Annotated in this window: 52 protein-coding genes, 1 pseudogene and 1 riboswitch (1 of these 54 only partly in view); of the genes and pseudogenes, 31 read left to right on the forward strand and 22 right to left on the reverse strand. The window is 70.2% G+C overall.

Translation table 11 applies throughout. The annotated features are described in order from the left end of the window. Positions 1–174: 174 nt before the first annotated feature. The 6 genes from ACWEFB_RS31135 (at position 175) to ACWEFB_RS31160 (ending at position 7,553) form a co-directional block, all read left to right on the forward strand. Positions 175–1,320, forward strand: coding sequence for a MalY/PatB family protein (locus tag ACWEFB_RS31135; RefSeq protein ID WP_452291115.1), 1,146 nt, complete (start codon positions 175–177; stop codon positions 1,318–1,320). Between the two features lie 463 nt (positions 1,321–1,783). Next, positions 1,784–4,450: a M14 family metallopeptidase gene (locus tag ACWEFB_RS31140; RefSeq protein WP_452291117.1), complete on the forward strand. Its 2,667-nt coding sequence runs from the start codon at positions 1,784–1,786 to the stop codon at positions 4,448–4,450. A 102-nt stretch (positions 4,451–4,552) separates the two neighbouring features. Beyond that, the gene (locus ACWEFB_RS31145) at positions 4,553–5,278 is read left to right on the forward strand and encodes an amino acid ABC transporter ATP-binding protein (RefSeq protein ID WP_452291226.1); all 726 of its coding nucleotides are present in this window, start codon (positions 4,553–4,555) and stop codon (positions 5,276–5,278) included. 28 nt (positions 5,279–5,306) lie between these two features. Further along, complete coding sequence (locus ACWEFB_RS31150) at positions 5,307–6,212, forward strand: transporter substrate-binding domain-containing protein (protein ID WP_326558130.1); 906 nt, start codon at positions 5,307–5,309, stop codon at positions 6,210–6,212. Positions 6,213–6,216: 4 nt separating this feature from the next. Further along, complete coding sequence (locus tag ACWEFB_RS31155; RefSeq protein WP_452291119.1) at positions 6,217–6,897, forward strand: amino acid ABC transporter permease; 681 nt, start codon at positions 6,217–6,219, stop codon at positions 6,895–6,897. Next, positions 6,897–7,553 carry an amino acid ABC transporter permease gene (locus ACWEFB_RS31160; protein WP_326558128.1) on the forward strand — a complete coding sequence of 219 codons (657 nt, stop codon included), beginning with the start codon at positions 6,897–6,899 and terminating at the stop codon, positions 7,551–7,553. The genes ACWEFB_RS31155 and ACWEFB_RS31160 overlap by 1 nt, the downstream gene beginning before the upstream one ends. 128 nt (positions 7,554–7,681) lie before the next feature. On the opposite strand, the gene ACWEFB_RS31165 is transcribed toward ACWEFB_RS31160, so the two are convergent. Both ACWEFB_RS31165 and ACWEFB_RS31170 read right to left on the reverse strand, forming a co-directional pair. Further along, positions 7,682–8,554: an ABC transporter permease subunit gene (locus tag ACWEFB_RS31165; RefSeq protein WP_452291121.1), complete on the reverse strand. Its 873-nt coding sequence runs from the start codon at positions 8,552–8,554 to the stop codon at positions 7,682–7,684. Next, positions 8,551–9,489 (reverse strand): ABC transporter ATP-binding protein, encoded by a 939-nt coding sequence (locus ACWEFB_RS31170; RefSeq protein ID WP_452291123.1) that lies wholly within the window; start codon positions 9,487–9,489, stop codon positions 8,551–8,553. The genes ACWEFB_RS31165 and ACWEFB_RS31170 overlap by 4 nt, the downstream gene beginning before the upstream one ends. Before the next feature lie 223 nt (positions 9,490–9,712). Here ACWEFB_RS31170 and ACWEFB_RS31175 point away from each other — a divergent pair, with 223 nt between their 5' ends. Together ACWEFB_RS31175 and ACWEFB_RS31180 are read left to right on the forward strand one after the other, a co-directional pair. Next, positions 9,713–10,933 (forward strand): sensor histidine kinase, encoded by a 1,221-nt coding sequence (locus tag ACWEFB_RS31175; RefSeq protein WP_452291125.1) that lies wholly within the window; start codon positions 9,713–9,715, stop codon positions 10,931–10,933. Beyond that, entirely contained in the window at positions 10,930–11,583 is a 654-nt protein-coding gene (locus ACWEFB_RS31180) for a response regulator transcription factor (protein WP_452291127.1), read from the forward strand. Before ACWEFB_RS31175 ends, ACWEFB_RS31180 begins: the two co-directional genes overlap by 4 nt. Here ACWEFB_RS31180 and ACWEFB_RS31185 read toward each other — a convergent pair. The 4 genes from ACWEFB_RS31185 to ACWEFB_RS31200 form a co-directional block, all read right to left on the reverse strand. After that, the gene (locus tag ACWEFB_RS31185) at positions 11,570–12,358 is read right to left on the reverse strand and encodes an alpha/beta fold hydrolase (protein ID WP_452291129.1); all 789 of its coding nucleotides are present in this window, start codon (positions 12,356–12,358) and stop codon (positions 11,570–11,572) included. The two genes, ACWEFB_RS31180 and ACWEFB_RS31185, sit on opposite strands and share 14 nt — an antisense overlap. 127 nt (positions 12,359–12,485) lie before the next feature. Beyond that, positions 12,486–14,864: an AAA family ATPase gene (locus ACWEFB_RS31190; protein ID WP_452291131.1), complete on the reverse strand. Its 2,379-nt coding sequence runs from the start codon at positions 14,862–14,864 to the stop codon at positions 12,486–12,488. A 68-nt stretch (positions 14,865–14,932) separates the two neighbouring features. Continuing rightward, positions 14,933–15,910, reverse strand: a complete 978-nt coding sequence (locus ACWEFB_RS31195) for an NAD(+)/NADH kinase (protein ID WP_326558119.1) — start codon at positions 15,908–15,910, stop codon at positions 14,933–14,935. A gap of 132 nt (positions 15,911–16,042) precedes the next feature. Further along, positions 16,043–16,957, reverse strand: coding sequence for an EamA family transporter (locus ACWEFB_RS31200; protein ID WP_452291133.1), 915 nt, complete (start codon positions 16,955–16,957; stop codon positions 16,043–16,045). 266 nt (positions 16,958–17,223) lie between these two features. Between ACWEFB_RS31200 and ACWEFB_RS31205 the strand changes: the two genes are divergently transcribed. The 3 genes from ACWEFB_RS31205 to ACWEFB_RS31215 all read left to right on the forward strand — a co-directional run bounded on the left by ACWEFB_RS31205 (position 17,224) and on the right by ACWEFB_RS31215 (position 21,131). Beyond that, positions 17,224–18,282, forward strand: a complete 1,059-nt coding sequence (locus ACWEFB_RS31205) for a hypothetical protein (RefSeq protein ID WP_452291135.1) — start codon at positions 17,224–17,226, stop codon at positions 18,280–18,282. Positions 18,283–18,452: 170 nt separating this feature from the next. Then, positions 18,453–19,835, forward strand: a complete 1,383-nt coding sequence (locus tag ACWEFB_RS31210) for a glycosyl hydrolase family 18 protein (protein WP_452291137.1) — start codon at positions 18,453–18,455, stop codon at positions 19,833–19,835. 81 nt (positions 19,836–19,916) lie between these two features. Further along, on the forward strand, positions 19,917–21,131 hold the full coding sequence (locus ACWEFB_RS31215; RefSeq protein ID WP_452291139.1) for an FUSC family protein: 1,215 nt from the start codon (positions 19,917–19,919) through the stop codon (positions 21,129–21,131). Between the two features lie 63 nt (positions 21,132–21,194). Here the strand turns inward: ACWEFB_RS31215 and ACWEFB_RS31220 are convergent, their stop codons facing one another. Then, positions 21,195–22,355, reverse strand: a complete 1,161-nt coding sequence (locus ACWEFB_RS31220) for a low temperature requirement protein A (protein WP_326558114.1) — start codon at positions 22,353–22,355, stop codon at positions 21,195–21,197. A gap of 159 nt (positions 22,356–22,514) precedes the next feature. Further along, a complete protein-coding gene (locus tag ACWEFB_RS31225) occupies positions 22,515–23,081 on the reverse strand; it encodes a TetR family transcriptional regulator (protein WP_452291142.1) in 567 nt (188 codons plus the stop codon). 98 nt (positions 23,082–23,179) lie between these two features. Between ACWEFB_RS31225 and ACWEFB_RS31230 the strand changes: the two genes are divergently transcribed. From ACWEFB_RS31230 to ACWEFB_RS31240, 3 genes and pseudogenes are all read left to right on the forward strand, one after another. Continuing rightward, on the forward strand, positions 23,180–24,097 hold the full coding sequence (locus ACWEFB_RS31230; protein ID WP_452291144.1) for an oxidoreductase: 918 nt from the start codon (positions 23,180–23,182) through the stop codon (positions 24,095–24,097). Between the two features lie 189 nt (positions 24,098–24,286). Then, positions 24,287–24,520, forward strand: a riboswitch (cobalamin riboswitch). A gap of 180 nt (positions 24,521–24,700) precedes the next feature. Beyond that, a pseudogene (locus ACWEFB_RS31235) lies at positions 24,701–27,041 on the forward strand (ribonucleoside-diphosphate reductase subunit alpha); the annotation flags it as partial. A gap of 31 nt (positions 27,042–27,072) precedes the next feature. Beyond that, on the forward strand, positions 27,073–28,092 hold the full coding sequence (locus ACWEFB_RS31240) for a ribonucleotide-diphosphate reductase subunit beta (protein ID WP_452291146.1): 1,020 nt from the start codon (positions 27,073–27,075) through the stop codon (positions 28,090–28,092). Between the two features lie 220 nt (positions 28,093–28,312). Here the strand turns inward: ACWEFB_RS31240 and ACWEFB_RS31245 are convergent, their stop codons facing one another. From ACWEFB_RS31245 to ACWEFB_RS31260, 4 genes are all read right to left on the reverse strand, one after another. Then, positions 28,313–29,020, reverse strand: a complete 708-nt coding sequence (locus ACWEFB_RS31245; protein WP_452291148.1) for a polysaccharide deacetylase family protein — start codon at positions 29,018–29,020, stop codon at positions 28,313–28,315. 109 nt (positions 29,021–29,129) lie between these two features. Beyond that, positions 29,130–30,179 (reverse strand): polysaccharide deacetylase family protein, encoded by a 1,050-nt coding sequence (locus ACWEFB_RS31250; RefSeq protein WP_452291150.1) that lies wholly within the window; start codon positions 30,177–30,179, stop codon positions 29,130–29,132. Positions 30,180–30,270: 91 nt separating this feature from the next. Then, on the reverse strand, positions 30,271–31,464 hold the full coding sequence (locus ACWEFB_RS31255) for an endo-1,4-beta-xylanase (protein WP_452291152.1): 1,194 nt from the start codon (positions 31,462–31,464) through the stop codon (positions 30,271–30,273). Between the two features lie 338 nt (positions 31,465–31,802). After that, positions 31,803–33,434, reverse strand: a complete 1,632-nt coding sequence (locus ACWEFB_RS31260) for a glycoside hydrolase family 43 protein (RefSeq protein ID WP_452291155.1) — start codon at positions 33,432–33,434, stop codon at positions 31,803–31,805. 252 nt (positions 33,435–33,686) lie between these two features. On the opposite strand from ACWEFB_RS31260, the gene ACWEFB_RS31265 reads away from it, so the two are divergent. The 6 genes from ACWEFB_RS31265 (at position 33,687) to ACWEFB_RS31290 (ending at position 39,503) form a co-directional block, all read left to right on the forward strand. After that, on the forward strand, positions 33,687–34,979 hold the full coding sequence (locus ACWEFB_RS31265) for an extracellular solute-binding protein (RefSeq protein WP_452291157.1): 1,293 nt from the start codon (positions 33,687–33,689) through the stop codon (positions 34,977–34,979). 57 nt (positions 34,980–35,036) lie between these two features. Continuing rightward, positions 35,037–36,044 carry a carbohydrate ABC transporter permease gene (locus ACWEFB_RS31270; protein WP_452291159.1) on the forward strand — a complete coding sequence of 336 codons (1,008 nt, stop codon included), beginning with the start codon at positions 35,037–35,039 and terminating at the stop codon, positions 36,042–36,044. Continuing rightward, entirely contained in the window at positions 36,041–36,886 is an 846-nt protein-coding gene (locus ACWEFB_RS31275; protein WP_326558098.1) for a carbohydrate ABC transporter permease, read from the forward strand. Before ACWEFB_RS31270 ends, ACWEFB_RS31275 begins: the two co-directional genes overlap by 4 nt. Positions 36,887–36,990: 104 nt before the next feature. Then, positions 36,991–38,004 (forward strand): LacI family DNA-binding transcriptional regulator, encoded by a 1,014-nt coding sequence (locus tag ACWEFB_RS31280; protein WP_326558097.1) that lies wholly within the window; start codon positions 36,991–36,993, stop codon positions 38,002–38,004. Positions 38,005–38,082: 78 nt separating this feature from the next. Then, on the forward strand, positions 38,083–38,658 hold the full coding sequence (locus tag ACWEFB_RS31285) for an ArsR/SmtB family transcription factor (RefSeq protein ID WP_452291162.1): 576 nt from the start codon (positions 38,083–38,085) through the stop codon (positions 38,656–38,658). Further along, the gene (locus ACWEFB_RS31290; protein ID WP_452291164.1) at positions 38,658–39,503 is read left to right on the forward strand and encodes an MFS transporter; all 846 of its coding nucleotides are present in this window, start codon (positions 38,658–38,660) and stop codon (positions 39,501–39,503) included. The genes ACWEFB_RS31285 and ACWEFB_RS31290 overlap by 1 nt, the downstream gene beginning before the upstream one ends. Here ACWEFB_RS31290 and ACWEFB_RS31295 read toward each other — a convergent pair. After that, complete coding sequence (locus ACWEFB_RS31295; protein ID WP_452291228.1) at positions 39,472–40,566, reverse strand: IS630 family transposase; 1,095 nt, start codon at positions 40,564–40,566, stop codon at positions 39,472–39,474. The genes ACWEFB_RS31290 and ACWEFB_RS31295 overlap by 32 nt on opposite strands. Here ACWEFB_RS31295 and ACWEFB_RS31300 point away from each other — a divergent pair. Continuing rightward, positions 40,539–41,150: an MFS transporter gene (locus ACWEFB_RS31300; protein WP_452291230.1), complete on the forward strand. Its 612-nt coding sequence runs from the start codon at positions 40,539–40,541 to the stop codon at positions 41,148–41,150. The two genes, ACWEFB_RS31295 and ACWEFB_RS31300, sit on opposite strands and share 28 nt — an antisense overlap. Positions 41,151–41,403: 253 nt before the next feature. Here the strand turns inward: ACWEFB_RS31300 and ACWEFB_RS31305 are convergent, their stop codons facing one another. Beyond that, positions 41,404–41,553 carry a hypothetical protein gene (locus ACWEFB_RS31305; RefSeq protein WP_452291166.1) on the reverse strand — a complete coding sequence of 50 codons (150 nt, stop codon included), beginning with the start codon at positions 41,551–41,553 and terminating at the stop codon, positions 41,404–41,406. A gap of 105 nt (positions 41,554–41,658) precedes the next feature. Here ACWEFB_RS31305 and ACWEFB_RS31310 point away from each other — a divergent pair, with 105 nt between their 5' ends. Continuing rightward, on the forward strand, positions 41,659–43,098 hold the full coding sequence (locus ACWEFB_RS31310; protein ID WP_452291168.1) for a family 43 glycosylhydrolase: 1,440 nt from the start codon (positions 41,659–41,661) through the stop codon (positions 43,096–43,098). A 28-nt stretch (positions 43,099–43,126) separates the two neighbouring features. On the opposite strand, the gene ACWEFB_RS31315 is transcribed toward ACWEFB_RS31310, so the two are convergent. From ACWEFB_RS31315 to ACWEFB_RS31330, 4 genes are all read right to left on the reverse strand, one after another. After that, a complete protein-coding gene (locus ACWEFB_RS31315; protein ID WP_452291170.1) occupies positions 43,127–43,933 on the reverse strand; it encodes an alpha/beta fold hydrolase in 807 nt (268 codons plus the stop codon). A 95-nt stretch (positions 43,934–44,028) separates the two neighbouring features. Next, positions 44,029–45,789 carry a sulfatase gene (locus ACWEFB_RS31320; protein WP_452291172.1) on the reverse strand — a complete coding sequence of 587 codons (1,761 nt, stop codon included), beginning with the start codon at positions 45,787–45,789 and terminating at the stop codon, positions 44,029–44,031. Between the two features lie 21 nt (positions 45,790–45,810). After that, positions 45,811–46,479, reverse strand: a complete 669-nt coding sequence (locus tag ACWEFB_RS31325) for an HAD family hydrolase (protein ID WP_326558092.1) — start codon at positions 46,477–46,479, stop codon at positions 45,811–45,813. 136 nt (positions 46,480–46,615) lie between these two features. Then, a complete protein-coding gene (locus ACWEFB_RS31330) occupies positions 46,616–47,485 on the reverse strand; it encodes a CDP-alcohol phosphatidyltransferase family protein (RefSeq protein ID WP_452291174.1) in 870 nt (289 codons plus the stop codon). A gap of 93 nt (positions 47,486–47,578) precedes the next feature. Here ACWEFB_RS31330 and ACWEFB_RS31335 point away from each other — a divergent pair, with 93 nt between their 5' ends. From ACWEFB_RS31335 to ACWEFB_RS31360, 6 genes are read left to right on the forward strand one after another with little or no spacing between them, the layout of a single operon-like run. Then, entirely contained in the window at positions 47,579–48,556 is a 978-nt protein-coding gene (locus ACWEFB_RS31335) for a dehydrogenase (protein WP_452291176.1), read from the forward strand. A 5-nt stretch (positions 48,557–48,561) separates the two neighbouring features. After that, positions 48,562–48,960, forward strand: a complete 399-nt coding sequence (locus tag ACWEFB_RS31340; protein ID WP_452291233.1) for a 6-pyruvoyl trahydropterin synthase family protein — start codon at positions 48,562–48,564, stop codon at positions 48,958–48,960. Next, positions 48,957–50,048, forward strand: a complete 1,092-nt coding sequence (locus ACWEFB_RS31345; RefSeq protein ID WP_452291178.1) for a glycosyltransferase family 4 protein — start codon at positions 48,957–48,959, stop codon at positions 50,046–50,048. The genes ACWEFB_RS31340 and ACWEFB_RS31345 overlap by 4 nt, the downstream gene beginning before the upstream one ends. Then, complete coding sequence (locus ACWEFB_RS31350; RefSeq protein ID WP_452291180.1) at positions 50,045–50,869, forward strand: class I SAM-dependent methyltransferase; 825 nt, start codon at positions 50,045–50,047, stop codon at positions 50,867–50,869. Before ACWEFB_RS31345 ends, ACWEFB_RS31350 begins: the two co-directional genes overlap by 4 nt. A gap of 34 nt (positions 50,870–50,903) precedes the next feature. Then, positions 50,904–51,938, forward strand: a complete 1,035-nt coding sequence (locus ACWEFB_RS31355) for a lysylphosphatidylglycerol synthase transmembrane domain-containing protein (RefSeq protein WP_452291182.1) — start codon at positions 50,904–50,906, stop codon at positions 51,936–51,938. Between the two features lie 38 nt (positions 51,939–51,976). Then, positions 51,977–52,630, forward strand: a complete 654-nt coding sequence (locus ACWEFB_RS31360) for a GTP cyclohydrolase II (RefSeq protein ID WP_452291184.1) — start codon at positions 51,977–51,979, stop codon at positions 52,628–52,630. A 29-nt stretch (positions 52,631–52,659) separates the two neighbouring features. Here the strand turns inward: ACWEFB_RS31360 and ACWEFB_RS31365 are convergent, their stop codons facing one another. Genes ACWEFB_RS31365 through ACWEFB_RS31375 form a run of 3 tightly spaced genes read right to left on the reverse strand, consistent with a single transcriptional unit; the run spans position 52,660 to position 54,476 of the window. Then, a complete protein-coding gene (locus ACWEFB_RS31365; RefSeq protein WP_452291186.1) occupies positions 52,660–53,115 on the reverse strand; it encodes a deaminase in 456 nt (151 codons plus the stop codon). After that, the gene (locus tag ACWEFB_RS31370) at positions 53,112–53,804 is read right to left on the reverse strand and encodes a RibD family protein (protein ID WP_452291188.1); all 693 of its coding nucleotides are present in this window, start codon (positions 53,802–53,804) and stop codon (positions 53,112–53,114) included. Before ACWEFB_RS31370 ends, ACWEFB_RS31365 begins: the two co-directional genes overlap by 4 nt. A 30-nt stretch (positions 53,805–53,834) precedes the next feature. After that, entirely contained in the window at positions 53,835–54,476 is a 642-nt protein-coding gene (locus ACWEFB_RS31375; RefSeq protein WP_326558083.1) for a hypothetical protein, read from the reverse strand. Between the two features lie 244 nt (positions 54,477–54,720). Here ACWEFB_RS31375 and ACWEFB_RS31380 point away from each other — a divergent pair, with 244 nt between their 5' ends. Genes ACWEFB_RS31380 through ACWEFB_RS31390 form a run of 3 tightly spaced genes read left to right on the forward strand, consistent with a single transcriptional unit; the run spans position 54,721 to position 56,697 of the window. After that, positions 54,721–55,422 (forward strand): hypothetical protein, encoded by a 702-nt coding sequence (locus ACWEFB_RS31380; RefSeq protein WP_452291191.1) that lies wholly within the window; start codon positions 54,721–54,723, stop codon positions 55,420–55,422. Next, the gene (locus tag ACWEFB_RS31385; RefSeq protein WP_452291193.1) at positions 55,419–55,769 is read left to right on the forward strand and encodes a transcriptional regulator; all 351 of its coding nucleotides are present in this window, start codon (positions 55,419–55,421) and stop codon (positions 55,767–55,769) included. The genes ACWEFB_RS31380 and ACWEFB_RS31385 overlap by 4 nt, the downstream gene beginning before the upstream one ends. A gap of 31 nt (positions 55,770–55,800) precedes the next feature. After that, positions 55,801–56,697, forward strand: coding sequence for an ADP-ribosylglycohydrolase family protein (locus tag ACWEFB_RS31390; protein WP_452291195.1), 897 nt, complete (start codon positions 55,801–55,803; stop codon positions 56,695–56,697). Between the two features lie 55 nt (positions 56,698–56,752). On the opposite strand, the gene ACWEFB_RS31395 is transcribed toward ACWEFB_RS31390, so the two are convergent. Continuing rightward, positions 56,753–57,222, reverse strand: partial view of a GH92 family glycosyl hydrolase gene (locus ACWEFB_RS31395; RefSeq protein ID WP_452291197.1) — the 3' portion only. The gene runs 2,629 nt beyond the window's last position; the window shows 470 of its 3,099 coding nt (coding positions 2,630–3,099); its start codon lies beyond the right edge, outside the window; the stop codon is at positions 56,753–56,755.

The raw sequence follows: 57,222 nt of genomic DNA on the forward strand, positions 1-57,222 counted from the left end.
CGGTGGTGAAGCATCGACGCCCGGACCTGTCGTCACCGTCACTCGTTCCTCCCCGTCCGGGCCCCTGCCCGAGGACGTCGGTAACACGTGCCGGCCACGGCACCGGTTGCGTTCGGTCTTGATCGAAGCCCGACAGCGGGCCGGTCGATCACACCTGCGGTAACGTAGGCGGCCGTGACCAGCCCCTTACAGAGACTGTCGCTGGACGATCTCCGTCGCCGGACGAGCGAGAAGTGGCGGCGGTACCCGTCGGACGTCCTTCCGCTCTGGGTCGCCGAGATGGACGTACCGCTCGCGGAGCCGGTTGTCCGGGCCCTGACCGAGGCGATCGCGCTGGGCGACACCGGTTATCCGACGGGCACCACCTATGCCGACGCGCTCGCCGGGTTCGCTCGCGACCGGTGGGGTTGGACGCTGGAGTCGGCGCAGACGCGGCTCGTGCCCGACGTGATGATGGGCATCGTCGAGGTGCTCAGGCTGGTCACCGGCCACGGCGACGCCGTGGTCATCAATCCGCCGGTCTACCCGCCGTTCTACCAGTTCCTCACCAGCATGGGCCGGCGGGTGGTGGAGGTGCCGCTGGACGACCGGCACCGGCTCGATCCCGACGCCCTCGACCGGGCGTTCGAGCGCGTCGTCGCGGGCGGGCAGCGGGCCGCCTACCTGCTGTGCAGTCCACACAATCCCACCGGGACGGTGCACACCCGCGAGGAACTGTCCGCGGTCGCCGACCTGACCGAACGGCACGGTGTACGGGTCGTCGTGGACGAGATCCACGCCCCGCTCGTGTACGCCGGCACGACCTTCCTGCCGTACCTGTCGCTGCCCGGCACCGGCCGCGGCTTCTCGCTGCTCTCCGCGTCGAAGGCGTGGAACCTGGCCGGGGTGAAGGCTGCGGCGGCGGTGGCCGGGGCGGACGCGGTCGCGGACCTGGACCGGATGCCGCCGGAGGTCGGCGACGGGCCGAGCCACCTCGGGGTGATCGGGCACAGTGCCGCGTTGCGTGCCGGTGGTCCGTGGCTGGACAGCCTCCTGGCGGGTCTGGACGGCAACCGTCGACTCCTCGGGGAACTGCTCGCCGACCAGCTTCCGCAGGTCCGTTACCGGCTGCCGGAGGGCACCTACCTGGCCTGGCTGGACTGCCGGGCACTGGGTCTGCCGGATGATCCGGCCCGGGTGTTCCTGGAGCGTGGGCGGGTGGCGTTGGTGCCCGGCCCCGATTTCGGTCCCGGCGGCGAGGGTCACGTCCGGCTCAACCTCGCGACCTCCCCGGACCTGCTCGCCGAGGCCGTACGCCGGATGGCCGCCGCCGTACGCTGACCGGCCCGGCGCCCCAAGTCAAGATCATCACAACCGTTGCCCAGCCGTTAAATCTGTTGATCTCTATTGCTACCGCGTCCCCCGGACTGGTACTCAATGGGGGAAGCTGATCAACAAACGGCCGGGGAGGTCGCGATGATCGTTGCTGCCCCTTGGCCGAGACGCCAGCTCCAAACGCCGATCATCCATACGGGACCGGAGGTCAGTCCTTCCACCGAGGAGCGTGGTCGCGCTCCCCCGGGCCGCCGCCTGCTGCATCGGGGCTGATGGCTGTGCTCACCTGTCGCTGTCCGGCGGGCACGGGAGCATCCGGAATCCGGGGCGACACGACCCGGTCCTCCCACCAAACGGGGGACCACGCCACGGATCCACCAGGAAGGACCTACCGCTAGCGGCGCGGAAGACGCTGTCTCCGTGCCAGATGACGGCCGGCCGGCAGACCGGCCACGGAAGGCGAAACCAGATGACGATCAGTGAGACCCCGGGACTGTCCCGCCGCATGCTGCTCCGGTCCACGGCCGCAGCCGGTGCCGCAGCCGCGGCGGCGACCGTGATCCACCCCGACGCGGCCTCGGCCCAACCGGTCGCGACCCGGCCCTACGACGCGCTTGCCGCCGCGAGGGCCGCCGCCATCCCCACCCCGGAGCAGTACTTCGGCTTCCGGATCGGATCCGACGGCAAGCTCGCGACCTGGGACAAGATGGTCCCGTACTTCCAGCTCATCGCCGAGCAGAGCGACCGGGTGACGTACGAGGAGGTCGGCAAGACCACCGAGGGCAACCCGTACGCGCTGCTCACGATCAGCTCGCCGAACAACCTGAACAACCTGGACAGGCTGATCGAGATCAACAACCGGCTGGCCGATCCGCGCGGGTTGTCGCCGACCGAGGCCGAGGAACTGGCCCGCACCGGCAAGCCCTTCTACTTCGTGTACGCCGGCATCCACTCGACCGAGGTCGGCAACTCCCAGGCCACCATCGAGTGGGCGTACCGCCTCGCCTCCGAGCAGTCCGAGTACATCGACCGGATCCTCGACGACCTGGTGATCCTGCTCGTGCCCTGCCAGAACCCGGACGGGCTGGTCAAGGTCAACGACTACTTCGTCGCGACGTCGGGGACCAACTACTCGCGTACCTACCCGGACCTGTACCAGAAGTACACCGGGCACGACGACAACCGCGACTGGTTCATGCTGACCCAGATCGAGAGCAACTTCGCCACCCAGATCCAGAACAAGTACCACCCGCAGGTACTCCAGGACTCGCACCAGGCCGGGTCGGGCGCCCCCCGGATGTTCACGCCGCCGTACCTGTCGCCGTACGACCCGAACATCGACGCGATCACGGTGCAGCAGACCGATGCGCTCGGCCTGGCGATGCAGCGGGGCATGACCGCCGCCGGCATGAAGGGCGTCGGCTGGGGCATGACGTACGACTACTGGACGCCGTCGCGGCAGTACTGCGTCTACCACAACTCGGTACGCATCCTCACCGAGGCGGCGAGCTGCTCGAACCTGGCGTACCCGCAGGTCAGCTCCGGGCCGATCGGCAGCCAGGAGTCAACGATCAGCTTCATCGAGCCGTACGACCAGAACACCTGGACGCTGCGGCAGATCGTCGACTACGTCTCCCAGGCCTTCTACTCGGGCATCGAGGCGGTGGCCTACGACCGGTACAACTGGCTGTACAACTTCTACCGGGTAGGGGTGAAGGCGGTCACCCGGACCAGCCCCCGCGCGTACGTCATCCCGGCCGGTCAGCGCGACCCGCAGGCGGTCCGGGACACCCTGGACATCCTGTTCAAGGGCGCGGTCGAGGTCCACCAGGCGCAGGCGGCGTTCTCCGCCGGTGGGCAGCAGTACCCGGCCGGGTCGTACGTCGTCTACCTGAACCAGCCCTACGGCGGGTTCGCCAAGACCCTGCTCGAGGTGCAGGAGTACCCGCACCTGCTGGAGTACCCCGGCGGGCCGCCGCAGCGGCCGTACGACGTGACCGCACAGACCCTGCCGATGCTGCTCGGCTTCAAGGCCAACCTCGTCACCGGCTCGTTCTCGGTCACCACCAAGCGGCTCACCGAGATCAAGCCGCCGGCGGTGACCATGCCGGCGGCGCCGCCCAGCACCGGCGCGTACGTCATCGGTCCCGAGTCGTACGGCGTCTTCCAGATCGTCTCCCGGTTGCAGCGCCAGGGCATCCCGACCTTCCGCGCCGCCGCGCAGTTCGTCGACGGTGGCCGCACCTTCCCGCCAGGGACCTTCGTCGTGCCGCCGACCGACGCGGCCCGGCAGATCCTGCAGAACCAGTCCCGCAACACCGGCATCCCGGTCTCCGCCATCTCGGCCGTCCCCCGGATCGAGGGTGTACAGCTCAAGCCCGGCACCCGGATCGGGATGCTGAAGCCGGCGAACAACCTCCAGTCCGGCTGGCTGATGTGGATCTTCGACCAGTACGGGGTGAACTACTCGGTCGTGAAGGCCCAGGACTACAAGAACCTGGCCGGCAAGTTCGACGCCATCGTCATGCCGCAGGGGGTGAGCAAGAGTTCCATCACCAACGGGTTGAACCGGAACAACTACCCGGAGGAGTGGAGCTGGGCCTTCGGTGTCGGCGAGGACGGCTGGGCGAAGCTGCGTGACTTCGTCACCGGTGGCGGAACCCTGGTCGCCTTCGGCAGCGGGGCGAACACGGCCCAGCAGCTGTTCGAGTTGCCGCTGCGGTCGATCCTGCCCGGTGACGAGTCGGTCTTCTACTGCCCCGGCGCCCTGCTCAGCCAGGAGATCGACACCAACAACCCGGTCGCCTGGGGCATGGACCCGCGCAACCCGACCTGGTTCGACGGGGACCGGGCGTACGAGCTCACCGACCCGAACAAGTACCCGGTGCAGGTGGTGTCGAAGTACCCGGCCAGCGGGGAGCAGTTGCAGAGCGGTTGGTTGATCGGCGGCGAGTACCTCAACGGCGCGGTGAACGGCCTGTCCTGGAGCGTCGGCAGCGGCTCCGTGGTGACGTTCGCCAGCGAGATCGCGTTCCGGACCTGGAACCGGGCCGAAGAGAAGATGATCTTCAACGCTATGTACCACGGGCCGGCGCAGAAGCTCACGCCGGACCAGTTCGAACGCCTGGGTCGGTAACACCTCTCCGACCGGGTGGGGCGGGGCCGCTACACCGGCCCCGCCCTGCCCGCCAAAAACCCGCTAGACCAATCTGTAGAGGAGGCTTTGGTGGCCGCTGTCATGGTCGAGCTGCGCGGCGTACGAAAGTCGTTCGGCGACCTCGAGGTCCTCAGGGGAGTCGACCTCACCGTGGCCCCCGGTGAGGTGGTGGCCATCGTCGGCCCCTCGGGCGGCGGCAAGAGCACCCTGCTGCGCTGCGTCAACCTGCTCGAACCGGTCACCGCCGGTCAGGTCCTCCTGGAAGGCGAGGACCTGACCGCACCCGGCGTCGACCTCAACCGGGTACGTCGCCGCATCGGCATGGTCTTCCAACAGTTCAACCTCTTCCCGCACCTGAACGCGCTCGACAACCTCACCTTGGCGCCCCGGAAACTGCTGCGGACGCCACGGGCCGAGGCCGAGGAGCGCGCCCGTACGCTCCTGCACCGGGTCGGGCTGTCGGACAAGGCGAAGGCGTACCCGAGGCAGCTTTCCGGTGGTCAGCAGCAACGGGTCGCCATCGCCCGGGCCCTGATGATGGACCCGCACGTGATGCTCTTCGACGAGGTGACCTCCGCCCTGGACCCGGAACTGGTCAGCGAGGTCCTCGACGTGATGCGTGATCTCGCCCGGTCCGGCATGACGATGCTGTGCGTCACCCACGAAATGGGCTTCGCCCGCGAACTCGGCGACCGTCTGGTGTTCGTGGACGGCGGCGTCATCGCCGAGCAGGGACCGCCGACGGACGTGCTGGACCACCCGCAACACGACCGTACCCAGCAGTTTCTCCGCAAGGTACTGAGATGACCCACGTACGTGGACGAGAGGAATTCGGATGAAATCGCGAATCGGCCTGGTAGTGCTCGCCGTGGCGCTGGCCCTCACCGCCGGTTGCTCGGACAGCGGCGGTGACGGTGGGACGGACAGCGGTCCAGCCGGCGCCCCGGTCGACGTGGGCGCGCCCCTGCCGGGCAACGTCCAGGACAAGGGCAAGCTCGCGATCGGCGTCAAGTGCGACTACCCGCCGTTCGGTTACATCGACGAGGCGGCCAAGAACGCCGGCTTCGAGATCGACGTCGCCCGCAAGCTGGCGTCGTACGCCTTCGGCGACGGCAACGACGTCGAGCTGACCTGCGTCACCGGGGCGAACCGCGTCTCGTTCCTGACCACCAACCGCATCGACCTCATCATCGCGACGATGAACTACACCGAGGAACGCGCCAAGACCATCGACTTCACCACGCCGTACTTCTCCAGCGGGGTGAAACTGCTGGTGCCGAAGGACTCGCCGATCGCCTCGTTCGCGGACGTCGCGGGCAAGTCGGTGATCAGCACGAACGGCGCCACCGCGAGCCTCTGGTTGACCCAGTGCATGAAGGACGTCAAGCAGGTGCTCTTCGGGCAGACGAGCGAGGCGCTGACCGCGCTGAAGCAGGACCGGGGCGACGCCCTGGCCCAGGACGACACCCTGCTGCTCGACCTCGCCTCGAAAAACCCCGACCTGAAGGTGGTCGGCGACAGCAAGGCGGGCAGCCCGTGGGGAATGGGCGTCCGCAAGGGCGACACCGCGATGCTGGACTGGGTCAACGCCGCGCTGAAGAAGATGCAGGCCGAGGAGTTCTTCTGGACCGAGTTCCAGAAGACGGTGACCGACACCAGCCTCCAGGAGCAGTTCGCCAAGTTCGTGCCGAGGCCGGGGAACGACCTGAGCTACCCGACCGGACCCACGCTGGTCTGCTGACGACATGACAAACGCCGATGGTTACCGATTCGATCCGGGCTTTCTCGTCGACCACCTCGGCGAGCTTGGCGGCGGTCTGGTCCGTACGGTCGAGATCAGCGCCATCGGCATGGCCGGTGCGCTCGTCGTCGGCGCCCTGCTCGGCGCGGTCTCGGCCTTCCGGGTCCCGGTGGCGCGCCAACTCGTCCGGGTGTACGTGGAGGTGTTCCGCAACACGCCGTTGCTGGTGCAGATCTTCTTCCTCTACTTCGCCCTGCCGGAGGTCGGGCTGCGGCTCGACGCCTTCACGGTCGGCTGGTTGTCCCTGCTGCTCTGGGGCGGGGCGTACAACGTGGAGAACTTCCGGGCCGGATTCGAGGCGGTGGAGGCCGGTTACGTCGAGGCCTGCCGGGCCCTGGGCTTCTCCCGGCTGGCCGCCTTCGGCCAGGTCGGGTTCCCACTCGGCTGGCGGATCGCGTTGCCGTCGGTCACCAACACCCAGATATCGGTGTTCAAGAACTCGTCGTTCATGATCGCGATCAGCTATCCGGAACTGACCGAGACGGCGGTGAACATCGTCGCCGTCTCCTTCCGGGTGTTCGAGATGTTCCTCGCGATCGGTGTCATCTATCTGGGACTGGTGTGGCTCATGTCGATCGGTACCCGGGCCGTCGAGCGTCGTTTCGCGATCCCAGGAGGACACTGATGCCCGTATGGGTCGGGCCGGTCGCGAGTTACCTGGCCACCGGACTCCGTACCACCGCGTTGCTCGCCTTGACCAGCGTGCTGGCGAGCATCGCGGTGGGGGTGGTGCTCGGCACCCTGTTGACCCTGCCGAGCCGGCTCGTACGGGCCGTGATCCGGGCCTACGTCGAGATCTGGCGGGGGCTGCCGATCATCATCATCCTGTTCTTCATCTTCTTCGTCCTGCCGGTCGTCGGCCTGACCGTCGACACCTTCACCGCCGCGGCGATCGGGCTGAGCCTGTGGGGCAGCGCCAACATGGCGGAGGTTGTCCGCGGGGCGGTGCAGTCGGTGCCGCGCGGGCAGGCCGAAGCCGGGGCGGCGCTGGGTTTTCCGTGGCCCAGCCGGATGCGGTACGTCATCCTGCCGCAGGCCACCCGACGTGCCCTGCCGCCGCTCGTCGGCCTGGTCGTCAACCTCACCCAGCAGACCTCGCTGGCCGCGGTGATCGGCCTGCTCGACATCCTGGAGGCCTCCCAACGATCGATCGAACGGCTCACCCTCACCGGGGGCGACACCCATGCGGTGCCCATCCTCGGGGCCGTCCTCGTCGTCTTCTTCGTCATCTGCCTGCCGCTCACCATGCTGTCGCGGTGGCTGGAGCGGCGGCTCCGTTAGCCGAGCGGGCCCCACCCCGGCCGGCCGTCGGGTACGGCCGGCCGGGTCGGCCCGTCGTCGGGCACGGCCCGTTATCGGGCACGGCCCGTTATCGGGCACGGCCCGCCGTCGGGCACGGCCGGGGCCGGTCAGAAGATGTCCCGCCGGGTGATCAGCAGCCCGGCGGCCACCGCGAACACGGCCGTGTAGGCGACGAGCAGCAACACGGCCGGTCCACCGTCGAGGATGTCGAGCACCCCGGGCGTGCCCTCGTCGCCGAAGGTGGTCGCGCCGAGCGCGCCGGCGAGGGAGCCGGCCGCCGTACCGGGCAGCAGGTCGGTCACCGCCGCCAGTCCGTCGAGCGCGTTCGCCACCGCCCGCATCAGGTTCTCCACCACCAGCGCCCACACCAGGCCCAGGCCCACGGCGAGCGCCGGGCTGCGGGCCAGGGTCCCGACCAGCACGCCAGCGGCGGTCCACATCGCGTAGATCAGTGCCGCGCCGCCGAACGCCCGCACGACCTCGGACACCGCTGGCCACCCCGCCGGCCGGGACTCGACACCGGAGATCAGCGCGGCGATACCGAAGTTGACCAGGACCGTCGCCGTGACGAGGGCGAGGACCACCACGGCGAGGGCGGTCAGCGTACCGCCGTAGGCCGCCGCCCGGGTCGGTCCCTGGGTCAGTACGGTCTTCCACGTCCCCCAGCCGTAGCCGCCACCGATCACGAGCGCGCCCAGGATCAGCAGGATCGCCCCGCCGAACATGGGCGTCCCCTGCAGGGTGATCTCCGGTACGCCGCCCGGCAGCAGACGGCCCAGCAGCAGCTCGGGCGGTAGGCCCTCGCTGACCTCCGAACCGCCGCCGGTGCGGTAGCCGACGTAGTCGAAAACGTAGCCGAACAGAATGTTGAGCAGCAGTCCCGCCCCCAACATCACCCACAGCGCCGGCCACCTGCCCAGCCGGAGCAGTTCCGCGCGGGTGCTGGACAGTACCGACGCCGGTCCACGGAAAGAGTTCACGATTTCGCCAATCTCTGCTGTGCCCGGTCGGACACGGGGGTTTCCGCCACGGTGGTGAGCTGGAAGAAGACCTCCTCCAGCGAACGTTCGGAGACACGGAGTTCGTGGAGGAGGACACCCGACTCGACCAGGGCCCGCGCGATCTCGGGCGCGAGTGCGGCGTCCACGGCGAGCCGGATGCCTTCCCCGCTCCGTTCGACCGCCTGGTGACCGGCGATCCGCGCCGCGACGGCCAGGGCACGCTCGATCGGGTCGGCCCGGACGTACAGCGAGCTGACGCCCCGTAGCTCGGCGACCGTGCTCTCCGTGATCAACCGACCGGCGGAGATCACCCCGACCCGGTCGCAGACCTCCTGCACCTCGCCGAGCAGGTGGCTGGAGTGCACCACGGTCCTGCCCTGCCGGGCCAGCTCGCCCAGCAGTTGCCGCATGTCCGCCATGCCCGAGGGGTCCAGCCCGTTGGTCGGCTCGTCGAGCACGAGCAGATCCGGATCTCCCAGCAGCGCGGCCGCCACGCCCAGGCGCTGTTTCATGCCCAGCGAGTAGGAGCGGAACGCCTCCCGGCCGGGTCCGCTCAGGCCCACCCGGTCGAGGACCGCGTCGACCTTCGCGTCCCCGAGCCCCCGGTAGCGGGCCATCACCCGCAGGTTGTCCCGCCCGCTGAGGTACGGGTAGAACCCCGGACCCTCGATCAGCGCACCGGTACGGGCCATCGCCGCCGGGTCACCGGGCCGGTGACCCAGCACCCGCGCTCCCCCGCTGGTCGGCCGCACCAGTCCGAGGAGCATCCGCAAAGTGGTGGTCTTGCCCGCACCGTTGGCCCCGAGGAAGCCGTACACCTCTCCCCTTCGGACGGTGAGGTCGACGCTGTCCACGGCGGTGTGCCTGCCGTACCGTTTGGTCAGTCCACTGGTGGTCACGACTGTCTCGTTCACACCGGCAGCGTCGCAGCCAGCGGGGCCGCGCCACATCAGCCGGCAAACAGCTTCCGGGTACGCAGATTGACGTACGCGAGCTACGCGGGCGCGTCGATGCGTGACGGCAGCAGGGGCGCCTATCCTCGGGACGACGCGCAGGGTCGCGCCTGGTCGCCGGAGCGGATGCGGTGGCGAAGCGGGATCCGGTCAACGGTTTGTCGGGGACAGGGGGTGGGCGAGGATGCGTTCCCCCGACCGGGCACGTCGCCGGGCCGGAGCCCTGAGGCGCTACTGGGAGGACACCTGGCCGGTTGCGCTGATCCTGATCCCGGGGCTGCTCGGTACGCCCGGGGCCGGCGAGGGCGAGCTCGGCTGGAGCCGGGAACCGGACCTGTTCGCGTACGCGCTGGTGGTGTGCGCGGCGCTCACCGCGGGCGTACTGCGCCGGCAGCCGGACGTGACGTTCGCCGGCTGCGGGGTTGCGGTGGTGACCTATCTGGCGGTCGGTTACCCGGTCGGACCGATCCTGATCGCCGTACCCGTCGCGGCCGGCGGTGTGGCCGTGGCGTGGCCGCTGCGCCGGGCGTTGCTCGGCAACGTCGGTCTGGGTCTGGCGGTGCAGGTGGCCGGGGCTGTCCGGTTCCTGACGGACGGACCCGCGGCGGGCGACGGCATGCTCCTCCTGGAGTGGCTCGCGCTCGCGTTCGCGGCGGTTGCCGTGCCCACCGCCATCGGCGCGGCGGTCCGGATCCGACGGGAGTCCGAGGCCAGGGTGCGTACGGCGCAGGCCCGGCACGCGGTCTCGGAGGAGCGGCTGCGGATGGCCCAGGAACTGCACGACTCCGTGGGACACGGGCTCGCGGTGATCGCCATGCAGGCCGGGGTCGCGCTGCACGTCCTGGCGCGCAACCCGGACAAGGTACGGGAGTCGTTGGAGGCGATCCAGGCCACGAGTCGGGAGTCGCTGCGTGAGATGCGGGTCCAGCTCGACGTGTTGCGTACCCCCGCCAACAACGACGCCCCCCGACGGCCGGCGCCCGGTCTGGCCGAGGCCGGTGTGCTGCTCGATCGGATCCGCGCGGGTGGACTCGGCATCACGGCCGAGCTCCGGGCCGGCGACCTGCCACCGGAGGTCGACCTCGTCGCGTACCGCATCCTGCAGGAGTCACTGACCAACGTCCTGCGCCACGCCGGAACGACGGTCGCCCGGGTACGGGCCGCGCGGGTGGGCGACGACCTGACGCTGGAGGTCAGCGACGACGGCCCGGCGGGCGGCGCCTTCGCGCACCGGGATGCCGGCGGACGCATCGGGAGCGGGATAGCCGGTATGCGGGCGCGGGCGGAGGCCCTCGGCGGCGAACTCGAGGCCGGCCCGGCGCCCGGACGGGGATTCGTGGTCCGGGCGCGGCTGCCGCTGACGGGTCGGCCGAACCCTCCCCACGTGTCAGGATCGGCGGCATGATTCGCGTCGCCGTCGTCGACGACCAGGCCCTGGTCCGGATGGGGCTCCGCACTTTGCTGGACAGCGAGGACGACACCGACCTGGTGGGCGAGGCCGCCGACGGTCGGGCCGGGGTGGAACTCGTCCGCCGGACCCGCCCCGACGTGGTGCTGATGGACATCCGGATGCCACTGATGGACGGGCTGGCCGCACTGCGTGAGATCACCTCGGATCCGGCGCTGACCGGGGTCCGGATCGTGATGCTCACGACGTTCGAGCTGGACGAGTACGTCTTCGGCGCGTTGCGCGACGGCGCCAGCGGCTTTGTCCTCAAGGACTCCCCGCCGGACGAGCTGCTCCGCGCGGTACGGGTGGTCGCCGACGGCGCGTCGCTGCTCTCACCGTCGGTGACCCGTCGGGTCATCCAGCGGTTCAGCGCCGGCACACCGTCCGGCGCTCCCCGGCCCGAGCTGGAACGGCTCACCGACCGGGAACGGGAGATCGTGGCCTGGGTGGCAACCGGCCGCTCCAACGACGAGATCGCCGCCGAACTGGTGGTCAGCCCGGCGACGATACGTACCCATGTGGGCCGGGCGATGGTGAAGCTGCACGCCCGCGACCGCGCCCAACTGGTCGTCTTCGCCGTCCAGTCCGGCCTCACCCTGCCATGATCCGGGCGACTCGGTCCGGGTGCGCCAGGTGCGGGAAGTGGCCACTGCCCGGCAGGACGTCGATCACGGCGTCGGGCAGTGCGGCCTCCAACCACCGCCGGTACGCCGGATCCGGCTCCGCACCGGTCACGTAGCGGTACGGGATGCCGCTCGACCGGATGGTGTCCAGGTCCCGCATCCGGCGCTCGCCGAGTTCGTCGGCGGGCGTCACCAGGATCTCGTTCCAGTAGCCGAGGAGGAGGTCCTGCCGCGGCGTCGTGGCCGTACGGACCAGTTCCCGCGCGTCCGGTGGCAGCAGTTCGAGGTGCATCCGGGCGAGCATGGAGTCCCAGACCTCGCCGTGGGCCGCGCTGCGCAGCACCGGTTCGGCCCGGCGCAGTGCCTTCCCGAAGTTGCCGACCAGCAGCGGCTGGTCCACGTTGACCACCCCACGCGCCCGGTACGTCGCCGCGTAGATCGTCGCCAGCACCCCGCCGAGGGAGTGCCCCACCAGCACCGGGGCCTCGAGTCCGGCGTCGGTCACGGCCCGGTGGATGACCTCTGCGACCTCGTCGGAGTGGTAGGAGTTCCGCCGGGGCGAGTCCCCGTGGCCGGGCAGGTCGAACGCCACCACCCGCCGCCCCGGGTCGACGACCGCCAACTCGCGCAGTACCGGCCCCCACTGGCGCCGGTCGTAGCTCATGCCGTGCAGCAGGACCAGCGGTGGCCGGTCGTCTCCGGTGCCGTAGCTGCCCGCGGCAAGATCACCGAAGTACCGCCGAGGTGCGTCGTCCATGTCGTCTCTCCCGTCGCTCCACCTTCACCGACAAGGCGTAACTCGGCTGCGCACAACCCGTACGTGGCGTGGCTCACACCGTGAGCTGGCGGGGTTCCCCCGCGGTCGGTCAAAGCCGATGCGTGGGTCATACCCGCCAGCGGGTCGGGCCGCCCGGCGCCGGCTGGTACCGGAGCACCCGGCCGGTGTGCAGTGATGCCCGCAGGTGCGCACCGGCCAGCGGCGCGGCCGACTCGACCCGTTCGACGGCCGCCCACAACGCCCGGGTCGCGTTGACCCTCGCCCGTTCGGTCTCGCCCGCCTGGGCCCTCGGCCGCCCGCCCAGCCCGCTGGCCCGCCTCAGCTCCGCCAGCAGCGCGGTACGTTCGACCTGGGCCGCCGCAGCACGCTCGACGTCCCCCGCCCGGTCCGCCACGTCGAGCTGCTCGTCCAGCGCCCGCAACCGGCTCCGGTAGGCGGCACGGGCGACGTCGTCGAGGATCGGGGCGCCCTCGGGGACCCGCAGGCCGGCGCCTCCGGCGACGAGATCCAGCGCGGCGATCTCCTGACCGGGTACGGCCAACAGCGCCCGCAGGTACCCCATCCCACGACCGTCGCGCAGCCGGACCGTCTCGGCACCGGCGTCGAGCCGCCAGCCGTCCCCGTCGCGGGTCAGCCGCCACTCGTCCGCCGGTGGGGCGAGGGTGCCGAGCAGCCCTCCCATGCCGAGTCGCTGCGCCAGCGACCGGGTTCGCCCGAGGTCGTCACCGGCCCGACCCCGGTCCCCGTCGCCGCCGCGTACGGACAGCGCGCCGGCCCGCGCGGCCAGCGTGTACGCCAGCCACGGCAGAGCACCGATCCGCTGTTCCAACTCGACCGCGCGGTCCAGGTGCTGTAGCGCCTGGTCGGGTCGACCCAGCCGGGTGGCGAGCCGGCCCAGGTAGTCGTCCACCGGTCCGGTGATCGTGTTGGCGCCACCCCAGACGACCAGCCGCCCACCGTACGGAAGCAGGGCGTCGTACAGGGCCTGCGCGGAGGTGGGTTCACCGCCGCGCGCCGCCACGATCGCCAGGTCGGCGAGGGCTCCCACCCAGCGCGGCCCGGATCCGGCGAGCACGGCCGGCAGGACCCGTTCGAGTTCGAGGAGCGCCTCGGTGTCTCGGCCGCATTCGGCGAGTGTCCGGGCCACGGTCGCCTCGAAGAAGTGACCGGGCAACCGCCGGGCGAGCGCATGCAGGGTCTCCACCTGCGGCTCGGCCTCGCCGCGCATCAGGGCGAGGCGGCCGTACAGCGAGGCGACCAGGCGGTCCGTGTCGACGAGTCCGGCCCGACGGCCCTGTTCCGCCACGTCGCCGGCGAGCGCCACGGCCTCCTCGAACCGGCCCCGGATCGTCGCCAGCATCGCCTGGCGGGCCAGCACCATCACCGCCGCCTCGGCGTCGCCGGCCAGGTCGGCGGCGCGGGCGTACGCCGTCAGCGCCGCCTCGGCCGCCACCAGGTCCCCCAGTTCCGCCCATGCGGTGAAGCGCCAGAACAGTCCGCGTCGCTCGACCGTCGCATCCCCGGCCCGGCGCGCCTGCTCCACGATCTCCGTCGCGGTGGCCAGGCGTTCCCGGGCGGCGGCCGGGTCCCACAGGGCGTGCAGCCGGCCGTCGAGGACCTCGGCGAGGATGCCGGGATCGCCGGTGCTCCGGGCCAGGGCAACCGCCTCCTCGACCAGCTCACGCCGGCGGGCTCCGGCCGACGGGTCACCCAGCAGCTCGCGGGCCAGCCGGGTCAGCACCCGGGCCCGGACCGGCGCGGGCAACGGCCGGGCGGCCGCGACCTCCAACAGGCGGATCAGACCCGCGTCGAGATCGAGGAACTCCGCCCTCGACGGCGTCGTGAGCGCCAGGTGGATGACGGCGTCGGCGGTGCCGTCGAGACCGGCCAGTTCACCGGCGAGGCGGATGGCGGCTCCGGGTTGCCCGGCCGAGGCCAGCCACACGGCGTGCAGCGTCCCGTCGGGAAGCGGCCCGGTGGGCAGGCCGTCGGTCAGGTCGGCCAGTTCCGGTTCGGTCAGGCCGGGCAGGCGTAGCTCCGGCGTCAGGCCGAGGGGTTCCTCCGCCGTCGCGAGCAACGCGGTCGCGCCCGAGCCGAGCCGGGACGCGAGCAGGGTCAGGAACTCCACGGCCGGCGTACCGGCCCGGCCGATGTTGTCGACCAGGAGCAGGCGCGGCCCACCGTCGGCCGCCTCGCGGGCGATCCGGTCGAGGTCTCCGAGCCTGGCGTCGGGCGGCAGTTCACCCGCTCCGAGATCGCGGAGCAGTTGGTCCCAGATCAGCAGGCCGGCGTCGAGGCCGGTCCCGCTCACCCGGAACACCGGCAGACCACGGGTACGGGCCAGGGTCGCGGCGGCGTCGACCAGCGCCGTCCTGCCCGCTCCGGTCGGCCCGGTGACAACGAGGTGTCCGCCCGTTCCCGTTACGGCCCGGTCGAGCAACTGTGCCACCGCGGCGAGCTCGCGGCGGCGTCCGATCAGGGCCACCCGCTCAGCGTACGGCCGCTGATCACGTCGATGTGTCGGCTATGACCCCATCCGCGGCCTGGTGGCGATCAGCCATCCCCCAGTTCCGGATCCTGGATCGCCTCGCCGTGCATACGGAGCTTCTCGGGGATGAGTTCGAGGAGTTGGTCGCGACGCAACGGGAGGTCGAGCAGGCTCAGCTTGATCCGGCTCCGCCGGGCGTGCGTGCCGGCGGACAGGCGTACGACCTGGCCGGCGTCCTCGCGCAGGTGCGCGGTGAGCACGTCGCCGGGTTCGAGTTCGGCCGACGGGGTGCCGTCCACGTCGAGGTACACCGGCGCACTGTCGGGGTCGATGTGCAGCGACACCCGGTCTCCGGCGCCGAGCACGATGGCCCGGCCGATGCCCGACATCGCCGCCACCGGCGTGATCACGATAGCCGCCGCCGACGGCGACACGATGGGTCCGCCCGCGGCGTAGTTGTACGCGGTGGAGCCGCTGGGCGTGGCGAGTACGAGCGCGTCGCACCGGTAGTAGCCGTACTGCTGGTCGTTGACGGTGAGATCGAGCGAGATGGCGCCCGTCCGGCTGCGCCGGGCGAGCACGATGTCGTTGAAGCCGGTGTCGGTCCGGAACGGCCGGCCACTGCCGCAGGCGACAACCAGGCAACCGTGGCACTCGATCGTGAAGTCGCCGTCCACGAGTCGGGCAAGCGCCGTTTCCAGGGTGTCGGGCGTGACCTCTACGAGGAAGCCCAGGCTGCCGTGGTTGACGCCGAGCACCGGTACGGGCCGTTCGGCGACCAGCCGCATCGCCCCGAGCATGGTCCCGTCGCCGCCGAGCGCGACCAGCCCTTTGAGCTGGGCGACGAACCGCGGATCGGGCAGCGTGTCGATCTTCCCGGTGATCCGGTCGCGGTCCCGGTCCCGGGCGACGACCCGGACCGCGTGGGTCCGGGCCCAGCTCAGGATCGTGGACACGGATTCGTCCACCGCCCGGGTGGGATGGACCACCAGGCCCAGCACGGGGACCCCGCTGTCGTCCGCCGTTGCCGCCTCGGTGCTCACTCCGGCCAGCCTAGCCACGGCCCCGGCGGTCGCGTGGGCTGATTGACGGTCCCGTCGGGCCGGCGCGCGGGACGCGTACCCGGTCGGCGCCGCACCCGCCGTCCGCCCCGCGCCGGGAGGTCGGAGGCGGGGTCAGCCGATGGCCCGCGACCGGGTCCGGGCCGTGGCGACGGCGAGCACGTTGGCGGTGACGACGAGCAGAATGCCGGCCCATTCGTGGAGGTCCAGCGCCTGCCGGAGGATGAGCAGGCCGGCGAGGGCGGCCAGCACCGGGTGGACGGTCATGACAACGCCGAAGAAGCGGGCCGGTACCCGGCGCAGTGCGATCAGGTCGGCGGCGTAGGGCACCACCGAGCTGAGCACACCGGCGACGACGGCGTAGAGCAGGGCGGTGCCGTGCAGCCGTCCCTGGGCGATCAGAAACGCCGCGACCGGCAGGTAGAGCAGGGCCGAGACCGCGGTGGCGGTCGCCGGTGCCTGCAGACCGGGCAGCCGGCCGCCGAGCAATCGGTTGAGCATGATGTAGGCCGCCCAGCAGGCGGCGGCCAGCAGGCCGAGGCCGACGCCGAGGTAGTCGCTGCTCGGGCCGGGCAGCACCAGGACGTAGACACCGAGTGCGGCGGCGACGACGCAGAGGATGTCCCGACGGGTACGGGAGCCGGCCAGCGCGACTCCGAGCGGGCCGAGCACCTCCAGGGTGACGGCCAGGCCGAGCCCGATCCGGTCGATGGCGGTGTACAGGCTCAGGTTCATGGTGGCGAAGACCAGCCCGAGCAGGAGCGTCGGCCACCACTGCCCCCAGGTGAAACGGCGTACGTTCGGCCGGGCCACCGGCAGGAGGACAGCGGCGGCGACCAACTGACGTACCGCCACCACGCCGACCGGCCCGATCGTGGTGAAGGCATGGGCGCCGACGGCAGCGCCGACCTGGTTGCTGGCGGCGCTGGCGGTCATGATGGCCAGCCCGCCGATCACCGGACCACGGCCGGCATCCCGATCCGGGGCACCGGCCCGGTCCGCCGCAACGCCGGCTGTCCTCACGCTCATGGCAGCCAGTGTCGGTGCCACGATCCAAAACCGGAAATGCACCGGACGCGGGCGCCGGGCTCCACGTGTCCTCTCCACCGACGCCACGCACGGCCGCCCGATGCCGCCGGCCCTGTCCCCGCCCGGCTCCCCGAGGGTGGCCACCGAGCCCGGACGACAACCGTCGACCGTCATCAACTCAGCGTTCGCCCACCGGACACGCCCCGGCCGCCATGGATCACATAGATTCCCATCGGTCTATCCATACCGGACGTGGGAGAGCACACATGCTCAACAGAAGCAGGATCGCCGGGAGATCCCTGGTGGCGGCCACCCTGGCGGCGACGCTCGCGACCATCGGGTCCACGGCACCCGCCCCGGCGAGCGCGGCGGTCAGCCGGGCGGAACTGGCACTGCGCTGGGCGCCGATCCACTACCAGGACGTCGACGCCACCGGGAGCCACGCGCTCGGCGGCCGGTCCGACTACATCACGAAGGTCGACTTCGACGGCGACCTCAACGGGCGCAACAACTGGGACCGCGCGGGCCAGGCCGGGGTCTCGTTCGCCGCGCACGGCTACTACTCCGTGGTCGAGACCACCACGCACTGGTACATCACCTACCTCTTCTTCCACCCACGGGACTGGACGGACCACCCGTTCTTCGAGACCGAGCACGAGAACGACGGCGAGGGTGTGCTGTTCGCGATCGAGCGGGACGGGTCCACGTACGGGGTGCTGCGTTCGGCGGTGACCGTGGCACACAGCAGCTTCTACTCGTACACGCCGGCCGGCAGCACCTGGTCCGGCGGGCGGGAGAACGTCGACGGGACGCTGCAGCTCCAGTCCTCGCCGCACGACTCGTTCCAGCACCCGGTGACGGCGCAGGAGGCCCAGGGCCACGGCCTGAAGGCGTATCCGCAGTACAACATCAACGGCGACGGGATCGTGTACTACCCCTCCACGGTCGCGGAGACGCCGAGCGACGGCAACGACCGGGACGTGCGCTACCAGCTCGTCGACATGTTCGCCGCCGGTGGCCTGTGGGCGCAACGGACGAACGCCAGCCTCTTCGCGAACCTCGGCACCTTCGCCGGTGACACCTCCGACAACTGCGGCTCGGGCACCTTCGGCTGCTCGACCAACTCGGCGAACGCGCCGTGGGGCTGGGACGACGGCGACGACCTGCCGGGCAGGGGCCAGATCGCCACCGACCCGGCGAAGCTCTCCGTCGAGTACTTCACGGTTGCGGGCAGCCTGTCGCGGGCGTACACCTACAACCCGTACGCGAGCGAGGCCGCGGCCCTGGCCGCCGCGGCGAAGACGGCGCCGGCCGTCGTCGACTGACCGATCCCGCTCCGACCGGCGGCGGTCGGGCGAGGGCTGTCCACCGGCAGCTCCGCGCCCGGCCGCCGTGTGCCGGCGGGGATCGGTTACGGCACCACCGGGACATCGAGACAGTTACATTGAAGAAACTTAATTGATAGGCTTCCTGCCCATCGACGAGGTGGGGTGCCATGAGACTCCGACGTGAGGTAACCGCCCTGGTGGCGGGCGCAGCGGTAGCCATCGTGACCGGGTTCGCACCGGCACCGAACGGCCTCGCCGCAGTGGTCGACGGCAGCCCCGCGAACGTGCTGGTGGTGTGCTCCGCACCGGCGTGGGCGGAGGGCGTCACCTATCCGGCGGGTAGCCGGGTCACCTACAACGGCCGCCTGTACGAGTCCCTGGTGACCCACACCCCACCGGCGGGTGCGGGGTGGAATCCCGTCGCCGCCGCCTCGTTGTGGCGCGATCTCGGCGCCTGCGACGGCGGCACCCCGACCCCCTCACCCACTCCCACCCGTACGCCGACGCCCTCACCGACGCCGACCCGCACCACCACCCCGACGCCAACGCCGACCCGTACGGCCACCCCGACGCCGTCGGTCACGTCGGGACCGGGGACGTGTGCGGTCAAGTCGAGGCCGGCGGGCAAGGTGCTGCACGGGTACTGGGAGAACTGGGACGGCGCCTCGAACGGGGTGCACCCGCCGCTCGGCTGGATCCCGATCACCGACTCCCGCATCCGGGCACACGGCTACAACGTGATCAACGCGGCGTTCCCGGTGATCCGCTCCGACGGCACGGTCCTCTGGGAAGACGGCATGGACGCCACCGTGAAGGTCGCGACCCCGGCCGAGATGTGCCAGGCCAAGGCGGCCGGCCTGACCATCCTGATGTCGATCGGCGGCGCCACCGCCGGCATCGACCTCAGCTCGACCGCCGTCGCCGACCGGTTCGTCGCGACCGTGGTACCGCTCCTGAAGAGGTACAACTTCGACGGGATCGACATCGACATCGAGACCGGGCTCACCGGCAGCGGCAACATCAACCAGCTCTCCACCTCGCAGGCGAACCTCATCCGCATCATCGACGGGGTGCTCGCCCAGATGCCGTCCAACTTCGGTCTCACGATGGCGCCCGAGACGGCGTACGTCACCGGGGGCAGCGTCACGTACGGGTCGATCTGGGGTGCGTACCTGCCGATCGTGAAGAAGTACGCCGACAACGGCCGGCTGTGGTGGCTGAACATGCAGTACTACAACGGGAGCATGTACGGCTGCTCCGGTGACTCCTACGCCGCCGGTACGGTCCAGGGCTTCACCGCGCAGACCAACTGCCTGAACACCGGACTGGTCATTCAGGGCACCACCATCCGGGTCCCGTACGACAAGCAGGTGCCCGGACTGCCCGCCCAACCGGGCGCCGGCGGTGGCCACATGTCCCCCGCGCTGGTGTCGCAGGCCTGGAACAGCTACCAGGGCAGCCTCAAGGGGCTGATGACCTGGTCCATCAACTGGGACGGCGCGAGGAACTGGACGTTCGGCGACAACGTGAAGGCCCTCCAGGGCCGCTGACGGCGACGCCCACCACCCCACGCGAACGCGTGGTATCGGTTGGTCGACGGTTCGCCGCCCCGCAGCGGGGTAGGCAGGCCGGTGGTCGCCAGTTGGTGGAGGCGGAGCCTCGGGCCGAGGCTGAAGCCGCCCCTCGACGCCGAGGGCGAGCGGCTCGATCGGGCGCTCGACGAGCTACGACGGCGGGGCGAGTCGACCGGACGGGACCGGTACCGTCAGCTCCAGACCAAGCTGATCCTGGCCGTCCAGGCCGGCGTCGCGGCGGCCCTGTCGTGGTTGGTGGCCCACGAACTGATGGGTGACCCGGCGCCGATCTTCGCTCCGGCCGCGGCGGTCGGCACCATCGCCTCCTCCATCGGGCAGCGCCTGGGGCGATCCGTCGAGCTGATTCTCGGGGTGGCGGTGGGCATCGCCATCGGTGACGGGTTGATCGCCGCGGTCGGCACCGGGCCGTGGCAGATCGGGCTCACGGTGACGCTCGCGATCATCACCGCGATCGTGATCAGCGGACGCGGGACCGTGGTCAGCCAGGCCGGTGGTACGGCCGTTTTCATCGCCGCCCTGACCCCGTCATCGCCGAATTTGGAGGGGCCCCGGTTCCTCGACGCGGTCATCGGCGGCGCGGTCGGGCTGATCGTCGTGGTGGTGCTCCTGCCGATCAGTCCCCTGCGTTTGGTCGAACGGGCCGCCCATCCGGCCCTGGACGAGCTCGCCGAGCAGTTGTCCCGCACCGCCCAGGCGCTGGCGCAACGGGATGCCGGTCGCGCCGAGGCGGCACTGGACCGGCTCCGGGAGATCGGGACCGACCTGGAGCGGCTGCGCGACGCCCTGGCGGGTGCGAAGGAGGTGGTCGACCTGGCACCCGCGCGATGGCATCGACGCCGTGCCCTGTCGCAGTTCCAGGTCGGGGTCGAGCAGATGGACCGCGCCGTGTGGAACAGCCGCGGACTGATCCGGCGAGCCGTGGTGCTGATCGAGGACAACGAGCCGGTTCCGGCCAGCCTGCCACCGGCGGTTAAGAACCTCAGCGAGGCCATCCGCCTGCTGAACTACGAGTTCACCCGGGGCTGGGAGCCACGGGAGGCGCGTCGGGCGGCCCTGCGGGCGGTCAGCGACGCGGGCCGGGCCAGGGCCGAGGGGGTCGACCTGTCGGGCACCGTGGTGGTCGCGCAGATCCGCAGTGCCGTCGTCGACCTGCTCCGGGCCACCAGCATCAGCCGCACCGACGCGCGGAGCCTCGTACGCGACGCGTCGAACGGTCAGGAACCCGTACCGGTCCGACCGTGGCCTGGCTGAGTATGACCCGGGACCAGCCGTACGCCGCGCGGCAGCCGCCGCGCCCGTCCGCCCGCTCGCCCGTCAGCTCCGCCGCTCCCGGACGCTGAGGGCGTCGGTGAGCACGATCCCGAACAGCACCGCCACCACCGTGCCGGCAACGGCGACCGGGGCCAGGAAGATCATCGCCGGCGCCATGGCGACCAGGACCACGAGGCCGACCAGCCAGGGGTGGGCCACGTGCACGAAGACCTCGTGCCCCAACATGGTGCGACCGACGAGGAACAGCACCGGGCCGCCGATGATGACCGCGACCCAGCTCCCCTCCATCGGGCCGTACGGGTGCCTGATGATCAACTCGTCGCCGACCGTGGTGAGTACGACGCCGGCCACCATGACCAGGTGTGCGTACCCGGCCCACTTTGTCTCCCGGCCCGGGTCGGCCGAGCCGGTGATGGCACTGCCGAGCTTCTCCCTCGTCCGGTAGAAGTAGATCCACCAGAGCAGGACCGTGGTGGCGAACGCGGTGACGAAGGCGAAGACGCGCTGGGACCCGTAGTCACTGCTCCGGAAGGTCCGGGCGGTGATCACGATGGTCTCGCCGAGCGCGATGATCATGAACTGCCGGTACCGCTCGGCGAGGTGCTCCCCGGCCATGTTCCACTCCCAGGCCGGTGACCGGCCCAGCTTCGGCGTGGGCCAGCGCAACACCGGCACGAGGTAGTCCACGGCGAGCGCCACCGTCCAGAACAGCACCCGCAGCCCGCCGGTGACGAAGGCGCCGACGAACCAGAGCACGCCGGAGACGCCGAACCAGAAGATGCCGCGCAGCGGCCGGTTGCGCAGCCGGTGGTGGCGCAGGATGAACGCGAGCACCACGCTGCGGCCGAGGTGGATCCCGACGTACGCGGAGGCGAAGAGCGGTCCCCGACCGTCGAACGCGTCGGGTATCGCGGTCGACATCACCAGGCTGCCGAACATGATCGCGATGACCAGCAACTGGACGGCGGGCCGCTGCGAGTCCAGCGTGTCCGTGGCCAGGTTGGTGTACGACCACACCCACCAGGTCGCGAGCAGGAGGATCAGTGCCTCGTACGCACCGAGCGGGTGCAGGTCCTCGATCAGCGCCTCGGCGAGCCGGGCGAGGGTGAAGACGAAAACCAGGTCGTAGAAGAGCTCCACGTAGGTGGCCCGCTGCGGTTGGCTCGGGTCGCGGATCAGCGTGGAGCCTCTACCCGTTGTCATGCGCCGCCCGTTCCCACGCTTCCGCCCGCCTCCGGGCTGCCGGTTCGGGCGACAACCGGCCCCGTACCGATCCGTCGTCGCAGCCAGTCGTACCACAGGGCGAGGGCAACCGATCCCGGAATCCGGTGACGAACGGTCCTGCGAGCCCGCCGGGAGCCGTCAGCGGGCGGGAGCGACCAAACGGCGTACGGCGTCCACGATCGTCGTACGCCGGGTCTGCTCGGGTACGAGCTCCAGGAAGTCGGCGCCCTGCATCTGCCACATGTTGGCGAGGTTCTGCACCAGGGCCAGGATCTGCCCGGCGGTGAACCGGTCGGTGACGACGCCCCGACGCTGGGCGTCCGCCACCGCGTCGACCTTCTGCTTCATCGCGGCGGAGGTGGACGCCCGCCGGCCGGCCGAGTCGCCGCGCTCCAGCTCGTACCAGGCCACGAACCGCATCACCTCGGGGTGGGCCAGCCCGCCGTCGTAGAGGCGTGCGGCGTACTCGCCCAGGTCGTCGGCGTCCATCGGGACCCCCGCGACCACCTGCTCGACGATCGCGTCGAAAACCGCCTCGAACAGGCCCTCCTTGTTCTCGTAGAACGAGTAGACGAGGCCGGCGCTGATCCCCGCCCGCTTGGCGAGCCGGTCGACCCGCGCCCCGGCCAGGCCGTACGCGGCGAACTCCGACAGGGCCGCCTCCAGCAGGCGCTGACGTTTGGTCTCCGGGTCACGGGTACTCATGCTCCCAGCTTGCCTACTGAACATTCATTTGACAAGCCGCCTCGACCGTGGATATCGTCGCCTTACTGAATGAATGTTCACTACGAAGGAGGAGCGCGATGCCGAACCACGATCACTGGACTCCCGAGGCGATCCCCGACCAGACCGGGCGTACCGCCCTCATCACGGGCGCGAACAGCGGAATCGGGCTGGAAACGGCACGGGTCCTCGCCCGGCACGGGGCACGGGTGATCCTGGCCGGGCGGAGCCGGGCACGGCTCGACGACGCGGTCCGTACGCTGCGCGCCGAACTGCCGCAGGCGGACCTGGAAACCCTGGTCCTGGATCTGGGTGACCTGGCCTCGGTCAGGGAGGCGGCCGAGCGGGTCACCGCGACCGAGACCCTCGACCTGCTGGTCAACAACGCCGGGGTGATGAACATCCCGGAACGCCGGACGACCACGAACGGGTTCGAGCTGACCTTCGGCACCAACCACCTCGGCCACTTCGCGCTCACCGCCCAGGTCCTGCCCGCCCTACAGCGCTCCCCCGCGGCCCGGATCGTGACGGTCAGCGCGATCGCCGCGACCTGGCGCAGCGGGGCACTGACCGACCTGATGAGCGAGGAACGCTACCGCCCGATGGCCGCGTACGCGAAGTCCAAGCGCGCCAACGTCGTCTTCACCCGGGAACTCGCCCGCCGCCTCGCCGGGACGACCATCACCCCCGTGGTGATCCACCCCGGCGCCGCCATGACCAACCTCCAACAGCACACCCGAGGTGCGCTCCTCCGGGCGCTCAGCGGGGTGATGGAGAGGTTCCTGATGGGCTCGCCGGAGGGCGCCGCGTGGCCCAGCCTCTACGCCGCGACCAGCCCCGACGTCCACGCCGGCGCGTTCATCGGCCCCGCCTCCCGCAACCAGACCGCCGGCACGCCGAAACCGGTCGCCCTGCCGCGCGGCGCCGACGACCCGGCCGAGGGCAGGCGGCTGTGGGCCGACAGCGAACGCCTCACCGGCGTCCCCTTCCCTCTCTGACCGGTAGCGCTCAGTGACGTACGCCGGGGTCCACTGCCCGGGCCGCGACGTGCCGGCAGGGACCATTACGGACGGTGCGGTGGGCGTACGCGGAGTCCGGGCGACCAACCTCGATGGACGCTACCGGGTCCGCACTTACCAACACACCGACACGACATCTGGTGTTCGGTGTCCAGCCCTCCCCCATATATAGTCTGTGGCGCGACTGGTTCAGCCGGGCATCCAACCCGGCTGAGGCAAGAGGGAACCCGGTGGAAGTCCGGGACTGCCCCGCAGCGGTGAGTGGGAACGACAACCGTCACACAGCACTGGGAGACAACCGGCCTCTGCCGGGTGGCCTGGGAAGCGACGGTCAGTAGGGGGTCACGGGTTCCCGTGACCGCGCCCATGAGTCCGAAGACCTGCCAGCCGCGCCGCGCCGGGCCATCCGTGCGCGGCGGTCCGAGGCCGCGCGGGACGGCCGACGGCACAGACGCGCGCCCTCGCGTGCGTCCCTGCCTGCCTGCGCGCACTCCGGACCTCGTCGGCGACGAGCACGAGGAGCGACAGGTGACGGTCACAGAGTTGGTGCCGGACGGCACGACGGCGGACGGCGATCCGCCCGCGCCGGGACAGCGGCGTACGCAGATGCAGGTGCGCAAGCGCAACGGCGCTCGAGCCGGTCGACGTGAACAAGATCGTCCGGGCGGTGGAGCGATGGGCGGACGACCTCGACGACATCGACCCGCTGCGGGTGGCGACCCGGACGATCAGCGGACTCTACGACGGGGCGACCACGGCCGAACTGGTCCGGTTGTCGATCCAGACCGCCGCCGAGATGATCGGCGAGGAACCCCAGTACTCCCGGCTCGCGGCCCGACTCCTGGCCGGATACGTCGACAAGGAGGTACGCGGCCAGGGCATCGCGTCGTTCAGCCAGGCGATCCGCCTCGGCCACGAACTCGGGCTGATCGGCGACGACACGGCGCAGTTCGTCGCGATCAACGCCCGCAAGCTCGACGATGCCATCGACCCCACCGCCGACCTGCGTTTCGAGTACTTCGGGCTGCGTACGGTCCACGACCGTTACCTGCTACGGCACCCGACCGGCCGGCTGGTGCTGGAGACACCGCAGTACTGGCTGCTGCGGGTCGCCTGCGGCCTGTCCCGTACGCCGGGTGAGGCGATCGGGTTCTACCGGTTGATGTCGTCTCTCGCCTACCTGCCGAGTTCCCCGACGCTGTTCAACTCCGGCACCGCGCACACCCAGATGTCGTCCTGTTTCCTGGTCGACTCGCCCCGCGACGAACTCGACTCGATCTACGACCGGTACGCCCAGGTGGCGAAGCTGTCGAAGTTCGCCGGCGGGATCGGGATCGCCTGGTCGCGGGTGCGTTCCCGGGGTGCGCTGATCCGTGGCACGAACGGGCTGTCGAACGGGATCGTGCCGTGGCTGCGGACGCTGGACGCGAGCGTGGCGGCGGTCAACCAGGGAGGCAGGCGCAAGGGCGCGGCCTGTGTCTATCTGGAACCGTGGCACCCGGACATCGAGGAGTTCCTCGAGCTGCGGGACAACACCGGTGAGGACGCCCGGCGTACGCACAACCTCAACCTGGCCAACTGGATCCCGGACGAGTTCATGCGCCGGGTCGAGGCCGACGAGACCTGGTCGCTGTTCGACCCGGCCGAGGTGCCCGAGCTGCCCGACCTGTGGGGCGACGAGTTCGACGCCGCCTACCGGTCCGCCGAGGCCGCCGGCCGGTTCGTCCGCCAGGTCAGGGCCCGTGACCTGTACGGGCGGATGATGCGGACCCTGGCCCAGACCGGCAACGGGTGGATGACGTTCAAGGACCCGTCGAACCGGCTTTGCAACCAGACCGCCGAGCCCGGCAACGTGGTACACCTGTCGAACCTCTGCACCGAGATCGTCGAGGTCTCCAGCGACGGCGAGACGGCGGTCTGCAACCTCGGCTCGATCAACCTGGCCGCGCACGTCGCGGGCGACGACATCAACTGGGAGCGACTGCGCGAGACGGTACGTACGGCCGTGCTCTTCCTCGACCGGGTGATCGACATCAACTACTACCCGAGCGTCGAGGCGGCGGCGAGCAACCCCCGCTGGCGCCCGGTCGGGCTCGGCCTGATGGGCCTGCAGGACGCCTTCTTCGCGCTCCGGATGCCGTTCGACTCCGCGCCGGCGTTGGAGCTGTCCACCAGGATCTCCGAGGAGATCTACCTGACCGCCCTGGAAACCTCCGCCGACCTGGCCGAACAGTTCGGCCCGCATCCGGCGTACGCGCAGACCCGGGCGGCCCGTGGTCAGCTCCAGCCCGACCTGTGGGGCGTGACCCCGACGCAGGAGCAGCGCTGGGACGCGGTACGGCAGCGGATCGCGGCACACGGTCTGCGCAACTCGCTGCTGGTCGCGATCGCACCGACGGCGACCATCGCCTCCATCGCCGGCTGTTATGAGTGCATCGAGCCGCAGGTGTCCAACCTGTTCAAGCGGGAGACCCTGTCCGGGGAGTTCCTGCAGATCAACACCGCCCTGGTACGGGAGCTCAAGGCGCTCGGCCGGTGGACCGAGCAGGTCCGTACCGAGATCCGGCGGGCGGAGGGTTCGGTCCAGGGCATCGAGTCGCTGCCGGCGGACGTACGGGAGCTGTTCCGGACCGCGTGGGAGCTGCCCCAACGGGCGTTGATCGACCTGGCCGCCGCCCGTTCCCCGTACATCGACCAGAGCCAGTCGCTGAACCTGTTCATGAGCGCACCGAACATCGGCAAGCTCTCCTCGATGTACCTGTACGCCTGGAAGTCGGGGCTGAAGACCACCTACTACCTGCGGTCCCGGCCCGCGACCCGGATCCAGCAGGCCACCGTCGCCATCAACCGCCCGGTCGCCGTCGACACCGACGCGGTCGCCTGCTCGCTGGAGAACCCCGAGTCCTGCGACGCCTGCCAGTAGCCCCACCCGCACCCACACGTGAGGCAACACGATGACGAGCACCGACAGGACCTCCATGTTGCTCGACCCGGGGATGGACCTGACCCTGCGGCCGATGCGCTACCCGCACTTCTTCGACCGGTACCGCGACGCGATCAGGAACACCTGGACCGTCGAGGAGGTCGACCTGCACTCCGACCTGGCCGACCTCGGCCGGCTGACCTCGGCCGAACGGCACCTGGTCAGCCGGCTGGTCGCGTTCTTCGCCACCGGTGACACCATCGTCGCCAACAACCTGGTCCTCAACCTCTACCAGCACGTCAACTCCCCGGAGGGCCGGCTCTACCTGTCCCGGCAGCTTTTCGAGGAGGCGGTGCACGTCCAGTTCTACCTGAACCTGCTCGACACGTACGTGCCGGACGAACAGGAGCGGTTCGCCGCCTTCGACGCGATCGAGAACATCCCGTCGATCCGGCGCAAGGCCCAGTTCTGCTTCCGCTGGATCGACTCCATCTTCGAACTGCGGGAGCTGCGCAGCCGCGAGGACCGGCGGGCGTTCCTGCTGAACCTGATCTGCTTCGCCGCCTGCATCGAGGGATTGTTCTTCTACGGCGCCTTCGCCTACGTCTACTTCCTCCGCTCCCGGGGGTTGCTGCACGGGCTCGCCTCCGGGACCAACTGGGTGTTCCGCGACGAGTCGATGCACATGGCGTTCGCCTTCGACGTCGTCGACACGGTCCGCCGGGAGGAACCGGACCTGTTCGACGACGAGATGCGCCAGCAGGTACGCGACATGCTCGCCGAGGCGGTCGAGTGTGAGGTCCAGTTCGCCGAGGACCTGCTCGAACAGGGTGTTTCCGGAATGTCCCTGCCGGACATGCGCGAGTACCTCCAGCACGTCGCCGACCGGCGGCTCGCGCAACTCGACCTCGCCCCGATGTACGGGTCGAAGAACCCGTTCGCGTTCATGGAGTTGCAGGACGTCCAGGAGTTGTCGAACTTCTTCGAGCGCCGGGTGTCGGCGTACCAGGTCGGGGTGAGCGGCACGGTCAGCTTCGACGACGACTTCTGAGCGTCTCCGGTGGTGGGTGGGTCGACGGCCCACCCACCACCGCAAGGTGACACGCGGTGTCGGTCCGCCCTCTGATCGACGCATCTGTGCTACTCGGAGTTCGGGGAGACCCTGCCCGCGATAGAGCCCTGGACGCGGATGTCACCAGCATCGGGGCGTCCCGGTCGAAGACGGAAGTTCTCGACGACCTGCACACCGCCGGGTCCGGCACGGGCGCCGGTCAGCGGGTACGGGCCGGCAGGGTGAACCGCCATCCCTGCGACCGGAGGACGGGAATGGCCTGCTCGACGGCGTCGACGGTCTGGCTGCGGTCACCGCCGCCGTCGTGCATGAGCACGACCGCGCCGGGCGTGACGCCCTCCAGCAGGCGCCCCAGCAGCACGTCCGTGCCGGGTGTCTCCCAGTCGGCGATGGCGAGACGCCAACCCAGCGGTTGCATGCCGAGGCGGGCGGCGACGACCGGGGTCTGTCCCCAACTCCCGTAGGGAGCACGGAAGTACGGGATGGCGGCGCCGGGAACCGCCCGGCGGATCGCGGCGTTGGTCTCGCGGAGGTCCGCCCTGATCTGTTCCGGGGTCCAGGTGCTCATGTCGTCGTGGCGCATGCCGTGGTTGCACAGCGTGTGTCCGGCGGCGGCGATCCGGCGTACCAGGTCGGGGTGTTCGTTGACGTGGTCGCCCCAGAGGCAGAAGACGGCCTGGATCCGGTTTCTGTGCAGGACCGAGAGCAGCCGGCGGGTGTCGGCGGGGTTGGGTCCGTCGTCGAAGGTGAAGCTGACCACGGACCCGCTCCCCCGTGCGGTGTCGACGATCTCGGTGCTCGGGCCGGGCCGGTGCGCCCGGGCTGGACCGCCCGCGGCGAGCACGAGTCCGAGTGCGCCCAGGGCGATGCCGGCTCGGATGAGCGGGCGGGTGAACGGTGGTGGCATGGCAGGTCCGCCTTCCTCCGCCGCAGCCGGCGGGATCGGTACCGGATGGGTGGGGATCTCCGCTCGGCCGGCGACCCGGCGGGTACGCCGGCCGAGCGGATTCCGTCGGTCAGGGCGTACGGCAGGAGACCGTCGGGGCGGTCCAGTTGCCGTTGGCCATGACGGTGAAGCCGAAGGTGGTGCTGCCACCCGCCGGCACGTTGCCGTTGCCGCTGGGTCGGACGGTCATCACCACCCCGCTGCTGTCCCAGCTTGGGCTGCCGTTCCAGACCGTGGAGACCCGCTGCGGGCTGCGCAGGGTCACGGTGCCGGTCCAACTGGTCAGGGCGGTGCCGCCGGCGCGGATGGTGACCTCGCCGTTGAACCGGTCGCCCCAGCGCTGCGTCTCGCGGTAGCTGGCCGTGCAACTGCCGCCGCCGGCCGGGGGTGTCGTCGGGGTGGCCGTCGGGCCGGGGTTGCCGCCGCCGTCCGGGGCGACCGCTCGGCCGGTGCTGGTGGAGATCATGCCCGCGCAGAGGTTGCGGCTGGTGAGGTTCGCGACGATCTGCGGGATGGCGTTGATCGTGGTCTGGTAACCGTCGTGCATGAGGATCACCCCGCCGTTCTGCAGGGTGCCGGCGGCCTGCACGATCTGCGCGGTGCTCGCGCCGTTCCAGTCCTGCGAGTCCACGCTCCACAGCACCTCGGTGAGCCCGAGCTGGGACTCGACCGACCTGAGGGTGGCGTTCGTCTCGCCATAGGGGGGTCGGAACAGCCGTGGTGCGGTGCCGGTCGCCTGCTGGATGGCCTGCTGGGTCTGGCTGAGTTCCGAGGTGATCTGCGCGGCGCTCAGCTGGGTCAGGTGCGGGTGGGTCCAGCTGTGGTTGCCGATCCACATGCCGGCCTGCTGCTGGGCCCGGACGAGCGCCTGGTTCTGCTGGGCCTTCTGCCCGATGTTGAAGAAGGTGGCGCGTACCCCGTTGGCGGTGAGCGTATTGATCAGCGTACTGGTGGTGCCGGGGTTGGGGCCGTCGTCATAGGTCAGGGCGACGTACCCGTTGCTGCAGTTGGCGGCCGCGGCCGACGGTCCGGCGGTGAGCGCGACGGCGGTCGCGGCCACGACGGTGACGAGGGCGGTGAGCGCGAGAGCGGGTCGGGACAGGCGGTGGGTGGGTGACATGGGCCGGCTCCTCGGAACGAAGGAGGTTCATGGGTACGGGCGGTGCGACGACGCCCGGCGGGACGGCCGAGCGGGTCGGATCGGTACGCGTCTACCGGCGCGGCTTCTGCGGGATGCGCGGCAGCACGTACGGCGCTCCGGCGTAGATCAGATCTGCCTTGACCGTGTTGTACGCCCGCTTGGGCTGGTAGTTCTCGTCGTACAGGGTGGCCAGGCCCTCCGGCGGGTTCTCGAACCAACCGGGGATCCAGGAGTGCCGGTCGGTGAAGCCCCAGACGGTGAACGACAGGCACCGCCGGTTGGACAGGCAGGCCTGCAACAGGACGCTGTAGTTGGCCGCCGACGCCTGGAGCCGGGGGTTGATCTCGTTGGAGTCGCCGGCCTGGACCCCGGGTGTCATCTGGCTGCGTACGTCGACCTCGGTGAACGCGGTGGCCAGGCCGAGGTCGGTGAAACGCTTGAGTGCGTCGGCGACCTGGAGGGTGTCGTAGTTGCCGTACTGGGTGCCGAGGTGGCCCTGGCTGCCCACACCGTCGATCGGCACCCCGGACGTACGGAGTCGCTTGACCATGTCGTACACGAACTGGGTCTTGTCGTTGGTCGGGTCACCCGAGCCGAACGCCTCGATGTTGTAGTCGTTGTAGAACAGCAGGGCGTTGGGATCGGCGGCCCGGGCCCAGCGGAACGCGTCGGCGACGTAGTCGGGACCGAGGTGCTCGGCCCAGAAGCCCTTGTAGTGCAGGGCCGGCGGGTTGTCCCAGGGGTCGCTGACCGCCTCGTTGACCACGTCCCACTGCCAGATCTTGCCCTTGAAGTGCTTGACCACGGTGGTGATGTGGTTGCGCAGGATGCCGCGCAGTTCCTCCCGGTCGATCGAGCCGTCGGCGACACCGGCGGTGAGCCAGCCCGGCAACTGGTTGTGCCACACCAGTACGTGGCCGCGTACCCGCTGGTTGTTCTGCTTCGCGAAGGCGATCAGCTCGTCGGCCGGCGCCCAGTTGTAGGTGCCCCGGGTGGGCTCGAGGCTTTCCCACTTCATCACGTTCTCGGCGGTCACCGAGGAGAACTGCGAGGCGGCGAGCTGCCGGTACTGCGGGTCGGCCGGGTCGTTCAGGGCGGCCATGTCGACCGCGGTGCCGATGTAGAGGTCGTGCCGCATGCCGAGTGCACGAAGGCTCTGGTCGCCGGGTTGGACCGTGCGCCCCGCCGAGGCGGGCAGGCTGTTCAGGGTGCCGGCGGTCGCCAGGGCGACGGCGCCGACGACTATCCATCGTCGCAGCTTCATCGGGCGTCCTCTCAGGACTGGGACGGGAATGACAGGCGGATCGGTCGCGCGGACGGGAGATCCGGGCAGGCGGAAGCTGCCCCCGTCGCGGAAGCGTCACTGCGGTGTCTGTACCTGCGCGGACGAGCGCCGCGCCTGCTCTCGTGCGTTACGGGTCTTCCGTAACTTGGCCGAAACTTTACGACGACAATCGATGGTCGTCAACAGATTCGCGGCTCGATATACCTCGTGAGCTGGCCTGAAAACTTCCGGATCGGCCCGAAAGTTTCGGTTCTGCCCGTACACAGACCTGTACCCTCGCCCGCACGCTCACGGGCGAGGGTCGGGCGGCCGGTGGGTCAGTGTTCGAGGTAGGTGGCGTAGTCGTAGTCCGCGTGGACGCCGTCGGCACCGAGGTCCTGCACCCAGAGGCCGAGGAAGGCACCGGTGAAGCCCCAGGCTGCGGGCTCGCCGTCGATGACGGTGGCGGCGTGCTCGTCGGAGAGGATGGTGGCGTCGAACTCCGCCGGCAGATCGTGCCAGCCGGCGCCGTCGCCGACGCGGTACGCCAGGCGCAGTACGGGTCCGTCGAAGGTCACCCGGAGTCCGACCCGGTCGGCGGCACTGACGTCGACGCTCAGGTCCGGGTGCGCGGTGAGCCGGCCGCTGTCGCAGCTCAGCACCTCCAGCACCCGCCGGCCGTCGTCGGCCCGGGTGAGGTAGGCGTAGTACCAGTTCGCGGTGTTGTAGTAGCCGGTGATGCCGGCGAGCTGCCGATGGTCGGCCGGGTCGAACTCCACCACCGTCTCCAGTGAGCAGCGCGTGGCGCCGACCCGGCGGGCGACCAGGCTCGGCGCCTGCCGGCCGACCGGCGACTGCCCGCCCAAGATCCGCAGGTGGGAGGCGCGACTGCTCAGGTCGACCCAGTCCGGCCCGGCCGGGCGACGCAGGGTGGACCAGGACACGCCCAGCGAGTCGTCGTCGAAGTCGTCGGTCGCCGGTTCCGCCGGCCACGGGTGGGCGGGCAGGTCGGGTGCCGCGATCTCGTCGGCGGGGACACCGCCGGGGATCGAGGGCCACCCGTCCGCCGGCCACTCGACGCGTTGCAGGGCGGTCTCCCGGCCCAGCACACAGTTGCCCAACGGCGTGTAGGGCCGCCCGACCAGGTGCGCCAGGTACCACTGCCCGGTCTGGGTGCGAACGAGACTGCCGTGACCTGCCTTCTGCAACCGCAGTTCGGGACGGCCGACGGAGGTGAGCAGCGGCCCGGCCGGGTCGGTCAGGTACGGGCCGAACAGGGACCGGGACCGGGCGATGCTGACCTGGTGCTCCCAGCTCGTACCGCCCTCTGCGGTGAGCAGGTAGTACCACCCGTCGTGCCGGTAGATGTGCGGGCCCTCGGTCAGGCCGACCTCGGTGCCCTCGAAGATGAGTCGGGCGTTCCCGACGAGTTTGCGCTCGGCCCGGTCGTAGCGCTGGATCTCGATGCCACCGAAGCGGTCACGGCCCGGCCGCCAGTCGGCACTCATGGCCAGCAGCCAACTGCTGCCGTCGTCGTCATGGAAGAGCGAGGCGTCGAAGCCGTGCGCGTGCAGCGGGATCGGGTCCGACCAGGGGCCGTCGATCGTCGGGGCGGTGATGAGGTAGTTCTGCGGGTCCCAGTAGCCGCTGGCGAAGCTGGCCACGTCGCTGTAGACGAGGTGGAACAGGCCGTCGGCGTAGGACAGGTCGGGGGCCCACACCCCGTTGGAGTCGCCGGCACCGCGCAGGTCCAGCAGGCGTCGCTCGGTGATCACACCACCCAGGGCCCGCCAGTGCACCAGGTCACGCGAGTGGTGCACCCGTACGCCCGGGTACCACTCGAAGGTCGAGGTGGCCAGGTAGTAGTCGTCGCCCACCCGCAGGATCGACGGGTCCGGGTGGAAGCCGCTGAGGATGGGGTTGCGGATCGATCCGGCGGTCGTCGTGACGCTCGCGATGTCGGTCGACATAGTTCGTCCCCTCTGACGATCGTGCTTCCGGCGGTTGTCCGGAAGTTTCGCGTCAAGATGTCGAAATTCTCGCTCACGATAACCGGCAAAGTCGAGACACGACAGACCTTGACCGGCACCTTCGTCGCGTCGTAACGTGCCCGTCATCAATCGAAAATACCGGTCTCTTGCCGAAACTTCCGGGGCCGTTTAACACCTCCCGCTGACTGATCGGCATCCGAGTACCTCGTACGTACCTCGAAGGGATGGCTCATGACGGCGCACCTCTCCCGCAGATCCCTGCTGGGCCTCGCCGGTGCCAGCGCCGGCGCGTTCCTGCTGGCCGGCTGCGGCAACGACGAATCCGCCGACCCGGAAGGCCCCCAGACCATCAACTGGTGGCACATCCAGAACACCGAACCGATGCTGCCCGTCTGGGCCGCGATGGCCAAGGAGTACGAGACCGCGCACACCAACGTGAAGGTGGCCATCCAGCCGCTGGAGAACGAGGCGTTCAAGACCAAGCTCACCACCGCCACCCAGGCCGGGTCGCCACCAGACCTGTTCCAGTCGTGGGGCGGCGGCGTACTGAAGCAGCAGATCGAGGCCGGTCTGGTCAAGGACATCACCGACGACGTGAAGCCGTGGATCGGTTCGCTGCTGCCGGTGTCGGTGGAGCCGTACACCGTCGACGGAAAGATCTACGGCGTCCCGTTCGACGTCGGAATGGTCGGGTTCTGGTACAACAAGGAACTCTTCACCAGGGCCGGCATCACCGCCCCACCGGCGACCTGGAGCGAACTACTCACCACCGTCGGCAAGATCAAGAGTGCCGGGATCACCCCGATCGCCCTGGCCGGCAAGGAGAAGTGGCCCGCCCACTTCTACTGGTCCTACCTGGTGATGCGGATCGGCGGTCTGGACGCGCTGAAGAAGGCCGGCACCGACCACAACTTCGACACCCCCGACTTCATCGCCGCAGGAGCGCGACTCAAGGAACTGGTCGCGCTCTCGCCGTTCCAGAAGGACTTCCTCGCCGCCGAGTACGGGTCGCCGGACGGCCAGGCCGCCACCATGGGCAACGGTGGTGCGGCCATGGAACTGATGGGGCAGTGGGCGCCGGCCGTCCAGGCCTCCTCGTCCACCAGCAAGAAGGGCCTCGGCGACAAGCTGGGCTTCTTCCCGTTCCCGTCGGTCGACGGCGGCAAGGGCACCTCGAGCGAGGTGTTCGGCGGCGGCAACGGGTTCGCGGTCGGCAAGGACGCCCCGCCCGCGACCCTCGACTTCCTCAAGACCCTGCTCGAGGTGGCCAACCAGCGCAAGTCCGCGACCACCGGCGCGGTGCTGCCGACCGTCAAGGACGCGGCGGACGCGATCGCCGACGCCAACAACAAGGTGGTCGCCTCGACCCTCGCCGCGGCGACCGGCTTCCAGCTCTACCTGGACCAGGCCTACCCGCCCGCGGTCGGCCAGCAGGTCAACGACAGCATCGCCGAGCTGGTCGCCGGGTCCAAGACGCCCGAACAGATCGTCAAGGACATCACCACGGTGGCGAAGAGCCAGTAGCATGCCCCGCCCCCAGAATCCCGCACCCCGGTACGACCAGCGAGTGGAGCAGGCAGGATGAACCCACCGGCCGGCACCGGCCTGCGCACCGCCAACGCGCCGACCGAGCTCCCACCCGTACCGCCGGCGGCCACGCGACAGCGTGGCCGCCGGGCCCGGCCCACGCTCGGCCGGCTGGGTACCATCGCCATCTTCCTGGCCCCGGCGCTGGTGCTGTTCCTCCTCCTGGTGATCGTGCCGATCCTGGTCGCCGCCTACACCAGCCTGTTCAAGTGGAACGGGTTCAACCTGCCGGAGAACTTCGTCGGCCTGGACAACTTCACCCGTGCCATCGACGATCCGGTGTTCCTGGGCGACCTGCGGCGCGGTCTGATCCTCATCGCGCTCTCGGTGCTCGTCCAGCTTCCCGTGTCGCTGGCCCTGGCGATGCTGCTCAACCAGCCGCTGCGCGGGCGGGCGGTCTACCGGCTGGTGTTCTTCGCCCCGTACGTGTTGTCCGAGGTGACGACGGCGGTGCTGTTCACCCTCGTCTTCTCGCCCAACCGGGGCCTGAGCACCACCGTCTTCGGCTGGTTCGGCGCCGCCGACCTCGGCGGATCGCTCTTCGCCGACCCCGCCACCGTGCTCTACGCCCTGTTCTTCGTGATCTCGTGGAAGTACTTCGGCTTCTACATGATCCTCTACCTGGCCGGCCGGCAGGGCATCCCCAAGGAGCTGACCGAGGCCGCCACCACCGACGGCGCCACCGCCTGGCAGGTCTTCCGGCACGTCACCCTGCCGCTGCTCGGCCCGACCATCCGGATCAGCGTGTTCCTCTCCGTGATCGGCACCATCCAGCTCTTCGACATGGTCTGGGTACTCACCGGCGGCGGGCCGATCCGCTCCTCCGAAACCCTGGCCGTGACGATGTTCCAGTACGGCTTCCGCCGCTTCGAAGTCGGTTACGCCAGCGCCATCAGCATCATCATGTTCCTGCTCAGCCTCGTCTTCGCCCTGCTCTACCAGCGCTTCGTGCTGCGGCGGGACATCGAGGGCGCGCTGACCACCCGGGGGGTCCAACGATGACCACGAGCCAGCAGGCCAGCACCTCCGCCCGCGTGCGCCGGTTGACCCTGCACGTCGTGTCGATAGTCATCGGGGCGTCCATCGTCGTACCGATCGCGTTCGGGGTGCTCGGCGGGTTCAAGGACAACGGTCAGCTCTCCACCAACCCGCTCGGGCTGCCGCACCCGTGGGTGCCGGGCAACTACACCGCCATCCTCGCCTCCGGGGTGTTCTGGCGGCAGCTCGGCAACAGCACCCTGATCGCCCTGGCCACCGTACTGATCGTGGTCGGCGCCTCGGCGATGGCGGCGTTCGTGTTCGCCCGGTTCACCTTCCGGGGCAGGGAGTTCCTGTTCACCCTGTTCGCCGTCGGGCTGATGTTCCCGTTCACGGTGGCGATCCTGCCGCTGTTCATCCTGCTGCGCAGCATGGGTCTGCTGGACAACCCGCTGGGGGTCATCCTGCCCCAGGCCGCGTTCGGGCTACCCGTCACGATCATCATCCTGCGGTCGTTCTTCCGAACCATTCCCGGCGAGGTGGAGGAGGCGGCAACGCTGGACGGATGCGGGCCGTTCGCCTTCTTCTGGCGGATCCTGCTGCCCATGGCCAGGCCCGCCCTGGCCACCGTCTCCGTGCTCGCGATCGTCGCGAGCTGGAACAACTTCATGCTGCCGCTGGTCGTCTTCACCGACCAGAGCTGGTGGACCCTCCCGGTCGGGGTGCAGGCCTTCCAGGGCCAGTACGCCGACGACACCGCCCGTGTCCTGGCCTACGTCGTGCTCTCCATGGTTCCCGCCCTGGCCTTCTACGCGGTCGCCGAACGTCAGCTCATCGGTGGGCTCGCCGGCAGTGTGAAGGGCTGAACGGCCGGGCCCGCCCCGTTGCGGGCCCGGCCCGTACCGCACCGGCACCGAGCCCGTGACCCCGAGATCCATCCGATGGCGCAACAGAGAAGGAGCAACCTGGCGTGGGCGACAACCGCAAGGTCACCATCGCGGCCATCGCCCGCGAGGTCGGCGTCTCCGTACCGACGGTTTCGCGGGTCATCAACGGCCGCTCCGACGTCTCGGCGGAAACGCGCGAACGCGTCGAGCAGGTCCTCAACCGCCACGGTTACCAGCGCAGGCCCACCGCCGTACGGAGCACCGCCGGTCTGATCGACCTGGTCTTCAACGATCTGGACAGTCCCTGGGCGGTCGAGATCATCCGTGGGGTCGAGGATGTCGCGCACGCCGCCGATGTGGGGACCGTCGTCTCGGCGATCCACCGAAAGACGTCGTCGGCCAAGCAGTGGCTCGACAACATGCGCGCCCGTACCACCGAGGGGGTCATCTTCGTGACCTCCGCCCTGGAGCCGCCGCTGCAGGCCGAACTGCGTCGGCTCAACATCCCCGTGGTCATCGTCGACCCCGGGGGCGTACCCACCCAGGGTGCGCCCACGATCGGCGCGGCCAACTGGACCGGCAGTCTGCGGGCGACCGAGTACCTGATCGGCCTCGGCCACCGCCGGATCGGGTTCATCGCCGGGCCCCCGCAACTGCTGTGCAGCCGCACCCGACTCGACGGCTACCGGACCGCGATGGAGGCCGCCGGGCTGCCCGTCGACGGCAAGCTCATCCGACCCGGCAACTTCTACCACGAGGCCGGCTACACCGGCGGCAGCCTGCTGCTGGAACTGCCCGACCCGCCCACCGCGATTTTCGCCTCCAGCGACCAGATGGCCCTCGGTGTGTACGAGGCCATCCGTCGCCGGGGCCTGCGGGTAGCCGACGACGTCAGCGTTGTCGGCTTCGACGACCTGCCCGAAGTACGTTGGTGCTCGCCCCCGCTGACCACCGTGCGTCAGCCCCTGGCGGAGATGGGCATGCTCGCCGCCCGTACGGTGTTGCGCCTCGCCCAACGGGAGAAGATCGAGAGCCCTCGGGTCGAACTCGCCACCGAGCTGGTCGTCCGGGACAGCACCGCACCTCCGCGCGGCTGAGCCACCGCATCCTCGGCTTGTTGGTCAGCGGGGCAACCGCACATTGCCAAGAAGTGTTGGCCAAGATACCTTGGCCCAATGTCGTCAGGTCAGAGGAAGCACATCACCGACCCGCAGGCCCTGCGCGCGCTCGCCCATCCCATCCGGCTCAAGCTCCTCGAACTGCTCACCGTCGACGGTCCGGCATCCGGGCGGAAGCTGGCCGACCGGACCGGCGAGTCAACGGCATCCATCAGCTATCACGTCGGCCAGCTGGCCAAATGGGGCCTCGTCGAGCCTGCACCCGAACTGGCTGAAGGACGCGAACGTCCATGGCGGGCAACCAGCCGAGGGATCACCTGGTCGGCGACGGGTGACGGCTCACCGGAGTTCGTCGCCGCTTCCCGGGCGCTGCGAGAGCAGTTCATCGCCCAGCGGCTCGCCGCCCTGGATGCCTACGAGCGCCACCAGGACGACTTCGACACTGCCTGGCAGGAAGCGGCCTGGGTCGGCGAAGACATCGGTTACCTCGACACCGACGAACTGGTGGAGGTGACCGAGCGCATCAAGGCCCTCATCGGCGAGTACACCGCCGTTACCCGGCCCCGTACGGCGCACGCCCGCCGCGTCGCCTTCTTCGGGTATGCCGTCCCCATGCACGACGGTCCAAGCTGATGCTGCACACACCAGGACTGCTGGCCCTGTTCGTCGCGAAGCTGCTGTCCACCTTCGGCTCCTGGCTCACCCTCCTGGCGCTGCCATGGTTCGTCCTGGTGACCACCGGCTCGCCGGTGAAGATGAGCGCGGTCCTGGCCGCAGAGTTCTTCGGCGTTGTGACCCTGGGCCTGCCCAGCGGCAAGGTCGTGGCTCGGCTGGGCGTACGGCGCACCATGCTGATCTGCGACGGGGCGCGCGCACCGCTGATGGCGCTGATTCCGCTGCTGCATCAGACGGGATGGCTGAGCCTGCCGGCCCTGCTGGTGGTCTCGTTCAGTCTCGGTGCGTTCACCGCTCCCTATGTCTCCTCGCAGCGGCTCATCCTGGCCGACCTCCTCGGCCCGATACGGGGCACCGACGAGAAACTCCTCGGCCGGGCGAACAGCCTGATCGACGGTGCGACCAGAGTCGCGGCCCTTGCCGGGCCTGCCCTCGGCGGGCTACTCATCGCCCTGCTCGGGCCAACCCAAGTCCTCTGGATCGACGCCGGCACGTACCTTGTCTCCTTCGTCATCCTGGCCGCGTTTGTCCGGCCGCCCGCCACTGTCGTGGCAGGTACGGACAGGGCGTCCTCGCCCGGCAGCGACGAGCAGACTTCCATGTTCGCGGGCCTGCGCCACGTGTTGCGCCATCGAGCACTTCGGCTGTTCATGCTCGCCCTGACGTTCGTGACCATCTCGGTCCCCGCTGTATTCATCTGCCTGCCAGTGCTGGTCATGGATGAGCTGGGAGGCGATCCCCGAACGCTAGTGTCTCGTGATCCTGACCGCTTTACTTGGTGTTGTTCGCGACGAGTTTCTTGATGCTGGTCTGTACGAGTTGGACCTTCGCGAGGATCTCGTCGGCGGTCGCGGTCCACTGGAAGGGTCTGGGATCAGCGTTCCACGTGGCGATGTAGTCGCGGATGGACCGGACGAGGACCTGGACCGAGGAGAAGGTGCCACGGCGGATGGCCTGGCGGGTGATGATGCCGAACCAGATCTCGATCTGGTTGATCCAGCTGGAGCCGGTCGGGGTGAAGTGGAAGCGCACGTTCGGGTTCGCCGCGAGCCAGGCCATCACGTCGGGGGTGGTGTGGGTGGACAGGTTGTCGAGTACCACGTGGACCTGCCGTCCACGGTGCGGGGCCACGGCCTTCTTGAGGAAGGCCAGGAACGCCGCCCCGTCGCGGGACGGGCGACACTCCCCGAGCACCTCGCCGGTGGCGATGTTCAGCGCGGCGAACAGGTTCGTGGTCCCGTGGCGGACGTAGTCGTGGGTGCGTTGCTCGGTGGCGTCGAACTCGATCGGCAGCAGCGGCTGGGTGCGGTCCAAGGCCTGGATCTGGGTTTTCTCGTCGAGGCTGAGGACCACCGCCCCGCCGGGCGGGTCAAGGTACAGGCCGACGATGTCGGCGACCTTGGCCGCGAACCCTGGATCCCGGGACAGCTTGAAGGTGCCGGACCGGTGGGGCTTGAGTCCGTGCTCGCGCCAGAGCTTGGCCACCCAGTGGTAGGAGACCGCCACACCCTCGGTGCGGGTGATGTAGGCGGCCATCTCCCGGCTGGACCAGTGCGACAGGCCCGTATCCGTCGGCGGCGTCATCCGGGTCAGGGCCAGGGCCCGGGACCGGATCCGGGCCGGCACCTGCTCACGGGGTCCGCCGGGCCGCTGACTGAACAGACCGGCCGCGCCCTCGTCGGCGTACCGTCCCAGCCACAGGTCCACCGTCGGACGCGACACCCCGGCCAACACCGCGATCTCCTTCTTCCTCCGACCCTCGGCACGCCACAACACGATCCGCGCCCGCGTCCCGATCACCGCCGACACCTCCGCGCTGTTGACCAACGCGCGAAGCTCTGCCTGCTCACCCGACGTCAACTCCACCAGCACAGCCAACCACAACACACCTCAAGCCAAGACAACAGGGTCACGAGACACTAGGGCTACTCACGGCAACGAACGGCGCCGGCCTCGCCATCGGCAGCCTGGTGGCCGTCACCGGCCTGGGCCGGATGAACAACACCGTCCTCACCGGTGCCGCAATGCTGCAATGCACCCCACTGTGGCTGCTACTCGCCGATCAGGCATTCACAGTCGCCATCGGACTGTTCCTGGTGGGACTGGCCACGCCGTTACTGGCGGCAACGCTCAACACCCGCGTCACCCTACGCACCCCCGCACCCATCCGACCTCACGTGATGACCGCAGTCGCAACCACCGAGAACTTGGCCGCATTCGTCGGATACACCGCCGCCGGACCGGCGTTGCAATTCAGCGGGCCACGCACAGTCTTCGCCGCGATAGCAACCCTGGCCGCCCTCGGCGCGATCACCTTCTCCATGGCGCTACGCGCCGACCATCCACCGGCAATGCCGAACCAGGGCCCCCGTGACCACAGGCAGCAACGCTACGCGTCGGCGATCCACGAACCTGCGGCCGGGACGGAAGGCAATGGGCCCGTCTCCTGAAGGGTCTTTCCAGCGATCTTGGTTAGTGATTCCAGCGGTCGGAAGCGGTCGTCGAAGGTGAGGGCGGAGGCGTTCAACGCCGCCTGTTCGTTGGAAGGTGGCCGCGGGCTTTGACCGCCCGCCGTCAGCGGCGTTCAGGGACTCGATCGCGTTCGTCGAGTAGATCACCTTCCGGATCGGCACGCTCGCCCTGAAGCCGGTCGCGGCCTCGACCGCCTCCGACTTCCGGACGACGCTGGCGCTGCGGTACGGGCTACTCGCCGGAAGGCACGGTGAGCGGGGTGCCGAGCCTCGCCGGAACGCCGAAGTTGGGTGTTCCGTCGGCGTTCCAGGTGAACCGCTGGGCACGGGTGGAGCGGTTCATGTCGCAGCCGCCGCCGACCGAGTCGTTGCCGACCGTCAAGGCATCGACGTGCGTCTTGACGCGCCAACCTGTTAGCGATAACACTGGCCTTGAAACGATTCGATGAGCGTCAATGTCGATCCGTCCCAGGGAAGGTTGTCCACGATGTCGATGCGCAGGAGGACGCTGGTCGCGGCGGCGACGGCGCTCGCCGTACTGGTCGGGCTGTCGCCGGCGTCGCCGGCAAACGCGGCACCACCGGTGAACCACAGCAATCCCCTGGTCAACCAGCGCGCCGATCCGCACATCTTCAAACACAGCGACGGTTACTACTACCTCACCGCCACCGTCCCCGAGTACGACCGGATCGTGCTGCGCCGCGCGACCACGTTGCAGGGGCTCTCCACCGCCCCGGAGACGACCATCTGGCGTCGACACACCAGCGGGGAGATGGGCGCGCACATCTGGGCTCCCGAGATCCACTTCATCAACAACAGGTGGTACGTCTACTTCGCCGCCGGCCGTACCGACGACATCTGGCGGATCCGGATGTACGTGCTGGAGAGCACCGGCGCCAACCCGCTCACCGGCGGCTGGACCGAACGCGGACGGATCACCACCCCGTGGGACACGTTCGCCCTGGACGCCTCGACCTTCGTGGTGAACGGGGTGCGCTACCTGACCTGGGCGCAGCAGGAGCCGGGCGTGTCGACCAACTCGAACCTCTACCTCGCCCGGATGGGCACCAACCCGTGGACGATCACCGGCACGGTGACCCGGTTGACGGTGCCGTCCTACGACTGGGAGACCCGCGGCTACCGGGTCGCCGAGGGACCGGCGGTGATCCAGCGCAACGGACGGGTCTTCCTCACGTACTCGGCGAGTGCGACGGACGCCAACTACTGCCTCGGCCTGCTGACCGCCTCCGCCACGGCGAACCTGCTGAACGCCTCGTCCTGGACCAAGAGCCCGACACCCGTGTTCACCACCAACACCGCCACCGGTCAGTACGGGCCGGGGCACAACTCGTTCACGGTGTCCGACGACGGGCAGAGCGACATCCTCGTCTACCACGACCGCAACTACCGGGACATCACCGGTGATCCACTCAACGATCCGAACCGGCGTACCCGGATCCAGAAGCTGTACTGGAACGCCGACGGCACACCCAACTTCGGCATTCCGGTGCCGGACGGCGCGTCACCCGTACGGCTGCGTTCGCATGACCTCACCGGCAGCTACATCCGGCACTACGACTACCGGGGACGGGTCGAGGGTAACGTGACGAACCTGGCCGACTCGCAGTACCGGTTCGTCACCGGCCTGGCCGGCTCCGGATCGGTGTCGCTGGAGTCCACCAACTTTCCCGGTTACTACCTACGGCACCGCAACTACGAGGTCCACGTCGAACGCGACGACGGCTCGGCGCAGTTCCGGGCCGACGCCAGTTTCCTGCGCCGGCCGGGCCTGGCCAGCAGCGCCGGAGTCTCGCTGGAGTCGCAGAACGCCCCGGGCCGGTACGTCCGTCACCGCGCCGGACTGCTCTACCTGGAAGCGGTGAGCGGGGCGGCGAACCAGGCGACCGCCACGTTCCACCCGGAGTGACCAACACCCGGTCCGAGCAACCGGGCACCTACCGATCGTCGGCCGGCGGCGAAGAGTCGCCGGCCAGCGCGGCGGTGAGCCAGGGGCGCAACAGACGCAGCACATGTGCAGGCTGCGCGGCCTCGGTCGGGTCCAGCCCGTCCAGGATCCGCACGTCCCAGCCGAACGCCTCCAGCTCCGACCGCCGGCTCCGCACCACGGCCCCGACGTCCACCGGCACACCGACGCGCTGGCCGTACGGGACCTCGTCGGTGGCGCCGACGAAGCAGAGCCGGGGGCAGGTGACCTGGGCCTGGATCGCCCGGTCGTCGAATCCCTGCAACGACTCGTACAGCGTGACGAACTGCCGGGCCCGCGGCTCACCCGCCCGCTCGTCGGGCTCCCCCGAGACCGTCGCCTCGTACGCTCGCTCGACGGCCCGCAGCGCCTCCGTGTACGGGCCGTCGATCGGCGGGAAACCGCCCATGACCAGCGCCGAGAGGCGGCGGGTACGGATCGCGAGCTGCAACCCGCTCATCCCCAGCCAGGAGTACCCGTAGTAGGCGAACCGGTCGGCCCGCGCCGCGTTGGCGATGGCGAGCAGGTCGGCGGTGATGTTGCCGGGAGTCAGGGTGTCCGGCCTCGGGTGCCGCCCGAGGTGGCCCTCGTAGTCGAACACGACCACCCGGAATTCGTCGCGAAGACCCTCGACCAGCGGATTGCCCTCGACCGGGTCGGTACGCCCGTCCGGTGTCTCCGCCGACGGTTGCGGGCCGACCGGCAGCAGGACGGCCGGACCCGAGCCATGGATCGCCACCTCGATGGCGGTTCCGTCGTGCAGTGGCACCTTGGGCATGGGCGGTCTCCGGCTTCGGCTCAGGAGATCAAATCATCTTGTCGGGGCTGGGAGAAGACGTGTCCGGACGGTTGCATGATCACGCAGTCGGGAGTCTAGGAGCCGAAGGCGGTGAGGAACCGGTCCCGGAAGGCGTCCATCCGCCAGACCGGCGCCTGCGGGCCCGGCCGCAGACCGTCCTGCCAGCCCCAGCCGGAGACCCGGTCCAGTACGGCCGGATCGTGGGCGACGATGGTGATCGGCACGTCCCGGCTGGCGTTCTCACCGGTGACGATCGGGGCAGGCTGGTGGTCGCCGAGGAAAACGAGGACGAGGTTGTCGTCGCCGTAGTTCTCCACGTAGGAGATGAGGCTGCTCAGCGAGTATTCGATGGAACGCCGGTACTCGGTGCGTACCCGGGAGGGGTCCCTCCAGACGTCGTCCGGCGACTCGCCCTCCTTGGCGATCGAGTTGAAGACCGAACCGTCACCGAGTTCGTTCCAGCCGACCATGCGGGGAATCGGCGCCCACGGACCGTGGCTCGACACCAGCGGGATCTCCGCCATCACCGGGGCGTGGTCGGGGTTGGCCCGCTCGAAACGTTGGAAGGCAGACAGGGTGAACTGGTCGGGCACCGGGGCGTAGCTGAACTTCGGGCCGTGATAGCCGAGGTCGTCGACGCCGTACACCTGGTCGTTGCCGAAGAACTTCCCCTCCGGCCAGGGCTGGGTCAGGGCCGGCATGACGGCGACCGTACGCCAGTCGGCCCGGCGGAAGGCGCCGTTGAGGGTCAGCCGGTCACTGGCGAGCAGGTTGTTGTGGCGCTGCTGGTTGTCGATCCAGAGGCCGGACAGCAACGTCGCGTGGGCCAGCCAGCTACCGCCGCCCGCGGTCGGTGAGGTGAGGAAGGCGCTGCGGGAGGCGAACCCGGCCGCGTTCAGCCGCTGGTTGCCCGCGTCCAGGAGCGCACCGACCTGGGGTGCCATCTCCGGGTCCTCGACCGCGTCGCGCCCGTAGCTCTCGACGAAGGCGAAGATCACGTCCTTGCCCCGCAGACCGGTGAGCAACCTGTCGCCGGGGGTGTCACGGAAGGCGTCGACGGTGACCTCCTCGGCGAAGGCGCTCTGGTCGCGCAGTCCCGCCCGGACCTGGAGCGTACGGTCGTAGGCGAGGTCGGCCGCACTGTTGGCGGCGACCGGCACCCCCGGAACGATCTGCGCGCCGAGTACGGCGCAGGTGACCCAGACAGCCCCGAGTGCCGCGACGGAACGGGCCGCGGTGCTCCGGTGCCGTACCAGGGGTCGGGTCAGGCGCAGGACCGACAGGGTCATCAGGACCAGGACGGCGACGACGAGCAGGGCGAGCCCGATCGCGGCGGCGATCGCACCGAAGCGGCCGACCGAGTCGGTGAGGAAGGACAGCGCGTCGTCCAGCAGGACCCAGTCGAGGACCAGGTCGAACGGCCGGTCGAGGACCTCGAAGAAACCCATGTCGATGATCTTCACGATGGTGAGCAGCCCGAGGGCCACCCCGACGATCGCGGCCACCACCCGTCTCGTGCGACCGGGCAGGACGAGCAGGAGGGCGACGCCGACGAGCCCCTCGAGCGGGATGCGCAGGAACGCGGCAGGGCTGAGCCGACCGATCTGGTTCGGCGCGACCAGGGCGAACAGCACGAGCAGGACAGCCAGGGTCGTGGTCACCCCCGCCAGGATCCGGCGCTTTCGGCGTACGGCGACGGTGTTGTCGGCCGCGACAGTGGCCTCGCCCGGCGGGCCGGCGTCGGCCTTCGTCGAGGGGCTGGTGGCGTCGTCGGCCGGCACGATCTCCGCGCGGTTGTCCGTCGTCGAGTCGTGCGTGGTGGAGATGTCGTCCATGGTGGTCGGTGCGTCCTTCGTTCAGATCAGGGACAGGATGTGGCCGAGTCCCCGTGGTCCGGTGTCGACCGGCGGCGGCAACAGGAACACGTGCATGCCGGCGGCCACCGCACCGGAGTCGGTCAGCGGGTTGTCGCCAACCATCAGGGTCCGTTCCGGACGTACCCGCATCCGGTCGCAGGCGGTGAGGAACACCTCCGCGGCGGGTTTGCAGACGCCCTGCTCGAACGACATCACGACGGTGTCCAGGAAGGGCGACAGACCCAGCAGGTCCATCGCGGGACGCAGGTCGAAACCGGTGTCGCTGACGATGCCGACCGGCAGGCCCCGGTCGTGCAGGGCCTTCAGGGTGGGCAGGGTGTCCGGGAAGGCCTCCCAGGACTCGGCGCTGACGGTGAGTGCGTACAACTCCTCGCTCAGCCCGGGGGCGAGCCGCTCGCAGCCGGCCGAGGTGTACAGGGCGGTCCACACCTCGCGGTGCCGGTCGTTCGACAGGTCACGACCCTTGGCCAGTTCCTCGGCCGTACTGCTGCGGCCGAGGACCCGGCGCCACACCGATGCCACCTCGTCCGGGTCGAGCGCTTCGGCACCGAGCCTGGCCGCCGCCCGGTGCAGCAGCTTCTCACCGCTACCGGAGAGCCGGATCAGGGTGTCGCCCGCGTCGAACAGGACCGCCTCGAACTGACTCACGTCCGCGTCTCCTCGTGTGCTCCGGCCCGCAACTGCGTGAACAGCAGGCGGGCAGTGTCGTCCCGGATCGGTGGGGGTCGCCGCGGGCCGGGGTCGTGGGCGGTGCGGTGATGCTCGAACAACGGTGGTGGCCGGGTCACGGCACCGGGTCGTGGAAACGGTGCCCTCGACCCGCCGCCGTGCGGACGATTCCGGCCGGGCCGGTCCCCCGGGCCACGACCGCGTGCGCCGACATGTTCACCAGCAGTCTGCTCCCCGTACGCGCCGCCGGTGCCACCCGGACCGAGGGCTCGGGCCGACGACGCCGGTCGAGCCGGGCCGGGCGGTGCTGCCAGAGCCACCCGACGTCGCGGCCGAACGACTCGACGAGCAGGGCCAACGCCACCGCCACCGCGGTCACCGTCAGCGGCCGGGGCAGCACGTCCGCCGCCGCGAGCACCAGGACGATGCCCTGGGTGGCCGCGACGACCTTCCGCCAGTAGCGCGGTGGCAGGGTTCCCCGCATCCACGGCAGCACCCAGATCGCCACCACGAAGACGTACCGCATGCCGCCGATCGCCAGCGCCCAGACACCGACCGGTTCCACCACGTAGACGCTGAGCACAAGCAGGAGGAAGGCGTCGACCTCCATGTCGAACCGCGCCCCGAGCGCGGTGGTCGTGCCGGTACGCCGGGCGACGTGACCATCCACCGCGTCCAGTACGAGCGCCACGGCGGTGAGGGTGACCAGCAGCCCCACCGGGGTGGGCCGGTCGAAGGAGTCGACCGTCAACGCGGTCACACCGCCGACGAGCGTCGCCCGGCTCAGGGTCACCCGGTCGGCGGGACTCAGCCGGCCCGTGCCCGAGTCCCGTAGACCCCGGGTGAGCAGGACGCACATGACGGCCCCGTACGTGACTCCCGCGAGCCAGCCGGCGGGACCGAGGCCGACTGTTCCGGCAAGGCCGGCGAGCAGGACAACCTGGACTATCAGCCCAATTATGGGACCGCTTTGAACCGTGCGCACCCTGCCTCCGTGTCTATCGTGTGTACGCCCTTGATAGGGAAACACGTAAAATGCGGCCGTTCGGTTCGATCGATCTTGAGGAAGGAGGAACCGGTGACGCGCGAGGCACACGCCTTCTGGCTGCGGTCGCCCGGCGAGGGCGAGATCCGGTCGGTGACGCTGCCCGACCCCGGTCCCGGCGAGGTCCTCGTCCGCAGCCGGTACTCCGGCATCAGCCGGGGCACGGAGACGCTGGTGTTCGCCGGTGGCGTGCCGGTGAGCCAGTACGCGGCGATGCGCGCACCGTTCCAGGAGGGCGACTTCCCCGGTCCGCTCAAGTACGGCTACCTGAACGTGGGCGTCGTCGAGGAGGGTCCGGAGGACCTGCTCGGGCGTACCGTGTTCTGCCTCTACCCGCACCAGAGCGCGTACGTGGTGCCGGCCTCCGCCGTGGTTGCCGTACCCGATGGGGTTCCGCCTGCGCGGGCGGTGCTGGCCGGAACCGTGGAAACCGCGGTGAACGCCCTGTGGGACGCCGCGCCGCTGGTCGGTGACCGGATCACGGTGGTCGGTGCCGGCATGGTCGGTTGCAGCGTGGCGGCCCTGCTCGCCCGGTTCCCCGGGGTCCGGGTCCAGTTGGTCGACGCCGATCCGGGCCGGGCCGACGTCGCCGCGGCGCTGGGCGTCGAGTTCGCGCTGCCGGCCGACGCCGCGCAGGGACGCGACCTGGTGGTGCACGCGAGCGCGTCGTCCGCCGGGCTCCAGCGGTCGCTCGACCTGCTCGCCCCGGAGGGTACGGTCATCGACCTGAGCTGGTACGGCGACCGCACGGTGAACCTGTCGTTGGGCGGGGCGTTCCACTCCGGCCGACTGACCATCCGCAGCAGCCAGGTGGGCATGGTCTCCCCGGCCCGCCGGTCCAGCCGCACCTACGCCGACCGCCTCGCGCTCGCCCTGGACCTGCTCCGCGACCCCGCGTTCGACACCCTGATCACCGGCTCGTCCCGGTTCGACGCGCTGCCCGACGTGCTTCCCCGACTGACCGCGGGCACCCTGCCCGCGCTGTGTCACCTCATCACCTACGGAGAGTGAAAACCTTGTTCAGCGTGACCGTCCGTGACCACATCATGATCGCCCACAGTTTCCGGGGCGAGGTCTTCGGACCCGCCCAACGGCTGCACGGGGCGACGTTCGTCGTCGACGCGACGTTCCGCCGGACCGCTCTCGACTCCGACAACATCGTGGTCGACATCGGGCTCGCCTCCCAGGAACTGAACGCCGTACTCAGCAAGCTCAACTACCGCAACCTCGACGACGAGTCCGCGTTCGCCGGGATCAACACCTCGACCGAGGCGCTCGCCCAGGTGATCGCCGACCGTCTCGCCGAACGGGTGCACGCCGGTGCCCTCGGCGAGGGCGCACGGGGCCTGGAGGGCATCGCGGTCACCCTGCACGAGTCGCACATCGCGTGGGCGAGCTACGAGCGGCCACTGTGACCGCAGCAGGTGGCACCGCCACCGTCGTCCACGTGGTGCTGCCGAACGACATCGACGATCCGACCACCCCGAGCGGCGGCAACAGCTACGACCGCCGGATCTGCGTCGGCCTCGCCGGGTCCGGGTGGGCGGTGCACGAACATGCCGTACGCGGCACCTGGCCGGAGCCCGACGTGACGGCGCGGAACGAGGTGGCGCGCGTACTCGCCGGGCTGCCGGACGACGCGGTGGTGCTGCTCGACGGGCTGGTCGCGTCGGCCGTACCGGAGGTGCTGGTCCCGCAGTCGCACCGGCTGCGCCTGGTTGTCCTGGTCCACCTGCCGCTCGGCGAGGGGGCCGTGGAGTCGCGTGCCGCCGAGGGCGAGGCCCTGGCCTCGGCGGTCGCGGTCATCACCACCAGCGAGTGGACCCGGCACCGGCTGATCCACCTGTACGGGCTGCCGGCCGACCGGATCCACGTCGCCACCCCGGGAGTGGAGCAGGCACCGGTGGCGCCCGGATCGGCGGCCGGCTCGGAACTGCTCTGTGTCGCCGCCGTCACCCCGCACAAGGGCCACGACGTGCTGACGTCCGCCCTGGCGGCGGTCGCGGACCGGCGGTGGAACTGCCTCTGCGTCGGCGCCCTCGACCGGGACCCGGACTTCGTCGACCGGGTACGGCAGCAGGCGACCGCGCACGGCCTGCGGGACCGGGTGCGCCTGGTCGGCGCCCGTACCGGTGACGAACTCCACGCCGCGTACACCGGTGCCGACCTGCTGGTGCTGGCGTCGCACGGCGAGACGTACGGCATGGTGGTCACCGAGGCGCTGGCACGCGGGATCCCCGTCCTGGCCACGGCGACGAACGGGTTGCCAGAGGCCCTCGGGCACGCCCCGGACGGCAGCCTGCCCGGCATGCTGGTGCCGCCCGACGACCCGGCGGCCCTCGCCGCTGCGTTGCGCCGCTGGCTCGACGACGCCGGCCTGCGCGACCAGCTCCGGCGCTCCGCCCGGGGCCGCCGGGGCACCCTCACCGGCTGGGCGGTCACCTCCGCGCTGGTGGCGAACGTCCTCGGTTCCGTGCTGGTGACCGTGGGGAGGTCGGCATGAGCGAGGAGGTCGGTCGCGTCACCGCGGCCTGGCTCGGGCTGCGGGAGCCCGCCGACGCTTCCGCCCGCGCGCCGGAACTCGTCGAACCGGTCCGCCGTCACGTGGCCGGCAACCCGCTCACGGTGGTCCACGACCTCGGCACCGGCACCGGGTCGATGGGCCGTTGGCTGGCCCCGCGGCTTTCCGGCCCGCAGCACTGGGTGATGTACGACCGCGACCCCGACCTGCTGGAACGCGCCAAGGCCGAGATGACCGACACGGCCGCCGACGGGGCTCCGGTCACCGTCGAGACCCGGCAGCGCGACATCACCCGACTGACCGCCGAGGACCTCGCCGGCGCCTCCCTGATCACCGCCTCGGCGCTGCTGGACATGCTGACCGTCGAGGAGGTCGAACGGATCGTGGCGGTCTGCGCCGACACCGGTTGCCCGACCCTGCTGACGCTCTCGGTGATCGGACGGGTGGCACTCACCCCGGCCGACCCGCTCGACGCGGAGCTGACCGAGGCGTTCAACGCCCACCAGCGGCGTACGGTCGGCGGCCGGACACTGCTCGGACCGGACGCCGTACGGGCCACCGTGGAGGCGTTCGGCCGACGCGGAGTGGACGTGACCGTACGGTCCAGCCACTGGCGACTCGGCCCGGAGCAGGCCGACCTGACGGCCGAGTGGTTCGACGGTTGGCTGGGCGCGGCGTGCGAGCAACGACCGGAGTTGACCGGCCCGGCAGCCGCCTACGCGGCACGCCGTCTCGCGGAAGCCGCCGCCGGACAGCTCGGGGTGGTGGTCGAGCACAACGACCTTCTCGCCAACTGTGAATGAACCTTTGACCGCCGCAGCACGTGTACCCGAGAAGATGTTCTTCGAGGGAGGCCGGTTTGCGAAAGGTACCCACACCACGCCCACCGTCGCGCCGCCCGCTCGGGGCGTCCCGGTGATCCGCCCGAACTGGGCCCTGGTACGGACGGTCAGCGGGATCGGGATCCTCGCCGTCCTGCTGTGGTGGCTGGGTACCGGCCCGTTCCTCGACGGGCTGCGCCTGATCGACGGATGGGCCCTCGCGGCGGCGCTCGGCATCGGCGCGCTGACCACCGTGTGCTGCGCCTGGCGGTGGAGCCTGATCGCCGGCGGTCTCGGCGTCCGGCTGCCACTGGGTACGGCAGTTGCCGCCTGCTACCGGGCGGTGTTCCTGAACTCGACCCTGCCCGGCGGCGTGCTCGGTGACGTGCACCGGGCGGTACGCCACGGGCGGGACACCGGCGACGTCGGGCGCGGTATCCGGGCGGTGGTGTGGGAACGCACCGCCGGTCAGGTCGTCCAGGCCGTCCTCGCGGTGGCCGTCCTGCTCGCCCTCCCGTCGCCCGTACGGCCGTACCTGCCGGCCGCGACCGCGCTGGTGGTGACCGGTGTGCTCGGTGCCGTACTGCTGGCCCGGGTGCTGCCCCGGCGCGGGCCCTCCCGGTGGGCGCGGGCACTGCGCACCACGGAGGCGGATGTCCGCGAAGGCCTGATCGCCCACGGCAAGTGGGCGGGTGTGCTGATCGCCTCCACCGTCGTCGTCGCGGGGCACCTGGCGACGTTCCTGGTCGCGGCCCGGACAGCGGGTGTCACCGCACCGCTGTCCCAACTGGTGCCGCTGACGTTCCTGGCCCTGCTGGCCATGAGCGTACCGGCCAACGTCGCCGGCTTCGGACCCCGCGAGGGGGTGGCCGCCTGGGCGTTCGGGGCGGCCGGGCTCACCGCCTCCCAGGGCATCTCCACCGCCATGGTGTACGGGGCGCTGGTGCTGGTCGCGAGCCTGCCCGGCGCCGCGGTGCTGCTGATCCGGCGGGTCCGGGTGCCTGCGGTCGTGCCGGCGGTCGTGCCCCGACGAAGCGCTGTGCACGGTTGAGCGCGTCACGGTTCGGCACGGTCCAACAGAGGAGAAGAATGTACGACGCACTGCCTGTCGCGACGGTTCGGACGCAGGTCACGGTACCGCTGGAGTTCCCCGACGGATTCGCCACCACCGCAAGGGTGTTCACCTTCGACGGCTTGGTGGACGGCCGGGAACATCTCGCGTTCGGCCTCGGTGACTGGGCGGGATCGCTCGACCGGCAGCACGGCGAGGGACCCGTACCGCTGGTCCGCCCGCACAGCGAGTGCCTGACCGGAGACGTGTTCGGCAGCCAGCGGTGCGACTGCGGCCCGCAGCTTCGTGAGGGTGTCGAACGGATCGCGGCGGCCGGTGGTTTCCTGCTCTACCTGCGGCAGGAGGGGCGGGGCATCGGCCTGTACGCCAAGCTCGACGCGTACGCCCTCCAGGACGCCGGCCTGGACACGTACGAGGCGAACGTGGCACTCGGTCACGGCGAGGACGAGCGTGACTACACCGCCGCCGCCCAGATGCTGGCCACCCTGGGGGTGGAGCGGGTCGCCCTGCTGACCAACAATCCGGACAAGGCCGAGCAGCTCGGCGAGCTGGGGTTGGTGGTGACGGAGTGCGTACCGACCGGGGTGTTCCTCTCCCCCGCCAACGCCGGCTATCTGGCGGCGAAGGCCGGCCGGGCGGCCCGTGCCTCGGATCTACCGTTCGTCCGGTGACCCGGTCACCGCGCCCGGCCGGGTGGGAGTCACCGTGCCTGGCCGGGTAGCAGGAGGTGGGCGTTGACCGTACGGACCTCGTCGGCGAGGTCGGGGATCTCGACCACCTCGACACCGGCGGCTTCGAGCAGTTCCACGGCGTGGCAGTCGGCCAGCAACGGCGGTTCCCGCAGTGCGAAGACGACCCGCCGGAGCCCTGCGGCGATGATGAGCTGGGTGCAGGTCCGTGGGCGGGACCTGCGGACACTGCACGGCTCCAGCGAGCTGTAGATCGTGGCACCGGAGAGGTCCACGCCGGCCAGCTTGGCCAGCGCCGACTCCTCCGCGTGGACGTGCGTGTCGGTCTCCCGGGAGAACCCGTCGGCCAACCGCACCCCGTCGGCGTCGACCACGATCGCACCGACCGCGTAGGCGAAGCTGACCGGCGGGCTGTGGTGGGAGAGTTCGATCGCGGCGGTCAGCCAGCGCCGGTCGTCCTGGGTCACGCCGCACCGAACCGGTCGGACAGGGCGTAGCGCAGCAGCACGACATCCTCGATCTGGCGGACCTCGGCCAGGTGGGCGCGGCGTCCCGGATGCCACGGGTACTGGCCGTCGTTGACGAAACGTGGGGCGCGGCAGTCGCCGACAAAAAACGGGGCGATCACCAGGTGCAGTTCGTCGGCCAGTCCGGCGGTGAGGAACTGGGTGTGCATGGTGCCGCCGCCCTCGACCACCAGCCGGCGTACGCCACGGGCGGCGAGGTCGGCCAGCGTCCGCTCCGGGGTCACCGGGTCGCCCGCGTCCACGACCGTCGCCGAGTCACCGAGTCGGGCGCGGGTCTTGTCGACCGCCGCCGTCGCGCAGTAGACGATCTTGTCGGTGTCCCCGGCGGTGAAGAACAGCGCGTCCGGGTCGAGGTCACCCCGACCGACGACGGTGACCTTCGTCGGCGACGCGGGCAGACCCCGTGCGACCCGCCCGTCCCGGCGCTGCTGCGAGCGCACCAGCAGCCGCGGGTTGTCCAGCCGGATGGTGTTGGCACCGACCAGGATCGCGTCGCAGTCGGCGCGTACCGCGTCGACCCGGTCGAAGTCCGCGTCGTTGGAGAGCAGCAACCGCTGGTCGGTCGCGTCGTCGAGGTAACCGTCGATCGAGGTGGCGCAACTGAGCAGTACGTAGGGTCGCTCACTCACCGGCCGACTCCCTGCTTGTTTCCCGTGGCATCAACCGGCGACCGCGATCCAGGTGGCGCGGGCTCGGGCCAGTTCGGCACCGTCGGGGCCGTACAGGGTGCTGTGCACGAGAGCCTTACGACCCTCGGCGGCGGCCAGCTCGCCCACCACCACACACAGGTCACCCGGCGCAGGCATCCGAACCGGTTGGACGGCGATCCGGCCGAGCACGTACGGCCGGGCGGGGCCGATGATCGCCCAGCCGCCGGGGCAGTCGAGCGCGGCCCAGACCATCGCCGGCGACACGTCGGCCGGGACCGTCCAGGGGGCGGCGGTGCGGCCGTCCGACACCGGGCCGGGGAAGATACCGAGGCCGTCGGCGCGGTCGGGTCCGCAGACGTAGCAGGTGGGGAACGGATGACCGGTGAACCCGACGTACGCGGCAGAGGCGCGCTGCGCGTCGGCGTACCCGATCGGTGGGACCACGGTGTCGACGGCTCCGGTCGGCGCGACCTCGGCCACGACGGCGCCGTCCGGGTCCCGGACCCGGCCCTCGACCAGCGACAGCGGCGTGTCCAGCGGCGGCGGCATACGCAGCGTGACCTCGCGCGGGGCGCCGTCGGCGAAGATTCCGGCGCTGTAGCCACCGTTGCCCGAGCCGGGTGGTCCGTTGAACCGCCCAGGGATGATCATCCGTCCCGCCCTTCAGCCATCTCGCCCGAGACCCGCAACGGGCTCCCGATTGCCGTGGCGGCTTGGCCGGGCACCACACCAGACCCGGCCGACCTGCCGTGACGATACCGCGTGCCGGGTCCGGGGCCGTCGACTGGCTTTCGATCATGCCCTGTTGTCGGCTTCGATCGAGGACCGCGGACGATCATGACTTCGGTCGGGATTGTTACTAGCGCCAATCGGTTTGTTATGGAAACCTATTGGCATGACTTCAGATGCGGTTCCCGCCGGCGGCGACCCCCGCCGGCTGCTGGCTGACGCGCGCAACCTCGCGCACCGGGTCCGTCTCGCCCAACGGGTGACGTGGCTGCCGTTGCTGGTGCTGGCCCTGGTGACCTTCGGTGCGATCCCCGCGTACCGGTACGGTCACCAGGTTCTCAGCGAGTGCCGTCCAGTGGACGACGGCGAGGTGTGCAAGGTCTGGTTCCAGTCCGCGTCCATCTACTGGTGGACGGCGCTGGTCCTGGCGTACGTGGTGATCGCCGCCGGATACCTGCGGGTCGCCCGCGCCCGGGGACTGGGCACCCGGGTGGTGCCGTACGTCATCGTGGGCATCGTGCTGGTCGCCCTGTTCACCGTCGGGCATCTGGTGGTGGGGAACTACCTCCCGCCGCCGGACCGCTCGGACCCCCTGCCCTGGGTCGTCCTCGCCCTGTTCCGACTGACCGACTTCACCGGCTCGATCGGGCTGGCACTGCTGGTGCTGGCCTGGTTGGAACGCCACCGGGCGCTGCTGCTGTTCGCCCTCGGGTACCTGACCGTGATAGCAGTGCCGATCAACTTCGGCTGGGGAAACCACTGGGGCAGCCACTGGGAGTTCGCACCGATGCTGGTCATCAGCGGCGGTGTGCTGCTGCTGGGCAGTGCCGGTTTCGCGCTGGCGCAACGGCTGCGACAGCCCCGGTGACCGGCCCCGTCGACACCCCGGACGAGAACGAGACTCCGCACCCGGTCACCGGGCTCGACGACGTGGTGCACCAGCGGGTCCGGCTCGGGATCCTCACCATCGCGCACGAGGCCCGACGGGTGGAGTTCGGATTCCTGCGTACCGAGTTGGCACTGACCGCCGGGAACCTCTCCCAGCACCTGGGCGTACTGGAGACGGCCGGGCTGGTCCAGGTCGAGAAGGGCTACGCCGGGCGGCGGGGCCGGACCTGGATCACCCTCACCGCAGCCGGCAACACCGCACTCGCCGAGGAGATCGCACGACTCAAGCAGCTCATCGCCCGCGTCGAGACGACCAACGGCCGATAGGAGCAGCGGCCGTGGCAGGATCAAGAGCAATATGACGTCATTCGAACTCTGTATGGACAGCCTGGAGGGGTTGTCGGTGGGCGACGCGCTCGGCGCCCATTTCTTCCTACCCGGCACCGCCGTCGGCGACCTCGTCGCCGGGATGATGCCCACCCCACCCTGGTCGTGGACCGACGACACCGAGATGGCCTGCTCGGTGGTGAGCGAACTACACCAGCGCGGACGCATCGACCAGGACCGCCTGGCCGCCGCGTTCGGTGAACACTTCGAGCCGTACCGGGGCTACGGCGGAGGTGCCGTGGTCATCCTGCGACAGCTCCGGGAAGGCGCCTCCTGGCGGGAGGTCGCCCCGGCCGCGTTCGGCGGGCAGGGCTCGATGGGCAACGGCGCCGCGATGCGGGTCGCGCCACTGGGCGCCTTCCACGCCGGAGACTCGCGTACCGCGGCACTCGAGGCGATGCGGTCGGCGGAGGTCACCCACGCACACAGCGAGGCCATCCTCGGCGCGGTCGCCGTGGCGGTCGCCGCCGCCGAGACGGGATGGGCTCGGTTGGTCCAGAGTCGACCCGACCCCCCGGACCTGCTCGATGCCGTACTCGCCTACCTGGTCGAGAGCCGGGTGAAGACCGGGATTGAACGGGCGCGGACCCTGCTCGGGGCCAGCGTCCGCGAGGCGGCGTACGAGCTGGGCAACGGCAGCCGGGTGCTGGCGCAGGACACGGTGCCGTTCGCGCTCTGGGCCGCGGCCACCCACCTGGACGACTACCCGTCGGCGATCGTCGCCTGTCTGCGGGCGGGCGGAGACGTCGACACCACCTCGGCGATCGTCGGCGGGATCGTCGCCGCGTACACCGGCCGTGGTTACGGCGGGATCCCGGCGGCCTGGCTGGCACACCGGGAACCACTGCCGAGTCTCGTACGACAGTGAAGCGTCGGGTGGGGCGAGCCGGACGGCTCTCGCCCCACCCCACGCCGGACCGGACCTACCGGCCGGAGTCGTAGAGCGCCTTGACCTCGGCCGCACCGAGCGGGCGGTCGTAGACGTGCACCTGGTCGATCGCGCCACCCCAGTAGTCGACCGGGCCGCCGCCGAACCTGCCCCGACCGATCACCAGTGGTCCGGTCGACACCTCGCCGACGCAGGCGTCGACCTGCCGGCCGAGCTGCCCGTCGACGTAGACGCTGAGCCGTCCGGCGGCGGCGTCCCGGACACCCACCAGGTGGTACCACTGACCGGCGACCGGCACGGTCGGGGCGACCGCCCGTACGCCCGCGAAACTCATCGCGAACCTGCGGTCACCGCCGGAGTACTGGAGGAAAAACGCACTGTTGCGGTCCGCGTCCTGGCTCACCACCGTCTGGAACGCGCCGCTGGCGCTGTCCAGCCGTACCCAGGCTGCGGCGGTGTAACCACCCTTGGTGTCGAGGATGGTACGACCGGTGTCGACGTACT

It is taken from the genome of Micromonospora sp. NPDC004704 (assembly GCF_053601675.1).

Coding starts and splice junctions, on each gene's coding strand:
- ACWEFB_RS31275 (WP_326558098.1), top strand. CDS start 36,041: ATGACCACGAGCCAGCAGGCCAGCACCTCCGCCCGCGTGCGCCGGTTG.
- ACWEFB_RS31355 (WP_452291182.1), top strand. CDS start 50,904: ATGTTCTTCGAGGGAGGCCGGTTTGCGAAAGGTACCCACACCACGCCC.
- ACWEFB_RS31145 (WP_452291226.1), top strand. CDS start 4,553: ATGGTCGAGCTGCGCGGCGTACGAAAGTCGTTCGGCGACCTCGAGGTC.
- ACWEFB_RS31205 (WP_452291135.1), top strand. CDS start 17,224: ATGCTCAACAGAAGCAGGATCGCCGGGAGATCCCTGGTGGCGGCCACC.
- ACWEFB_RS31155 (WP_452291119.1), top strand. CDS start 6,217: ATGACAAACGCCGATGGTTACCGATTCGATCCGGGCTTTCTCGTCGAC.
- ACWEFB_RS31270 (WP_452291159.1), top strand. CDS start 35,037: ATGAACCCACCGGCCGGCACCGGCCTGCGCACCGCCAACGCGCCGACC.
- ACWEFB_RS31150 (WP_326558130.1), top strand. CDS start 5,307: ATGAAATCGCGAATCGGCCTGGTAGTGCTCGCCGTGGCGCTGGCCCTC.
- ACWEFB_RS31210 (WP_452291137.1), top strand. CDS start 18,453: ATGAGACTCCGACGTGAGGTAACCGCCCTGGTGGCGGGCGCAGCGGTA.
- ACWEFB_RS31245 (WP_452291148.1), bottom strand. CDS start 29,020: ATGCCACCACCGTTCACCCGCCCGCTCATCCGAGCCGGCATCGCCCTG.
- ACWEFB_RS31350 (WP_452291180.1), top strand. CDS start 50,045: ATGAGCGAGGAGGTCGGTCGCGTCACCGCGGCCTGGCTCGGGCTGCGG.
- ACWEFB_RS31240 (WP_452291146.1), top strand. CDS start 27,073: ATGACGAGCACCGACAGGACCTCCATGTTGCTCGACCCGGGGATGGAC.
- ACWEFB_RS31200 (WP_452291133.1), bottom strand. CDS start 16,957: ATGAGCGTGAGGACAGCCGGCGTTGCGGCGGACCGGGCCGGTGCCCCG.
- ACWEFB_RS31375 (WP_326558083.1), bottom strand. CDS start 54,476: ATGATCATCCCTGGGCGGTTCAACGGACCACCCGGCTCGGGCAACGGT.
- ACWEFB_RS31175 (WP_452291125.1), top strand. CDS start 9,713: ATGCGTTCCCCCGACCGGGCACGTCGCCGGGCCGGAGCCCTGAGGCGC.
- ACWEFB_RS31185 (WP_452291129.1), bottom strand. CDS start 12,358: ATGGACGACGCACCTCGGCGGTACTTCGGTGATCTTGCCGCGGGCAGC.
- ACWEFB_RS31315 (WP_452291170.1), bottom strand. CDS start 43,933: ATGCCCAAGGTGCCACTGCACGACGGAACCGCCATCGAGGTGGCGATC.
- ACWEFB_RS31180 (WP_452291127.1), top strand. CDS start 10,930: ATGATTCGCGTCGCCGTCGTCGACGACCAGGCCCTGGTCCGGATGGGG.
- ACWEFB_RS31260 (WP_452291155.1), bottom strand. CDS start 33,434: ATGTCGACCGACATCGCGAGCGTCACGACGACCGCCGGATCGATCCGC.
- ACWEFB_RS31255 (WP_452291152.1), bottom strand. CDS start 31,464: ATGAAGCTGCGACGATGGATAGTCGTCGGCGCCGTCGCCCTGGCGACC.
- ACWEFB_RS31250 (WP_452291150.1), bottom strand. CDS start 30,179: ATGTCACCCACCCACCGCCTGTCCCGACCCGCTCTCGCGCTCACCGCC.
- ACWEFB_RS31310 (WP_452291168.1), top strand. CDS start 41,659: ATGTCGATGCGCAGGAGGACGCTGGTCGCGGCGGCGACGGCGCTCGCC.
- ACWEFB_RS31380 (WP_452291191.1), top strand. CDS start 54,721: ATGACTTCAGATGCGGTTCCCGCCGGCGGCGACCCCCGCCGGCTGCTG.
- ACWEFB_RS31360 (WP_452291184.1), top strand. CDS start 51,977: ATGTACGACGCACTGCCTGTCGCGACGGTTCGGACGCAGGTCACGGTA.
- ACWEFB_RS31290 (WP_452291164.1), top strand. CDS start 38,658: ATGCTGCACACACCAGGACTGCTGGCCCTGTTCGTCGCGAAGCTGCTG.
- ACWEFB_RS31160 (WP_326558128.1), top strand. CDS start 6,897: ATGCCCGTATGGGTCGGGCCGGTCGCGAGTTACCTGGCCACCGGACTC.
- ACWEFB_RS31230 (WP_452291144.1), top strand. CDS start 23,180: ATGCCGAACCACGATCACTGGACTCCCGAGGCGATCCCCGACCAGACC.
- ACWEFB_RS31390 (WP_452291195.1), top strand. CDS start 55,801: ATGACGTCATTCGAACTCTGTATGGACAGCCTGGAGGGGTTGTCGGTG.
- ACWEFB_RS31265 (WP_452291157.1), top strand. CDS start 33,687: ATGACGGCGCACCTCTCCCGCAGATCCCTGCTGGGCCTCGCCGGTGCC.
- ACWEFB_RS31140 (WP_452291117.1), top strand. CDS start 1,784: ATGACGATCAGTGAGACCCCGGGACTGTCCCGCCGCATGCTGCTCCGG.
- ACWEFB_RS31320 (WP_452291172.1), bottom strand. CDS start 45,789: ATGGACGACATCTCCACCACGCACGACTCGACGACGGACAACCGCGCG.
- ACWEFB_RS31225 (WP_452291142.1), bottom strand. CDS start 23,081: ATGAGTACCCGTGACCCGGAGACCAAACGTCAGCGCCTGCTGGAGGCG.
- ACWEFB_RS31285 (WP_452291162.1), top strand. CDS start 38,083: ATGTCGTCAGGTCAGAGGAAGCACATCACCGACCCGCAGGCCCTGCGC.
- ACWEFB_RS31220 (WP_326558114.1), bottom strand. CDS start 22,355: ATGACAACGGGTAGAGGCTCCACGCTGATCCGCGACCCGAGCCAACCG.